The sequence below is a fragment of the Gemmobacter caeni genome, assembly GCF_003054195.1.
Taxonomy (GTDB): Bacteria; Pseudomonadota; Alphaproteobacteria; order Rhodobacterales; family Rhodobacteraceae; genus Gemmobacter; species Gemmobacter caeni.
On the sequence record NZ_QBKP01000002.1, the window covers coordinates 198,349 to 251,705 of the forward strand.

Sequence of the window (53,357 nt, forward strand, 5' to 3'; positions counted from 1 at the left end):
AGAAGATGCCCGGCGGCCGGACGCAGGTCCTCAATGATCATCTGCGGGGAGCGGTTGCCGCGGAACTCGTTGATCCCGGGCTTGCCGAGCAGGTCGATCGCGGCGCCGCGCAGCGCGAGGATCGCCTCCCCGAGCGGGGTGCCCACCACGTTCCAGATCAGCGCGTCGATCGTCACACCCCCCTCCCCCAGCGTCAGCTTGAGATGCTTCTCCTTGAGGACCCGGATCTCGCGCAGCTCCGCCCCTCGCAGGATCAGGACCGGCTCCGGGTTCGCGGTTCCGAAGGGCTCCAGCGGGGCCAGTGCGTCGATGTCTCGCACGCTTAGTCCGCGGACGCTCAGCTCCAGGTCCGCCTCCGTGACGACCCCCGCCTCGAAATAGGGGCTCTTGGCGATCTCCGCGTCCAGGAACGCCTGGAATGGGACGAGCTGCTCCGGGGTCAGGGTGAGCCCCCCCGCCATCCCGTGGCCGCCCCCCTTGACGATCAGCCCCGCCTTGCGCGCCTCGATGATCGCCTGGCCGATGTCGAAGCCGGGGACTGAGCGGGCGGACCCTTTCAGGTTCCCCTCATGATCACGGGTCAGCACGATCGCGGGCGCGTCGACCGCCTCCCGGACCCGGGCCGCCGAGATCCCGACCACCCCCTCATGTCCGTCCACCACCGCGATGAGACTTCTGCGGTCCCGTCCCGGGACCCGGTCCGCCGCCTGGGCGATCGCCTGTTCCGTCGCCGACTCCTCGAGCGCCTTGCGGTCCCGGTTGCACTGGTCGAGCTCCTCGGCGAGCGCGCGCGCCTCCACCGAGTCCTCCGCCAGCAGACAGCGGGCCCCGAGCGTGGGGTCCGCGACCCGCCCGCCCGCGTTGATGCGCGGCCCGAGCCGCCAGCCGCAGTCCGCCGCGGTCATGGGGGCGTCCGGGCTCACCCCGGCCAGCTCCGCCAGGGCGGCGACCCCGGGGCGATTGCGTTCGGAGAGATAGGGGAGCCCTCGCGCCACGAAGGCCCGGTTGAGACCGGTGAGCGGGACCACGTCACAGACCGTCCCGAGCGCGACCAGGTCCAGAAGCCGCATCAGGTCCGGGGGGGATGCGGGGCGCCCGTCCCTCCCGTCAAACCAGGACCGGGCCCGCAGCTCGCGTGCGACCGCCACGCAGAAGATGAAGGTCATACCGGCGGCGCAGAGGTGACCGAAACCGGGGGCCTCGTCCTTCCGGTTCGGGTTGATGACGGCGATCGCCTCGGGGACCGTCTCCTCCGCCGCGTGATGGTCGATCACCACGACGTCGAGCCCGGCCGCCCTGGCCGCCGCCAGCGGCTCGAAGGCGGTGGTGCCCGCGTCGAGCACGCAGACCGTCTCGCAGCCCTCCGCCCGCATCGCGAGCAGGCCGGGCGTGTTCGGCCCGTAGCCCTCAAGAATCCGGTCCGGGATCCGCAGCGGGACCCCCCTGACACCGAGACCGCGCAGGAAGGAGATCAGGACCGCCGCCGAGGTGGCCCCGTCCGCGTCATAGTCCGACCAGACCCCGACCTGTCCGCCGGCGATGATCCGGTCAGCAATATGGCGCGCCCCCGCATCCATGTCCCGGAACCGGGACGGGTCCGGCATCAGGTCGCGGATCGTGGGCTTCAGGAAGGCCTCCGGCCCGACCCCGCCAAGGTCACGCCCGGACATCAGCCGGGCCGCGAACGGGTCGAGGCCGGCCCGCTCGAGCGCGCGGGAGAGGTCAGCCCGCGGCTGACGCGTCCGCCAAAGGCGTCCCTTGAGTGAGGCCGGCTCGGTCGCCGGGGGGCGCAAATTCATGGAGATGTCCTTCGCAATGATCAGTTTCGTTAAATTATGCTGTGCAACATATTTTTTCGCAACCCGTGATCTGAGAATCTGGCCCAGGAAACAGAAGGGGTCGGCGCACGAATCGTGCGCCGACCCCTTTTTTCGCCATCCGGGCGGGATCAGAAGTTGAAGCCGAGGCCCAGATGCAGGCCGGTCTTCTCGGCGCCGCCGTGCTCGCGGCCGTAATGCGCGCCGACATCAGCATGGACGTTGCCGACCAGCTTGTAACGGGCGCCCACCTCGATCAGGTTCATCTTCGGCGCGGACTCATAGGCGTAATGGGTCAGTTCACCGGTCAGGACCAGATCCTTGTTCACCGCGTAATCCGCACCCATCGACAGGCGATAGTTCTTCTTTTCGTCCACGTCGACCAGCGCCTTGCCGGTCAGGTCGAAACCGTGCAGCGAGGTGCCGCCCGCGACGCCGACCAGGAACTGATCCGTCTCGAGGCCGCCCGTCTTGCGCGTCTCGTAAAGGGCGACCGGACCGGCGATCCCGCCGATGGTGTAGCTCAACTCGACGTCAGCGCCCAGCGTGCCCACACCCTTGGTGTCCGCCGACATCAGCGACAGGTCATAGGCGAAACCGGAATCATACTTGCCGGACAGGCCGAAGGTCAGACCGTGGGTATCGGTGCTGTTTGCGCGGCTGTATTCATACTTGGTGACCGCATAGGTCTCCTGAGCGGAGGCGGAACCGGCGATGGCGGTCAGGGCGGTGGCGCCCAGGGCGGCGATCATCAACAGTTTCGAGGCGAGTTTCATCCGTCATGTCCTTTCACGGAGAGGGTTTGCGAAAAACGAACTACTTATGCCGCCATCGACGTTCAAGCTGAGGCCGAAGAAAGACAAAAGCTTGTCGCATTTTCGCAACAGGCTGCGCCGCTGTTCGGCATCAGATAAAATTAGGAAATCATTGAATTTCACATTATGTATTACGATATTGAATTCAGGCTCTCCGAGAAGCGGAGGGGAAGGCTGGTGCAGGATGGGATACGAGACAGCTCTTCTGGTTGATGAGTCGCGGGCGCGGCAGGCGATGATCCAACTCGCGGACGGGAGCATGTTCGCACCGCTCGCGCCAAGCCCTGAGGGGATGAGCCCCGGGGCGATCGCCTGCGGGCTTGCGAACGCGTGCCGGTTCGGCGGGCAGACGCCCCGCTACTACTCGGTCGCGCAGCACAGCGTGCTGGTCGCCCTCCTCGCTCCGGACGCGCTTGATGTGCAGCGTTACGCGCTCCTGCATGACGCGGAGGAGGCGTTCGGCCTGCCGGACCTGCCGACCCCGATGAAGCCGTTCTTCCCGCAGTTCGTCGAAGCGCAGGAGCGGATCGGCCGGATGGCGCTCGATCGCTACGGGGTGGACCCGGACCTGAAACGGGTTGTGAAGCCCTATGACACGCTGGCCCTGGCGATCGAGAAGCGGGACCTGAAGGAGGCGTCAGAGGGATATCTGCACGACCTGCCCGCCCCGCCGGGATGGGTCCGGATCCGTCCGCTGACCCCGCGACCGGCGGAGCGGCTGTTCCGCGCGGCGATGGCGCGGGTCTTCGGGGACGGGCGCCCGGTGGACCGGGGCTGGCTCTCCGCCCAGGCCGGGTTCGATCTGCGGGGGATCGGCTGATGCGCCTGACCTTTGACGCCGACCACCTGCGACGTCTCCTGGAGCTGAGCCGCAGCGCCGAAAAGCGCGTCCCGACGCTCGAGCAGGTGCTGGATCCGGCCCTCTGGTCGGACGAGCTGCCCGACGCGCGGATCGCGCTCCTCGAAAGTGAACTCGTCGAGCACGGGATCGCCCTCTCCGCAGGGGGGAGGACGTGGATCAGGGGCTCATCGGGCCCGGCCTGATCCTGGTGGGCGACGAGGGGGTTCACGAAAAATAGCTTTTGAGTGCACTTGCGTAATCGCAAGTGCGCATCTATTTTTCGCACATGAAGCTGACTGACTGGGCCAAAGAGAACGGACTCTCCTACGTCACCGCGTGGCGGCTGTTCCGCGCCGGCAAGTTGCCGGTGCGCGCCACCCAGCTCGAGACCGGAACCATCCTCGTTCATCCGGAACCGGTCGCCAAGGGCGGGGTCGCGCTCTACGCCCGCGTCTCCGGGTCGGACCAGCGCGCCGACCTCGAGCGGCAGCTGGGGCGGCTCTCCCTCTACGCGGTCCGGAACGGGCTCCAGGTCACGAAAGCGGTCTCCGAGGTCGGGTCCGGCCTCAACGGGGGCCGGCCGAAGCTGATGCGGCTCCTGACGGACCCGGACGTCTCCACCATCGTGGTGGAGCACCGGGACCGGCTGGCCCGGTTCGGGTCCGAATACATCGAGGGGGCCCTCGCCGCCTCGGGGCGCCGCCTCGTCGTCATCGAGGAGGCGGAGACGACGGACGACCTGGTCCAGGACATGATCGAAGTGATGACCTCCCTCTGCGCCCGGCTTTACGGGCGCCGCTCCGCGAAAAACCGCGCCGCCCGCGCGGTCGCCGCCGCGCAAGCGGACGCGCCGGAGACCGCGGAGGGGCCCTCCCTTGGGTAGCCTCACCAGCACGACCCGGGTCCGGCTCCCGGCCGGGCCGCATGACGCGGAGCTGGACCGGACCGGGGAGCTGTTCGGCCGGCTCGAGCGGCGGCTCCACGTGGCGCTGCGCGCCATCGACCGGGGGCTCCCCGGTGCGGCCGCGGACCGGAACGCGCTGAAGGTCGCCTTCTGCGCCGAGCACCGGATCACGGCGCGCCACTACAACAGCCTCCTCCGCGCCCTGGACGGGAAGCACGCCTCCGTCATTGAGAAGGCGAGGATCGACGCGGCGGACCTGGAGGACCGGCTGGCGGCGGTCCGCAAGAAGATCGCAGACGCGGTCCGCAAGCTGGACAAGGACGCGGCCGCCCGCGCCGGAATCGCGGCGCGCGCCGCGGCCGGCAAGGCCCCGACCAGGGGGCAGGCGAAGGACCGCCTGAACGACAAGGACCGGGCCGCGCTCCGCCGGGGCCTCCACGGGCGCCGCCGCAAGGCGGACCGGCTCGAGGGAAAGATCGCCCGGCTCCGGGCGCTGACGGAGCGTCGGGTCCCGCCCCTCGTGTTCGGGTCCCGCAAGCTGCTCCGGTCCCGGCCGCAGGACGGGACTCCGGACGAGGTCGCGGCCTGGCTCCTGCGCTGGCGGGAGGCGCGCTCCGCGCAGATCTTCAGCGTGGGGAGCAGGGACGAGCCGGGCGGGAGCCAGTGCTGCCGCCCCCTCTGGGACGGGTGGGCGGACGGGACGATCGGGCTCCGGCTTCGCCGTCTCGGCCCGGTCCCGGCCGGCGCCTCACCGTATATCGAGATCACCGGGATCCCGCTCAACAAACACGCCTCCGCCCTGCTCGGCCCGGTCCGGGACCTGTTCGCGGCGGATGGGTCCACCGCCATCTCGGTCCGCCTGGTGCGGACCCCGGCCGAGGAGCCGGTCCCGGCCGGGATGTCCCGCTGGGAGGCCCTGATCACGGTGGAGGAGGCGGTGCCGGACGCCCCGCACCGGGCCGGGGCACGGGTGCTCGGGGTGGACGTTAACGCGGACCACCTCGCCTGGGCCCTCCTGTCCCCGGACGGGAACCGGCTGAAGACGGGCCGGATCGGGCTCCCGCTTGACGGGCGCGGCGCGGAGGCGCGCCGCTCGCTGATCTGCGAGGCGGCGTCCGCCCTGGTCAAGGTCGCGGTCGCCGGGACGGCTCAGATCGCGCTGGAGGCGCTGGACTTCACCCGCAAGAAGCGGGAGCTGTCGCTCCGGCCGGAGAGCGCGAACCGGCGCCGCCGTCTGCACGCGCTCCCCTACGCGGCGATGCTGGAGGCGATCACACGCCGGGCCGCCCGAGCCGGGGTCCTAGTCCTCCGGGTGAACCCCGCCTACACCTCCGTCATCGGCCGGGTCAACCTCGCGACCCGGCACGGCATCAGCACGCACCGGGCCGCCGCCCTCGCCATCGGGCGACGGGCGCAGGGGCACTCGGAGCGTCCACACTATCCCCTCGCGAGACCCGAGGCCCCAGACCCTTCGCTCGGCGCGGTGCAGCCGCGAAGACACGTCTGGAGCCAGTGGGTCGTGGTCTCGCGGGAGGTGTCGCGGCTTGACGCCGTGGCGCGGAAATCGGCCGGTTCGAGGGGCGAAGTCGCCCCCGGCGCCGGTCCGTTCAGGGGGAGGCGACCGGCATCCGGCCGGCCCCGTCCGACCCCGTCCGCGCCAGTGACTGACTGGATCCCGGACTTCCCAACAGTCCCCGGTCAGGAGCCGACGGGCAATACCGTAATCCCCACCGCAGGGGACACGTCTCCTGCGGTCCGCAGCGGACTTGTCCGTTGCGGTCAGGACATTGTCAGAAATGACTATGTTTCCTGAACGGTCTACCTGATGGCGAACCTCGCCAACGCAACGGTCCTTGCGGCCGGTGTCCCCCATGTCGCCTACGCGGCCGAGGTGAACCCGCAAACGCTCCCGTTCGACACCTGGTGGGAGGCGAAGCGGGCCAGCTTCGGGGCGGATGACGGGACCGTCTTCCTGTCCGAGGAACTGCTCGTCGGGGCGCTCTCCCGGGTCCCGCCCGGCGGGGCCCTGCTCCTTGATGTGAGCCCGGAACAGATCGGGGTCCTGGAGCCGCGCGAGCCCGGGCCGGAGATCTGAGATTTCAGGGAAGATCCGGGGATTCTGTTGCCAGGCTCCCCGGGGCCCCGCCTGCCGGTGCGACCCGTCAGGACTTCAGGTGGTTCACCCAGACCGCTTAAGCGGCGAGGGCGCGAACCGGCGCAGCGTTGGTGTTGGCAACTCTACGTTTCGGACCGATAACGGTGGTACCTCACCGAGCGAAAGCTGGCCTCTTTGAACGTTCGTCGATCCTGTTTCGGCCCCAGCAGAAGAGCACCGTCCGGGTGATCTTGTGGTGGAGCCGCCGGGTACCGCCCCCGGGTCCGAGCCGCCTATTACAGGTGCGTTTATCGCCATAGTCCTTGCGGACCCCCTCATCTATCGAAATCCGGATTTTCTCGTCAAGCTGATTCTTCGCATCGGTTGACATCCGGCCCGAACCGGTGCGAAAAAACGATTACGACGATGGGGGTGCGGAGATGAACGGATCGGAGACCTACCTGTTCAGGGCCCGCTCGGCGGAGGAGCAGGCGATGCGGGAGGCGCAGGTCCGCCTCATCCTCTCCTCGCTGGAGGAGGCCTCCGGCGCCCCGGCCCCGGTCCTCGTCGGGCTGACCCCGGACGGGGTCGAGCTGCTCACCTGGCTCCTGGACCTCGGCTCCGCGCCCGGATCCTTCCCGCCCGCCTCGATGATCCGGACCATCGCGACCGGTCGACCCGGGGTGATGGTGATGATCGCGCCGGAGCTGGCGGGCCGGATGCGGTCGCTGGTGGAGTTGGGGGAGGCGCGCCACCGGGCCGGCCTCACCGACCCGGCCCTGATCCGGATCCACTGACCGGATGCGCCCGCTCTCGGACGTGCCCCATTTCAGCCGGGACGGGATCACCCTCTACCACGGCTGCGCGTTGACCCTCCTGCCCCGCCTTCGCGGCGCGGCGGACCTGGTCGTCACGGACCCGCCCTACCGGCTCACCTCGGGGGGCCGCAACGCGCAGGTGATGTCCGGGATCTTCGCCTCGGACCGGTACGACAACTCGGGCGAGCTGATGCGGACGGTCGGCTGGGCGGAGTTCGCGCGCCCGCTCCTTGAGGCCTGCAAGCCGGACGCGGACGCCTACGTGATGGCGAACGACAAGCAGATCTTCGCCGCGCATGCCGCGATGATCGGGGCCGGCTGGCGCTGTCACAACCTCCTCGTCTGGAACAAGGGGGCGCCGACCCGGAACCGGTGGTACATGAAGGAGAACGAGTACGTCCTCTACCTCTGGAAGGGGCGCGCCCGCACGATCCGGAACCCGGGCTCGAAACAGACCTTCCTGTCCCCGCGGCCCGATCGTCACGAGAAGATCCACGACACCCAGAAGCCGGTCCCGCTCCTCGAGCACTACATCCGGAACTCCTCGGAGCCGGGGGATCTCGTGCTCGACCCGTTCGCGGGGTCCGCCGCGACCCTGGTCGCGGCGCGACGCGCCGGGAGGCGCGCCGTCGGCATCGAGCTGGACCCGCGGAACTACGCGGCCGCCGTGGCGCGCCTCGGGCGGGAATGCGAAAATCCCACTTGCCAGGGCGAGGGCGAACCCGCATAGAATAGATTTGCGAAAATCTTAATCGAGGCTCATCAGGAAAGGACCATCATGAGCGACGACAAGAAGACCGACTATGACGTGACCGCGGACGAGCTGACCCAGTTCGTCGAGCGCGCGGAGCACCTGATCGCGGAGAAGAAGGACATCACGGAGCAGGAGAAGGAGCTCTACGCCGAGGCCAAGGGTCGCGGCTATGACACCAAGATCCTGAAGAAGGTGATCGCGCTGCGGGCGCGGGACCCGAACGACGTGGCGGAGGAGGAGGCGGTCCTCGAGATGTACAAGAAGGCGCTCAAGATGAGCTGACCCGCGTCCCGCCCGTTGCCGTTTTCAGGCAGCGGGCGGATCATGCGAGAAACGTGATGGAGGCGCCTATGTCACAAGGACCGAACGGAAGCCTGGGCGGTGACGCCCGACCCCTCTTCAGCTCGACCCGGCCCCGGATCGGGGCGCACGCGACCGTCGAGGTCAGCTCGACGATCCAGGCGAGCGGCCCGTTGACCGGGGTCACCCCGGAAGGGCGCGGCACGGTCGACATCGGCGGTCGCGTGGTGAGCGGGACCCTCGTCCCCTCGATGCGGCGCCTTCACCTGTCCGAACCCGCCACCCCGATCGAGGAGCCGAGCCGCGATGAAGACCCCTCCCCCTGCTGAGCGGCCGGCGGTGGACCGGATCGAGATCTACGTCCGGTTCCTGGACCCGCGCAGCGGGAACGCCGGGGTGTTCGAATCCCCCTGCTCAACGGTCGCGGAGGCGGCCTGGCGGTTCGCCGAGGACCGGGACTGCGTCAGCGCGATGGCGGTGGCGATCTCCCCGGAGGGCCGGCCGGTCGCGATGAGCGACGCCACGGACCAGGTCCGGGAGGCGCTCCTCGACATGATCCGGGAGGGCCGGTTCGAGTGCTGCCCGCACCCGATCGTCGAGGATCAGTTTGACGACCTGATGGAGGAGGCCCGTCAGGCAGCCGAGGAGGACGCGGATCATGAGCGGATCGAACGCGCGATGCTGCACATCTGAGCCGGGCCGGGATCCGATCAGCCCCGATGGGCTGATCGAGGAGGACGGGTTCATCACCGTTGTCGCCACGGGGTGGACGAGGACGAGCGCCAAGGCGCCAGGTCCGGAAACGGACCCCGAGCCCCCTGCCCCGCCGGAGCCGGCCTGATTCCGCGAGGCCGCCGACGGAGGGGCCGAATCTGACCCGCAACATCTTGTGACGGGCAAGCGACTTATCCACAGGATCGTCCACAGAGCCGTCCACAGCGGGATTTCGGCCTTGCTCCGAACTTCATGTGGAACTTGCGTCGTGCCACGTAACCCCTTGATCGCTCGGCATATATCTCCCGTCAGATGAAGGCCGCGGCGACAGGCTTCGCAGCCCTCGTCAATATTTTCTGGAAAACTGGCCTGAATCTGTTGTATCGGTATCGTTAAAGAATAACCGATAACGGGGCAGTGAGGATGAGCATCAAGGGATCGAAACGGTTTACCTCCCTTTCAAGCCGTTTGACCAGCAAGATCCAGGAGCACTCAGAGGAGAGCTTCCCGCCGGATGCGCACAAGACGCTGCGCCGGTTCGCCATGCGCGAGGCGGCCGATTTCCTGCGGATCAATCAGAACACCTTCCGGCACTATGTGTCCACCCTGTCGGACAAGATCCCCACCGGGGAGCTGGACAAGAGCAACCGTCGGTACTTCACCCTCGAGGAGATTCATCAGATCCAGGAGGTCCTGTTCCGTGAGGGGAAGATCGAGGCGAAGGACCACCCCCGTCGAACCTCCACCGAGCGGTGTCAGATAATAACCTGCTTTAACCTAAAGGGGGGGTCCGCCAAGACCTCAACCGTCGTCAACACCGCGCAGCTGATGGCCGCGCGCGGATATCGGGTTCTGCTGGTGGAGCTTGATTCCCAGGCGAGTCTGACGAACATGTTCGGGATCACCCCGGAGCTCGACCCGGACCTGCCGACCTCCTACGACATGATCCGCTACAAGGACCCGGTCCCGGCCCGGGAGGTGATCCGGAGGACCTACTTCCCGGGGATCGACCTGATCCCCGGCTCCATGAACATCATGGAGTTCGAGTTCGAGACCGCCCTCTCCTTCCGGAACCCGGGCGCGACCGGGATGTTCCACACCCGGATCGCCGCGGCGCTCGAGTCGGTCCAGCAGGACTATGACATCATCCTCTTCGACACCCCGCCGCAGCTCAGCTTCGCGGTGATCGCGTCCCTCTTCGCCTCGAACGGGGTGCTGATCCCGCTGAACGCCTCCATGCTCGACGTGATGTCGCTCGCGAGCTTCCTGCGGATGGCCGGGGAGCTGATGACCGTGGTCGAGAGCTACGCGCCGGATCACGGGTTCGACTTCGTCAAGATCCTGATCACCCGATACGAGGCGACGGATCAGCCCCAGGTCCAGATGGCGAGCTTCCTGCGCACCGTGCTGGGCGCCTCCGTCATGCCGGTGGAGTTCGTCAAGTCCACCGCGATCGGGGACGCCGCGAACACCAAGCAGACCGTCTTCGAAGTCGAGCCGCGCGACATCAACCGCAAGACCTATGACCGGGTGATCGAGTCCATCTCCCGGATCTGCGACGAGATCGAGCTCGAGATGCACAAGTCGTGGGGGCGGACCGATGGCGCGTAAGAACCCGTTCGGGAGCACCCTCGCCAAGGCGATGGCGGAGGGGACCGACTTCGACGATGACGAGATCGATCAGGTCTTGCCCGAAGCCCCGGTGCGGGCCTCCGGCCCGACCGTGGCCCGCGCCATCGAGGCGATCAAGGAGGACGACAAGCAGGCGACCCGGATGGTCAGCCCGTCCCATATTCGGCTCTCCCCGCTCCAGGACCGGATCGACCCGGAGGAGGGGCTCGAGACGCTGATCGAGTCCATCCGGACGCACGGTCAGAAGGTCCCGATCCTCGTGCGCCGGCTCCCGTCCGGGGAGATGGAGATCGTCTACGGCCGTCGCCGCCTCCTCGCCTGCCGCACGCTCGGGATCGACGTGCGGGCGGTCGTCATGGAAATGGACGACCGGAGCGCCCTGATCGCGCAGGGGGTGGAGAACGCGCAGCGGCTCGAGAACTCCTACATCGAGCGGGCCCTCTTCGTGAAGCAGGTGCTCGACGCCGGCTTCGACCTCGCGACCGTCGAACAGGCGATCCAGGTCGAGGCGACCCAGGCGAGCCGGATGCGCGGGATCGTCGACGCGATCCCGCTCCCGGTCATCCACCGGATCGGCGCCGCGCACGGGGTCGGGCGGCGGCCCTGGGAGGAGCTCCGCAAGCTGATCGTTGACCGGTCGGACCTCTCGGAGCAGCAGCTGCTGGACCTGATCCGGACCGACCTGCCCTCCCCGGACCGGCTGCCTGATCTGATTGAGCGGCTGAAGCCGGCGCGCCCCCCCTCCCCTTCCGCCCCCCGCACGCTGCTCAGCGGTCGCCTCAGCGCTGACCTGTCGGGGAAAAGGCTCACCCTGCGTGTGAGCTCAACGCGGGATGCGCATCTCCTTGCCCTGATCGAGGAGCGACTGCCCGAGATCATCGCCGAGATTGAGTCATCAAGAACGGGGGGTAAGTAGCTGATATATATTAAAAATAGTATTTCGTGAGCGGATTTTAGGTAAGCACTGATTACCTATTGCCCGCGGGCAAGATCAACCGGGATCACGGCAAAAGCCGGACCTCAGAGCAGCACCCACAAGAGAAAGGAGCAGACCCCGCGCAAAAGAAAAGACCCCCCGAAAGCGGTGCTTCCGAAGGGCCTCTGTAAGCTTGAACACCTAACAGATAGCCCAACATTTCGAGCGAATCAACACCGATTTTGGTGACCGGTCGGCTTTTGCCGTCTGAAACCCCCATGCAACACCTCAACCCCGCGGCGGATCTCGCCGGGGCACGGTCCCCTCGTGCCCGAAACCAGGACGCGCCGGCCTTCCCGCCGGTCGCACGCAGGGCCCTTTTGCCCGCGGTCAGGACCATCCGCCATGAGCTCGGACTCTCGACCGGGGACCTGCTGGTCCTCGACGCGCTCCTCAGCTTCCTGCCCTGCCGGGACCGCAAGACCGGTGAGGACCGGCCGATCACCCCGGACCTGATGCTGGTCGTCTTCGCGAGCAACGCCGCCCTGGCGGAGCGGGCGAACGGGATGGAGGAGCGGGTCCTGCGCCGCCACGTCGCCCGGCTCTGCGAGGCGGGCCTCCTGCGCCGCAAGGACAGCGCCACGGGCAAGCGGTTCCCGCTCAAGGCGGAGGGGGTGATCCGGGACGCGTTCGGGCTCGACCTGACCCCGCTCCTCGAGCGGCACCCGGAGCTGACGCGCCGCGCCGAGGCGGCGCGCCAACGTGAGGAGGAGCTCAGATCGGTCCGGGCGGAGGCGCTCGCGCTCCGGGCCCGCGCCTTGGCGATGCGGGACCGGATCGGGGAGGAGGCGGCCGGTTACCTCGAGACCGTCAAGACGATCCTCCGCCGCGCCACGATCACCATCGAGCAGGTCCGGGACCTCATGGGCCGGATCAGCGCGATCCTGTCCGGCGCCCCCTGCCCCGCCTGCCCGCGGGCAAAGGAGGAGACGATCGGCGCGAGCCGCCCCAAGGCGGTCACTCCGGCCCCGCTGACGACTGAGAATACCCCCGCCCCCGCGGTCACGGATGAACGGCCCCCCATGTCGTTCACGGGGACGACCACCGACCCTCAACGCGATCCGTCACCGGTCGAACATCACCGTGAAGGGACCGGGTCGGCCTGCGGCGCGGAGACCGAAGAAATGTCCGCCGGGGACGGACGAAATGTCCGGCGTGTAGAGTCCCCCAAGATGGAAAATAAAAATAGGGGCGCCCCGCCTCGCGCGCTCGACCCCTGGGCAGGCTGTCATGAGATCGCCGCCTTCTACCCGGAGCCTCCCAGGTCTGAAACCGACCTGATCAGGATCATTTATGATTTAGGGAGAATGATGAACATCAGCGATCGCCCGCTGATCGGCGCCCTGCTCCGTCTCGGACCGGTACGAATGCTCCAGGCTCTCGACTACCTCGCAAGGAACGTGGCCCGTATCACGCGACCACAGGGCTATCTTGACCGGATGGTGGCGGATTACGAAGCCGGCAAGCCGGTGGGTTGGGCACGATGACCGGTCTCGGCGCCCAGAGCGACCGGTTCGGGATGAGGATCGGACCCCTTGCATCGGTCCTTCTGCCCGCGGGCAAGCGAACTTACGGTCCGCCGCACCGACCGGGTCCTGCCAGAAAGGGCTCCTCCCCGGACGCAGGCCGTGATCGCCCCGAGGTCATACGAGCACCGATACCGGACAGCGATCCCGCACGTCCCTGAGGTCCGCCCGGAACGCGGGCGTGGCGGTCTGTTTCTTTTGGCCGTTTGGCCGAAACCGCACCCTAACTCTCTCGATCTCGTCCCCCGCCCACACGACGGTCAGGGAGTGGCGGGTTCCGGCAAGACCGTGTCGAGCGAACGCAGGAGGTTTCCCTCCTCCGTCCATGGAGGACCCACCGGGTCTTGGCCTGCGCCCGATCGATCATGGGGTGACGGGACGCCTCGCGATCCGCAGGCCCTGACCCTCGGCGGCCCATCCGCCCACAGTGAACCGGACCGGGTTGCCCGCGGGCAGACCACCCGCAGCGCGGACGAACGAGGTCGAAGTGTCAGTCTTGGTTCTGAAACGCTCCGGTCCCGGTGAGGGCGCACATCGGGATGCCGGCCCCATACCAGCTCGGGCCCCTGAGTTTCCTCCCCGGAGTGACACGCTTGCCCGCGGGCAAATGGGAAACCCTGCTGACCTATTGCCCGCGGGAAAGTCCCCGGGCATCGGTTCTGACGTGGTCCCGGCGCGGGGGACGCAAGCTGGAAAGGAACAAGTGGACGAGCGCTCCGGGCTTGCCCGGGGGCAAGGCGGTTGAGGGGCGGTCCTTCCCCCCGTATTGAGCGGTCCGAGCCGGCATCCTGGCCCAGAACCAGCGCTCAGGACTTTCGGGGCGATACCCGTGATCCGGAGATCACCGCCAGCAGGCGCTCCATCTCGGTCTCGTCGCGAAGGAGCAACTCCCGATAGGCACGCATCACGTTGACCAGCTGACGTCGGTCGACGGAGATCGCGCCCTGGCGCAGCGCCCGATCCCTGTAGCCGAGGCTCAGATCGAAGTGCGGGAAGGATCCGGGCTGAAAGTGACGGCGGGCGAGGCCGATCCGGTCCGCCATATCGAGAAGCTCCTCGATCCGGTCCGCCACCATGTGGCACATGATCATCCGGCCGTAGGGGTTGCGTGCGTTGTCGACATAGACTGGCATCAGCCGCCGTCCCGGAGAGGCGCGACCCCCGCTTTGGACCTCGCGGCTGAATCGCGGAGGTCGAGGGCGAGGGGCCATTCCGTCCCGTTGCCCGCGGGCAGGACCTCTCTCGCGGCGTTCCAATGGTCCGCAGGATTCGCGCCGGACCGCGTGGGAGGTGTCAATCTTGGTTTCATGCCGCCGTCCACATGTTCCTGCGCTGGTGTGCGAAAAATAATCTGGTCTTCTGATGACGTCCAGTCGCACGCTGTGCTAAACGGAAAACAGACGACGATTTTCGCCAGATGGCGAGAGGACGGATCAGCGGGCATGTCGCCCCGAGGAGGACGAATGAGGAAACGGATCTACGGGCTCGCCACGGCGCTGACCCTGATCTACGCCGGCGTGGTCGCTGCGGATACGCAAATGACCGCGGAGGAGCGGACCCGGTTCGGCGCGGAGGTGCGCGCCTATCTGCTCGAGAACCCCGAGGTGCTCGAGGAGGCGCGACAGGTGCTTGAGGAGCGTCGGGCCGCCGCGGCCGCGGAGCGGGACGCTCAGTTGGTCGCGGATCACCTCGAGGAGCTCTACGGGGACCCGTTGAGCCCGATGCTCGGGAACCCGGACGGGACCCTTACGGTGGTCAAGTTCAACGACTTCAACTGTGGACATTGCCGTGCGACCGAACCGGACCTCGCCCGTTTTCTCGAGGAGAACCCGGACGCCCGTTTGATCATCAAGGAGTTCCCGGTGCTCGGCCCGCAATCTGTGGTCGCGGCCAGCTTCGCGGTCGCGATCTGGGACCTGGGCGGGCCCGAGGCCTATGAGGCGGTGAAGGAGCGGCTCTTCGAGGACGGTCCGGACCCGGACGCGCAGGCCCTCCGTGATATGGCCGCTGAGGTCGGGGTTGACCCGGACGCGCTGACCGCCCGGATGGGGAGTGAGGAGGTGCGCGCGCATCTCCAGCGCAACGTGAACCTGGCGGCCGCGCTCGAGATCCAGGGCACCCCGGGCCTCCTGTTCGAGGACGTGATCATCCGTGGACGGATCCCCTATGAGATGATGGTCCAGGTTCGCGACCACCTCAAGAATCGCTGACACGAGAGGAGCGCGAAAAACATATTCTGTTCGCGTTCTCCACAACTATCCGGTCCGGGCCGCGGCCGCGCGCCTTGCACGACAGGGCAGGGGGGCGCTACCCTCCCCCCGGACCGTTCACCAGATCACCCTGAGGACCCATGTCGAAGAAGCCCAAGACCGTCATCCTGCACGTCCTGAACTGTAACGGGGTGCTGCTCACCGTCCCGCGCGGCGAATATGCGAAAACGGAATTCCTTACCCGAAAGAAGCGGGCGCTGCCGAACGGGTTCGACGAGGCGGTGGTGAAGTTCGAAACGGAGCTCGCGGCGCTGACCGGCGGGGAGCCGCTGACCCCCGAGACCTGGGGCGGGAAGGGGAGGTTGCGGCTCCAGGCGAACCTGAAGGCGGCCGCCGCTGTCCTGATGACCTTCGGGGTGTCAGAGTTCCCGGTCCCCGAGGATCAGGAGGCGCGCGCCCGCGCGCTGGCGGGGCAGGGCGAGCCCGCCTCCGCCTGATCTACGCCGGACCCTGCCCCGGGTCCGGAATCTCGACGACGCTCTCAGGGGCGTCGTCGATCCAGACGTCCACATGCGTGTCCGCCACCTCCGCCATGAACCGCCGTTTCGGGGCCCCGCCGGTCCCGAAACAGACCTCCGGCCCGATGAGCCGACCGATCGTCGCCCGAACCTCCCCCATCTGCCGCTCATGCCGCGCGCTCACGCAGAAAACCCGGTGCCCGCGCGTGAGTGCGGCCCCGAGGAGCCCGTCCCAAAGCTCCGGGTCCCGCGTGTAGGTCTCGTCGAAGTCGATCGCGAGGATCATCGGATGAGCTTCGCGACCCGCAGGTCTCCCGCCATGACCAGCCGGAACAGATCCGGTCGCGCCTGGAGCGTCCTCAGGATCCCGCGACGGGGCAGGGGGGTCCGACCAAGGCCGCGCGCCCGCGCCTCCGAGAGCAGCCGGTCGACCGGGAGCGGCCCGAGATCCCTCAGGGCCCGCTCGAGGGCGAGGTAGGCGGCCCGTTCCGGGCTCATCAGACTCACGCGGAGCTGTCCGCTCCGGTCCTCGAGGTGATACCGGTCCGGGGAGGCCCGCAGATGGGCCTCCACGCCGCGCAGGGGCGCGCTGAGGGCTATCAGGCGGGGCAGGGGGGTTACCCCCTCCTCCTCGAGGATCCGGGTCAGGAGCGCGTCCGCGTCGATCTGCGGGGCCGGGGCCTGGGCCGGCTGAGCCGCACCGCCGCGCCCCTTGCGGCCGCGCCGCCCCTTGGGGGCCGCACGCGGCGTCTCGTTCGCCGGCCCCTGAAGCCGGGTCCGGACGTGGTAATGCGCCTCGCCCGAGCGCAGCAGCTCCACCCAGCCAGAGCAGGCGCGACGCAGCCGAACCGCCGGCGGCTCGGTGGAGAGGCAGATCACCCGGGTCCCGGACCGCTCGAGCGCCTCCACGCAGGGGGAGAAGTCCGCGTCCCGCGTGATCAGCAGGACCGGATCGGAGGCGGGCCCCTCCCGCATCAGCTCCATGAGACGGTCATCGACCGCGTTCTTGTTCGTCGACCCGACCCGGGTCAGGCTGATCCGGCACGGGGTCCGCTTGAGGGCCCCGGCCCAGCCGGAATGGGAGCAGGGGTTGCACAGGACCCGCCCCTCCACCTCCGCGCCCAGAAGCCGCAGGAGCGGGGGAAGGAGGTCATGGGCGGTGTTGTCCCCGTCGATCAGGAGCCGGAACCGGTTCGGGAGAGAACTCATCGGGCACCCCCCGAACGCTCGAGCCGGCCGATCTCCCGCTCGAAAGCCCGCTGTACGGCGAAAAGGGCGGAGGTCCCCTCAGGTCCCGGGAAGGAGCGGGCCTCCTCACGCAGCAGGGCGAGGGCACGGCGAAGCCCCGGGATCTCCTCCGCGGCGGGGCTGAGCGGGGCCACCTCGTGCCGGCTCACAGCGCGCCCCCCTCCCGTACGGCCGCGCGCAGGATCTCCCCGGCCCGCTCCGGATCCGCCTCCGCGCGGCGGCCTGCGTCCCGGAGCCGGGACCGGAGCGAGGCGAGCTGCGTGAGGGCGGAGCGTTCCCGCTGGTTGGAGGCGAGGAGGGCCCGTTCCCGCCGCTCCGCCTGATCCGCCCGGGTCTCCGCGGCCACACGCAGCTCATGCGCGGTCGCGCCCGTCTTGCGCTGAAGGGTGAGGGTGAGCGGACCCAACTCCTCATGGGTCAGGGCGGTCTCCGTGTAGTTCGCGGGCTCTGACCGCCCGGTCGGGCGCAGCATCTGCGCCATCGCCTCGGCGAGGAGAGGGATCAGCGGCCCCTTCAGGGTCAGGGTCCCGTTCTCGAACCCGACGAGGTCGAGATCGGAGAAGCGATCCTCGAGCAGGGCCGCCTGCTCCGCGATCGCCCGCTCCAGCTCGGCGACCCGCTCATCCGGGTCCGGAGGGGAGGGGAGTGCGGCCCGCAGCGCCTCCGCCCCGTAAAGGTGGACGATCTGCTCGACCGAGGGGCGCGCAAGGGTCCCGCGCAGGAGGTTCAGGTGCACCGCGTCCGGATCGGCGAGGAGCTTGAGGATGTCGGTCTCGCTCATGGGGCGGCCTCCGCGATGATGATCTCCTCGATCGGGAGGTCGAGGAAAGGGGTGAGGTCGAAGGGGGTCAGCCCACGGAGGGTCTGGGAGACCTCAGGCAGGCCCTCCCCGGTGTAATGCACGTCCACCGAGAGGCAGCTCAGGCGGGGGTAGCCGAAAAGGGACGCGTCACCGGAAGCCTCCGGCGCCGGGGCCTCGGCCGGGGCGGGGGGCGGGGCGTTCAGGGCGGCCCGGACCTCCGCGTGAAGGACCGGGACCGCGTAGCCGACGTTGTCGCGGCGCAGGGTCTGCCCCGCATCCCGGATCAGCTCCGCCATCCCTTGCGCCCAGGGGGCGCCGTCCCGGTCCCGGTGCCGGGTCAGGAACGCCCTCTCATAGCCGGTCTCCGGCCGCTCCAGATGGGGATCGCCGTTGAGGTGGAGGGTGTAGCCGAAGACGGCGATCAGGGCCCCGTCCGGGTCGAAGACCCCCGCCCCGGACATGCCCGGGTTCAGGGCGACGGAGCCGGGGGGCTGGAACAGGGCCAGAAGCGTCTCCGGCGGCGCGGCGGAGAGGGGGGCGCCGCGTGCCGCCCAGGCCCGCTCCTGCGTCCCGTCCGCGAAACGGACCGGCTCCAGGACCGCCACGTCATCGAAGAGCATGTCCGCGTCGTTCAGCCGGTCGAGCCGGTCGACGTCCCCGGAGATGACCGGGGCCAGATCCGCGATGAACCCCCCGTCTGACCCGAAGGCCATCACCCGCATGAGGGGGGACCAGGTCCCGTCCCCGCTCAGCTCGGACGGGGGCAGGACATGCGCCGAGGTGAGGACCCGGTCCGGGGCCCCGTCCACGCCGGACCCGCGGATCACCGTCCCGGTCCCCTGGCGGAAGTCGCCGCTCTGGTAGAGGGCGAGGAGCAGCACGCTGGCGGCCGCGGGTCCGGCCGCCGGGGGCGTCCCCTCCGCGCAGAACGGGTCCTGGGACCCGCCACGTCCGGCCAGCGCCGTCGTCTCCCGATCAAAACGCGTGTTGAACGTCTCCACCATGAGGGGGAGGACCGGGCCGGGTCGGACCCCGATATAGCCGGGCCGGGCCGGGGGGCGCAGGTCGGGGGCCGGCGGGCCGGAGACCTGATCGGCCAGGGCGGGGAGGGCGGTGAGAAGACAGATCAGGGAGAGGGCGGAAGTTCTCATTTTTCGCAAACCGTGGCGTTGATCCCGCGGAACATCGCGTTGCGCCGGAACAGGTCCGCGGTGAGCGGCTCCCCGCGCGCCCGGGCGACCCGCAGCGTCAGGCGCAGGAGCATCTTGACGTCCCGCGGGGTGATCCGGGGGAAGAGGGCGACCAGCTCGCTGATCAGCCCCTCCTCAAGCCCCGCCTCGAAGTTCTCGGACATGACCCGCCAGACCGCGGGCAGGAGGTCCGTCCCGGGCGGGTCGTAATGGATGATCGCGGCGCAGCGGGACAGGATCGCCTCGTCGATGTCCTCGCCGCGGTTCGTGGTCATGAACAGGAGCCCGTCGAAATACTCCATCGTGCGCAGGAACTCCGCCACGATCGCGTTCTGGACCACGTCCCGGCCCCGGGTCATGACGAACACGTCCGCCTCATCAAGGAGGAGCACGCAGCCCCAGCGTTTCGCCCGCTGGAACACCGCCCGCAGCTGCTCCGCCACCTCCCGGGGGGAGGTGCCGAGGTTGCCGGCGTGCACGCTGTAGAGGGGCCGACCGCAGACCTCCGCGTAGATCTCCGCGGTCAGCGTCTTGCCCACCCCGGGGACCCCCTTGGTGAGGATCACGTTCCCGGCCGCCTTCCCCTCCACCAGGTCCCCGGTCAGCAGGTCCGTGTCCGTGGTCAGCACGTCCAGGAGGTCCCGCTGCACCTGCGGCAGGATCAGTTTTTCGCGCAGCTCCGGCCGGTAGACGTAGGGGGTCAGATGCGCGACGCTGACCCAGAACGGCTCATGCGTCTCCAGGCTGTACACCTCCACGATCGGGTGCTGCGGCAGCTCCAGGAAGCAGGGGTCCTTCAGGGTCCCGAAGACGGAGGTCTCCACCTCCGGCGGGCAGGCGCGGACCCGGTCCGGGTCGATGTCCATGATGACGCGGGACCCGATCACGTCGGCCGGGTTGCGCCGCTCATGCCCGCCGGTCGCGTGAAACGGACCGGTCACCCGGTACTGGGCCGCGAACCCGTCGCGCAGCACCTCGGCGAACCGGGTCGCGTCCCGGTCATGCGCCGCCCGCAGCGCCTCCGTCTCCAGGTAGAGCCCGCGCGCCTCCAGGATCGCGGCGACGCCGCGGCGGGAAACGTCATTGGGCTGGAAGGACCAGGTCCGGGTCCGGACCCGGAGCTGCTTGTCCATCGGGCCGAACCCGGCCCCGATCAGCTCCACATAGGGGGCCTCCCCGCGGTCCCCCCGGTCGGCCCGACGGCGCAGGGTGGTGACCGCCCAGGGCAGGAAGGTGCCGTCGGCGCAGAGCTCATAGACCCACCCGTCGCGCTGGACCTGACGCAGATGTTCCGAGAGGAGGGGGAGGAACGCCTCGAAGGAGGGGACCTTGAGGTCCGTCTTACCGGACCGCGCCGCAACGACCGCCTCGAAGGCGCGCAGGAACTTGCCCGCCCCCTTACGCTCGGCGATGGCGCTGATCTCGCGCACCTCCGCATCCGTCAGGGATGCCACCGGAACCTCGTTGGTCGGATCAAGATCCATCGGGTCCACCTTGCGCAGGGACCTGATGAACTTGAAAGCCTCGGACTCGGTCTCCTGAAGGACGGCGGTGGGGATCTGAATCTTCATGGGGCACCCTGTCGTTTCCAGAACACCTAATAAGAGAAAAAGAATAACGCAATCATTTTTCGCAAATCTTGTGGCGCGGGCCCGCGACAGGGGCCCGCGCGCAACACCTTCAGAACTTGAAGCTCACCCCGAAGGAGGCGCTTGTCCCCTGACCGGCGGGGGCGCCGGCCCGATGGCTCACCGCGACCCCGAGACGCGCCGCGCCGAGCGGGACCTCATAGCCGAACTGGAGGTCGATCGGAGCCTCCGCCGCCCCGACCCCGAGAGTGGCGCTCTGCGTGCGCACCTCGCTGGAGGCGACCCCGTCGGCGGCCGCGCCGACCCCGATCGGGACGAGAACGTCGAGCTCCCCGCCGCGCACGCTGACCGGGCGGGACAGACCGATGCTCATCCGTGATCCGGTCCGGTCGCTGACCCGGGAGAGGCCGATCCCGACGCTCTCGGAGCGCAGATGCGCAGAGCGCAAAAGACCGGTCCCTGAAGCGCTCGTCTCCCCGGCGGAGGCGTTGAGGTGCAGGGTCCCGCTGCGACCGAGCGGCAGGTCCGCGCTCGCGCGCAAGAACTCCGTCGTCGCGCTCACCCCGCCGAAGGCGCCGTGAAAACGGGCCCCGAGCATACCGTCCCGCTCAGAGACCCGGCCGGATTCGACCGTGAACAGGGCGGATCCGATGTCCGCGGAGAGCGAGAGGGAGGCCAGACCGGTCCCGTCCGCCGCCCCGTGGGCCCCGGTCACCCCGAAGCGCAGACCCGAGGCCACCTCCCCCATATGGGTGAAACTGACCGCCCGGTCCCCGATCAGGCCCGCATGGCCCCCGGAGAAACGGGACGGGTCCGGCATCGCGAGGGCGTTGCCGGCGACCGGCGCCCCACGCGAGAGGTAGGTTCCGGTCTCCACCGGCCCGCCCAGTGAGGCGCCCCGCATCGTGAAACGGGTCAGGTCCGGGAGCGGGGAGGTGACCCCCTCCGTCCCGACCATCGCCGCCATCGGCACCTGGAAGGACCGGTCATAGCCGTCCGTGACGGCGAGCCGGCTCGTCGAGAGCGCGGCCTGGAAGGCGGAGGCGACCCCGGCCGGAGCCACGATCCCGCTCCCGCTCAGGGGGGCGACCCGCTCATTCATCACCCCGCTCATCTGCACGTTCAGGACGCCCACGGGGCGCATCGCGGCGGCGAGGTCGATCGCCCCGTGCCCGTAGACCGCGTCCACGCCGGCCTCGCCGAGGTCCCGGGCGGTCTCCTTCAGGATCCGCAGGGCGGTGGCCCCGGTGATCTCCGGGAAGTTGCTTTTCAGCAGCGCGAGGGAGCCGGAGACGACGGCGGCCGCCATCGAGCTGCCGGACTGGAACTCATAGCCTCCGCCCGCGGAGACGGAGATCAGGTTGGTGCCGGGCGCGGCAAGGCACCAGCTCATTGCGACCCCGCATCGTGAGGAGTAGTCGGCGATCAGACCGTCCTCCCCGAGGGCCACGACCGAGACCCAGTGATCGCGCAGCTCGGAGATCAGGAGCGGGAGGCCCGCGGCCACGCTCGACTCCCCCCCGTTCCCGTTCCCGGCGGCGTAGACGCTGACCAGGTCCTGCTGCGCGGAATAGGCCATGGTCCCGATCAGGTCCGACCCGAAGAAGGTGACCGCCGCGGCCCGGTCCGCGAAACCGGTGATCCGCAGCGGGTCCCCGTTCTGATCCACGAAGGTCCAGCTGTTGTTCATCACGTCCGCCCCCGCCTCCACGGAGCGGAGCATCGCGTCCTCCCAGTTCTCATAGAACCGACCGCTACGCTCGGATTCGGGCCCGTCGATCGCCCGCAGCGCCATGATCTGCGCCTCCGGCGCGACCCCGTGCATCCCGGACCCGTCGCGGAGCGCGGCGATGATCCCGGCCACATGGGTCCCGTGTCCGGTCAGGTCCGTCATCGGCCCGCTGAAATAGCTGTGAGAGAGCCCGTTCGTGAGGTTCGCCGCGAGCTCCGGATGCGCCGGGTCCACCCCGGTGTCGAAGACGGAGACGAGCGCGCCCGCCCCGAACGCCCCCTCGGCGTAACGGGTGGCCGCGTTGATCGGCCCGGCGAACTGACCCGCGAGGTATTCCGGGACCTCGAACCCCCCGGCGTCCCCTGGCTCCGCGGAAAGGCGCGGATCCCCCGCATAGGGGGTTACCCCGATCACGTAGCGGGGGCGCAACGACCCCTGATAGCCCCCCGGGGGCGCGTAGACCGGGTCCGGGTCAGGAGGGGTCGGGTCCGGTGGGGGCGGCGGCGCGGGGGGCGCGGCGCGGGTGTCGGACCCGGCTGCCCCGATCGCGAACATCAGAAGGGCGAGCAGGGCGCCCCCGAGAAGCGGGCTGGCGGTCTCGCCACCGACCCGGACCGTCCGGAACTCCTGGGACTGGGCGGGGAGGGCGATGGCGAAGCTGAGGGCGGTGGTCAGGAGAAGGGAGGATGCGAAGCGCATGTGAGCCTCTTTTTCGCAAAGGGAAGCGCCCGGATATCCCCGGGCCTGAGCCCGGAGCCTAGCAGGAAGGCTTGCGAAAAAAGAGAGGGTCAACCTCAGAAAGGTGTGGACGAGGGGTCTTTTTCGGGCAGGAGGCCGCGTTTCCTCGCCTGGCCGATCACCATGTGAACGGAGGAGGCCCCCCAGCGGCCACGGCCGCTCGGGGTCGGCTCGCGCATCGCGTTCAGCCGGTCCGCCACCTCCTGGAGCGTGAGCGCATCGTTCGCCCCCACGATCCCGGCCACGATGACCAGCTGGCGATCATCCTTCAGCCGGTTCGGGGCCCGGTCGAGGACGCGCGCCTCCAGCATCCCCTCGCGAACGAGCCGTTTCGTGGCCCGGACCAGGCGCTCCCGCGTCCAGGGGGCCTCCCCGGCGGGGAGCCGCGCGTTGATCAGCCGGGTCAGGTCCTCCCAGGGGGTGTCAGGACGCAAGCGGCGCACCTCCGGCACCCAGAGCTCGGTCGTGTCCAGGAGCTTGCGGATCCGCGCCTCCTCCTGCCCCGCCCTCAGGCGGCGCATCGCGGCCGGGTCCTTGTCCCGGAGCCCCGGGTTCCCGCCGATCCGGCCCTTGCGCCGCGCGCTCTCGAGCCCGGTCCGGGTCCGCTCCCGGATGAGCGCCCGTTCGAACTCCGCCGCCGCCCCGAGCACCTGGAGGGTGAACTTCCCCTGCGCGGAGGCGGTGTCGATCGGGTCCTCGAGGGACTTGAACGCGGCGCCGCGCGCCTGGAGGGACTCGATCACCTCCAGCAGGTGCGAGAGAGAGCGGGCGAGCCGGTCGATCCGGACCACGACGAGCGTGTCCCCGGGCCGCACCGCCTCAAGGAGCCGTTTCAAGACAGGTCGAGACCTGTCGCCGCCGGAGGCGTTCTCCTCATGAACCGGGTCGCAGCCCGCCTTGCGCAGCGCGCGCACCTGGGACGCGGTCGACTGCTCGAGGGTCGAGACCCGGGCGTATCCGATCAGGGCCATGCTCAGCCGTCCCGGTATTCGCGGGACGGGTCCCCGTCCGGACGGCGGCGCCCGCTCGGCGGGTGGCGGTGCCAGCCCGCGGGCTCATAGGTCGGCTCCGGTCGCTCCGGGAACGCGTCGAGTGCCGCACGCGCGCCCGCCTCATCCGCATAACACCAACGGTCCCAATACCCGATCAGGTCCTCGAAATCCCCCCGGATCAGCATCCAGTGGAACAGGAGGGGCCGGATCATCACGTAGGACCCGTCGCGCAGGTCGCGTATCCGGTCGGGCGTGGCCCCGTCCGCGGCGAGCCCGGTCCGGTCGAGATAGGTGGTGATCTGGTCCGATATCATGGGGTCCAACGTCCTACGGCCCCACGACCGTAACGTCCCGCACCCGCCCCCACCAGTCCCGGGTGACGATAAGCTCCCGGTCCCGGACCGCCGCGGTCCAGACCGGGTCCGGGACGACCCGGTCCTGAAGACGGTCCTCGCCGGAACCGAGATCCACCGCGAGCCGCTCCGTCCGCGCGCCGGCCCGCTCGTTTTCGGCCAGGTCCGGCTCGGGCCAGGCCCGGTCCGGGGTGGTCCCGGCGCTGCGCTCCGTGCGGGCAGGGACCCAGCGGTCCACCTCCCAGCTCAGCCAGGTGTCGTAGACCGGCTCGCGGCGGTAGATGGGCTCCTGATAGGTCTCCGTCCGCATCCGGGTCTGATAGACCGGCCGGGTGCAGGTGATGTCCTGAAAATAGCCGTTCCCGAGGTCACGGATCCCGCAGCCGTAGCTCTCGGAGCCGACCTGGACCCGATCGCTCACCTGCCGGGTCCGGGTCTCCATCCGGTCGAGCACCTCGCGCCAGCTGCGCACGCGCCGGTCCCGGTCATGGACCCGGGCGTCGGAAGGGGCGTCCCACCCCTCCTCCTGAACGGTCCGGTACGCCTCCACCGTCAGGGTCCGCTCCCAGCTCAGACCGGTCACCGCCATCGGGGCCGGGTAGGCCGCGAAGAGGACGGACCAGGCGAGGAAGAGGCCCGCCAGGAGGGCCGCGCAGATCAGGGCGATCCGACGTCTTGGGCGCAAGGCGGACGTCCTCTCGCTGCCCGGGCTTGCGCGCCTGTCCGGCCTGGCCGGGCGGAGCGCCTCCGCGCTTGAGGGGGCCGAGCCCGGGGCGAAGTCCCGGGTCGGGGTTTCCTGATCGGAGAGGTCGCGGGGGTTGCCGCAATGGGCGCAGGCCCGGACCGGATGCGCCCCGACCGCCCCCTTGTTCGCGCCGCCGCAATGATCGCAGTGCCAGTCCGCGCCGGAGCGCGCGTCCGCGATCAGGCCCGGGTCGGTCAGGTAGGGGTTCCGTCCGGGCAGGTAGAACCGGACCCCGGGCTGGCGGGCCGCCCCGCAGCCGGAGCCCCCGTCAAGCCCCGCGCAGCTCTCATCCCGCCCGCGGCACTCCGCCCCGCAATAGGTGCAGACCCAGCGGCCCTCCCGGAGCCCGCTCATGAGGGGTCCGGCGCGCTGAGGAGGTCGAGGTCCACCCTCGCCTCGACCGTCGCCTTGATCAGGGCGAGGGGCAGGGTGAGGGCGGTCGCCTGCGCCTCCACCCCCTCCGCCCGGCGGGTGACCGTGGCGCACCAGCCGCCCCCTGAGGCCTGGTTCCAGAACTGGAGCCGGGCGCCCGGGACGAGCCGTTCGGCCCATGCGATCGCGTCGTCGGAGTCCGCGATCGGATCTGCCCGGTTCAGGCCCAGCATCATGTCGATCACGTCCCCCTCCTCGAGCGGGAGGTCGAGCCCGCGCTCGGCGGCGAAGAGCAGCTCCGTGAGGCCCCCGAACGGCGCGTCCCGGTCCCGGATCGCGACGTTCACGTCGCGCCAGCTCGGGATCATGCGCCGGGCCCCCGATCGGGGAGCGGCGCAAGGACCGGCAGCTCCGCCTCCGGGACGAGCCGGGTGAACCGGCCGTCCTCGAACTCCGCCTCCGGACGGACCCAGACCAGGTCGTCCTTGACGCTTGCGTAGATCGCGCAGGGCTCGAGCGTCGCCTCGATCCGGCCGCGCGCGATGAGCCGGTAAAGGCCCCCCTTACGGTGACGATGCGTGGGCGGCGGGGTGTCGGGGAGGAGCAGATCCTCATCGGGGACCAGCCAGCCGTTCAGCGCCTCGGCGAGCGCGAGCTCCGCCGTTTCCCGGTCGCTGCCGGTTCGGGCCATGTGGGATCTCACCCAGGCGTCCGCGCTGATCCGGGCGGGCCGGGTCACGGTCGCCGCTCCCGGGGCGCGGGCGGTCCCGCGGGCGACCGCGTTGGCCCAGCCGATCGCGGCGCGCACGTTGCGCAGCTCCTGCCCGCTCAGCTCCCCCATATGCAGGCGGACCTCCGCAGCCGGCATCTCCGGATCGAGAAGGGGCGCCCCCCGGTCGAGCCGCTCCGCGAGGGCCGCGTCGAGCGCCGCCTGAAGCCGGGCGTTCTGCGCCTGAAGCTCCGTGTGCGCCCGAGCGAGATCGTCATGAATCTTCGTGAAGGACTCCGGATAGAAGACGCAGTCCGGATGGTGACGCCGCTCCCCGCCGTGATAGGCGACGCAGCCGGCCTCGCAACGCTCTTCCCGCGCCTCAGTCATTCGTCCTCTCCGCCTCATAGAGGTCCTCGAACCCGGCGGGGACGACCCCCCTCGGGCTGCCTATCGCGTGATGGAACGCCCGTCCGAGCCGGACGTTCTCCTCACGGAGCCGCCGGTTCTCGGCGCGCAGCCGGGCCAGCTCCGGGTCCGTCGTCGCCGGGGCCAGCAGGGCGCGCGCCCGCTCCGCGTAATCCGTCTGGGCCGCGCGCGCCGCCTGCACATCGTCATCGAAGGGCCCGAGCGGGGCCTCCGCGGGACGCTGGACGAACCACTTGCCCACGAGGACGGTCCGCTCATCGCGGTAGGGGGCGTGCCGGCGCAGGAGCAGGTAGGGGCCGAACGGGGTGTCCGCCCGGCGCAGCTCGAGGCACCGGTCCCAGGACCGGAACGGGGGACGATCATTCCAGTCGCCCCAAATGAGGCTGAGGGGCGCCGCGACCCTCGTCTCGACGGTCAGGTCAAGCATCCGCGTCCTCCCTGATCACGCCCCGCGCGCGGACCTTGCCGGACTTGTCCCGCCAGGGCCCGTAGACCGCCTCCCGCTCCGCGATCAGCTCCTCGATCTCGATCGGCTCATAGTTCATCACCTCGACGGAGACGTTCCGGAAGGGCCCTGGCGGGGACGGCTTCTCGTGGATGTGGCCGTGGACGTTGAGCATGATCTGCCCGTTCAGCTCCAGGCCGGACTCATGGGCGGGCCGATGCGAGAGGAAGATCCCGTACTCGCCGAACTTCCGCTCCACCCCGGTCTTCTTGAAGAACCCGCCCGAGGAGAGGAACTTCGGGTCATCATGGTTCCCGATGATCAGCCGTTTTGACCCGTTGAACTTCGGCCAGAGCTTCGCGAAGCCGGGCAGGTCCCCGATCACCATGTCCCCGAGCCAGTAGCCGATGTCCCCGTGACGGACGCGTGAGTTCCACCCCTCCAGGATCCGCTCGTTCATCTCCCGGACGTTCGCGAATCCGGGTCGGATCAGCGCCCCGTCGTTCCCGCGGAAGGTCAGGATGTTCGCGTGGTTGAGGTGCGGGTCCGACAGGAGCCAGATCCGCTTGCGGGTTGGCCGGAGGGCGGGGGCGGGCAGGGCTTCTGCGGCGGGGCCCGTCATCACGCGCCCCGATCCTTCAGCGGAAGTCGGCGGACCCGCTCCGCGAGCACGCGGCGGGTCCGGCGCGCCCGGATCAGGTCGCGGAGCGCGAGCCCGCTCATCATCAGGAGAAACAGCGTCATCGGACCGTGCCAGGCGGGCGCCGCCTCGCGGGCATAGTTCGCGAGCCCCATCACCGTGAGGCCGGAGGCGTTCATCAGGAGGATGAGGACCGGGAAGCCGATCTCCGAGCCGAGCACGCGCTGAACCTTGTCCATCCTGGGACCTTCCTCGATCCGGGCCCGTCAGAGGGGCCGATTTCCAAAACTATATGACGACAACATACGGTCGTTTGTTGATCCGCACAATGGGGATTTGCGAAAAATTAAATGATATGATGGCCTGATCCTCTGATCGCGCTGAGTCTGCAAAACAAGGCCCGTCCCGCATGAAGGGCACGAAAGCGTCTGATCGCGATCGGTAAGGGAGCGGGGCAGGGTGGGGCGGCCACGCTTCGCGGCCGAGTGCGATCCGACCCTTCCCGGAACGTCACCCAGAGACACCAAGCAGACGGAAAATAACGACTGTTTATGTTCCGTCATATCCGGTAAACACCTGTCATGCATAATAACTGCGAGATCATTCATCTGCGTCCCGGAGGCGCTTTTCGGCCCCGGAGGGCCTTCTGATGCGCGCGGCGGAGATCCTGGAGCGGGTCCTCGCGATCGAGGTTGGCGCGGCCCGGATCGAGGGGGCGCTCCTGGCGGACCCGGACCTCGGCCGGGTCTGGCGGGCGCAGGCGGCTCTCACGGAGGCGTGCCGGTCCGTCGGGATGGAGGACATTTCGGTCCAGGAGGGGGACCTCGCGACCCGTCCCCTGCGGGTGGACCCGGATGAGGGGGAGACGGCGCGCGGGGTCTGGCTCGCGGGCGAGACGCTGCGGATCCTCCTCTCGCCGGGGGACCTGGTCGCGGACCCGGAGCGGGCGGTTCGCCGCTGCCTGGGGGCCGGGGTCCGGCCGGACGGGTCCGAGGGGCCGATGCCGGAGGCGGAGCCGGACCTGGTGGCCGCGATCTCCACGGCGATGCGCGACGCGCCCGGGCCCCTGATCGGGGCGCTGCGCGCCGCGCTCACGATGCGGACGCTGACCGGGAGCGCCTCCCCCTCGGCGGAACGGCTCCTCTTCCTCTGCGCCGATCACGCGATCCGGGGCGGCCGGGCGGGGCGGGAGATGACGGACCCGCTGCCCGAAGGGCTCGGGCTGACCGCCGGCCCCGGTGAGCCGCGCTGGGTCCTCTTGCCCGCGACCGCGCTCACCTCTGGGGGGTTCCGAGTCTGGTCCCCCGGCTCCCCCAACGGGCTCGCCTCGCTTCTCGACGGGATGCGTGACGAGGTGGGCCGGGGGCTCGGCGCGCTCCCGACGCTGCGACGCTGGCGCGAGTTCGCGCTCGTCTCCGGCGCGGACCGGCACGGGAAGTCCCGGATGCGGGATCTGGTGCGCCTCCTGATGAGCCGGCCGATCGTCACCGGACAGATCGTGGCGGAGGAGATCGGTGTCACCCCGCGCGGCGCGCTCAACCTGATCGGGGAGGCGGCGGATGCCGGGCTCCTCGAGGAGTTGACCCGGCGGCGCTCCTACCGGGCCTGGGCGATCAGCCCGGTGGCGGCCCGGATCCGGCACCGGACCGTCGCGCGCGGGATGCGGGGCAGGCCGGGCCGCGCCGCGCAGTCGAGGGCGGAGGGGACCGACCTCACGACGGATCAGGGGGAGGCGCGCGCGCCGGCCCCCAGGGACCGGTCCGGGGAGGAGGCGGCGCTCGCGGAGCTGGACTCGGCGCTGGCGGAGGCGGACCGGCTCCTCGAGCGGTACCGGCCCCGCTGAGCGGGGCCGGCCCTTAACGGCTGATCGACCAGGTCACCGTCTTGCCCGTGTAGGGGGTGAGGGTCACCGTTTGCGCGGACCAGAAGGAGCCGGATGGGGTGGTCGCACGCATCGCGACGCTGTCCCCGTTACAGAGCTGGAACGAGCCGGTCCGGGCGACCCCGTTCACCACCGCGGCCACGCTCGTGAGGCTGAACGTGTTGGAGAAAGAGGCGAAGCTGTTGCATCCGCCGAAGGCGGTGATCCCGGACACGGTCAGCGTGTTGGAGGTGTATTGCGTGCTGCCCGCGGCACCGGTCCTTGCGGTGAAGGTGTCCGGCATCGGCGGATGCCCGTAGCTGACCCGGAATGTCCGGGTCTGCGTGCCGGACGTGGCGGTGAGGGTGAACGGCTGCCAGGAGGTGTTGTTCGGGGTGGTGATCCGAACCGCCAGCGTGTTCCCGTCGCAAAGGGTGAAGCTGCTCGGGAAAGCGGTCGGGGTCCCGTTCACCAGAGCCGTGAGACCGGAGGCTCCGAACGGGGTCCCGGTGACGCTCGCGTTGAAGACGCATCCCCCAAGCCCGTTGATCGTCTGGGTGTTCGAGGTCACGACCGTGTTGGCCAGCCCGAAACCGTCCTCGAAGTTCACGACCGGGACCGGGAGCGGGAAGGTGACCTCCCAGGGGGAGGGGCTGATCGCCGCGACGCCGGCCGGCGCCTGCTGGATCGCGAGCCGGCGGCGCACGACCCCGGACCCGGTTGACGCGGTGGTGAGCCGGATGCTGATCTGGTCGCCCGGGAACACCTCCGTGCCGTTTGCGATCACGGTCGTGCCGCGACGAAGCTGGACGGACGTGGCCGCGGCGGAGCTCAGGGCGCTGTCGATGCTCGCATAGGCGCGCCCGGTGACCGGGAAGTTGTCCGATGCGACCTGGAAATGCGGCTGGCTGCTCGGGTACCACTGGTTCTTCGTGACGGTCAGGGAGGGGACCGTCCAGGCGTTGCTGGTCACCGTCGCGGAGTTCGCGACCGTGACGTTGCCGAAGTTATGCGCGACGGAGAGGGCCGGGTAGGAGGTGTACTCCATGGCGGGCGGCTGAAGGACGTTCGGCGCCTGCGAGACGTTCGTGTGGCTGTAGCGGTAGGTCCCGCTCCCCCCGTTCATGGCGAGCCGGAAGTCGTTGGTCCCGGCGAACTCCGGGGAGGTGGTGAAGACGATCTGGAGCTTGTCTCCGGGCCCGAACATCCCGGAGGTGACCTCCGGCCCCTCGTTGATCCGGATCCGGGCCGTGTCACCGGAGGCGCCGGTGGCCGAGAAGCTCGCGATCTCGACCGGGACCGGTCCGGTCCAGCCGCAGAAGCTATGGATGTCCCCGGTCCAGGCGCCCGGCCCGGAGCTGCTGAAACCGGAAGTCCCGGGAATGTTCGTCAACCTGACCACCCCGTAACCGGACACACCCAGGGTCACCCGGTCATCCGGATGGAACCCCCAGACGGTCCCGCCCCCGGCGTGAATCTGTGCAAGGCTACAGGCGACGGTCACGCCGCTTGATACCGACCAGCTGACCTGTGAGCCCTCGACCATGAGGGTCGCGGTCCGGGTCTCCAGGAGGTTCGGGGAGGAGGTCTGACGCAGGCGCAGCTCATCCCCGGCGTTGAGTGTTCCGGAGGTCACCCACTCCCCCCCGTTGACGGAAACGCTCGGGGCGCCCGGACCCTCGACGGTAAACGGGGCGGATGAGATCCCGCTCGCCACCAGGACCGCGTTCGAGGTGACCTCGCGGTCCACCGCGACCCCGGACAGGTCGACGAACTCCCCGTCCAGGAGTTCGGAGAAGGACCCTCCGGCCCCGTCAAGGACCGTGATCGTCATGCTTCCGGTGCCCGTCACGACCTGAGCCGTCGCCCATGGCGTGAAGAGGGCCCCAAGCAGGAGTGCCGAGAGGGCGAGGGCGGTTCTTGGGGACCTTGACATCTTCAGCTCCAGTTCTTCGAACTCTTCAACAGGAATATAATTTCCTTTCTCGCAAATGGCCAGCCGCTAAGCCTGGGGGTTGCGTTTTGCGTTTTCTCAGTGTGCGGATAGCCTCCTCCCATGACCTGAACCTTCAGAGAGGCCCTAAGAATGAGACCGAACACGACGAGCCTGCTGGAGATCTCGAGCCGGCATCTGTCCCTGTCCACACGCCAGCTCCTGGAACGGGCCGAGACCTGTGCGGATCTCGGGGTGACCTGGCGGGGGTCCGGGTATTTCCTCAGCACGGACCCGGACCGCTACGCCGGAATCGACCTGCCACCTGACCTCACACATTGTGTCCGCTACGCCCATGCGAACGGGGCCGCCTATCTCCTGTTCGACGAGGAGGCCGCGCCCCAGGAGGGGCTGCCCTGGTATGAGGACGGCGATACGCCGGACCTGACCGGGACCGGGATCGAGGTGAGTCAGCTGATCATGGACGGGGAGGTCACCTACGTGAACCCCTACCATGTCGACCCGGACAGCCTCCGGGTGGAGCCGACCTGGACGGAACCGGTCGGGGACCGGGACGTGGAGGCGGTCGAGGGGGCGCTCTGGGTCGGGATCGGCCCCGCCTCCGTAAGACTCCGGCTCAATGAGGACGGGGATCTCCGCATCACCGCCCTGCCGCGCGGCCGGGAGATGGAGGACCCCGTCCATGAGGCGCTGCTCGACGCGGCGCTCTTTGAGCCGGCGCCTGAGGACGGACCGGCCTTGTGATGCGAAAAGCTAATCAGATGGCGGCCTGCGCCTCACGGACCTGAAACTGGACCGGCCCCGCACGCGCGAGGCGTCGGGTCCGGATCTCGCCCTCTAAGGCCGGGGATCAGAAGCGGGGGTCGTGCATCGCCGCATAGCCCCCCTCAAGGAGGAGCAGGTTCCGGTCCCCGGTCGCCCCGACCGTACCGAGGATCGCCGCCCCGTTTGTCCCGGAGACCAGGAGTCCAGAAGTGGTCCCGACCGTCTCGAACCCGGTCGGGTTCCCCGAGTCGACAAGGATTTTCAGGTTCGAGTCGGTGAAGGCCCCGCTCGCGAGGGTCGCGTCCCCAAAGAACTGGATGCTCGAGGCCCCGCCCGACGGGGAGGCGTAGGGGAGGATACCGCCGATCGCGGCGGTCCCCTCCGCCATGTCGAGCCAGATGTTCATCTCCCCGACCGTGGCGACCCAGTCCCCATCCGCGCCGACCCGGTAATTGGCGGTCAGCAGCCCGTTATAGATCCCGGTCGGCACGTCCATCGTGGCCAGCTCCGCCCCGAACAGGTCATAGATGAACGCGTCCCGCCCGTTCTGGTAGATGACGAGCCCGGCCCCCTCCGCGCCCGGGACCCGGTCCACCACCACGCAGGCGTTGCCGCTGCACTGGCGCGACCGCTCCCATGTGTTCGCCGCGTTGTCCCGGAACTGCATCGTGCTACGCGTCCCAGAATCCGCGAAGGCGATCAGGTCCGCGATCTCGGTGCTGGCGGGCCCGACCGGGCCCGAGGGCGGGGGCGGGGTGACCGGCCGCACCTCAGAGGTGGCGCCGCCGCCGCCGCCACAGGCCGCAAGGACCGGGACGAGAAACAGAGATGCGAGAAGATTCGTGCGTGGGGAGGGCATGCTGTGAGACTCCATCTTGAGGACTTCCCCTAAGCTGGCCTCGATTCCCGAAAGACGCAAGAGAGTTTGCGAAAAAAAATATGTATTGCTTTTTTAATGACACGACCTGATAGTCCCGTCAGGAGGTGCCCCATGCCGTTTTCCCCGACCCGTCTTCTCGCCCGTCTTCTTTTTTCCGCACTCTGCGCTTACGGACCCGCTGCCGGGGCTCAGACGCTCAGCGGCCAGATCCCCGCCGTGATGGCGGATCCGGCCCCGTCCCGTGGGGTTGCGGAGGCGGTACGTCTGGCCGGGTCCCCGCGCATGGCCGGGTACCTTTTGACGGACCCGGCCCTCCCGGCGCATGTGCGCGCCTCCGGGGATCGCCTCCTGGCACGGGTCGGGCACGGCCCCGCAGCGACCCCCTGGGAGGGGGCGGTCTCCGTCTCCCCGTTCCTGCGGTATGACGCGAACCTCAACGGGGGCTTCCCGGAGGATCACATCATGGCGGGCGGGTTCCGTTTTGAGGTCGCGGAGGCGGACCGGGCGGTCGCCGGCCCGATCGCCGGGGCGATCCTGAGCTACGGCGGGCGCGCCGGTCTCGGGGGCGGGACCGCGCTTGAGTTCCGCTCCTCCCTGATGGCCGGGCACGCGCTCGAGCATGACCTGAAGAAGGTCGCCTATTCGGCGGAGGTCTGCCTGCGTCACATGGCGCGGCGTGACCTCTATCTGCACGGCTGCCTGGACGCGGGCGGGTCCCGTTACGAGCTGGGCCGGTCCGACCGGACCGGGGCCCGGATCGGGGTGACCCGGATCCTCGGCGGGCTCGGCGGGGTGCATGAGCTGACCATCGAGGGGCGGCTCGAGCGCGACCACGGCGTCCGGCCCTATGAGCGGGGTCTGGTCGCCCTCTCCCTCCTCTCCGCGATGCCGGGACCGGTCGTCTGGTCCGCCCGGGCGGAGCTCGGTCAGCCGGTCGAGGGGGTGCTCGTCACCCGAGCCCGGGTTCAGCTCGGCGCCACCTTTGAGCTCATGGACCGGCCCACCACCGTCTCGGTCGACTGGCGTCGCAGCACGGGCGGGCTCTTCCTCGGCGCGCCGCGCGAGGACCGGACCGTGACCCTCTCGGTGAGCCGGCCCCTGTCGGACCGGGTCCGGGTCTCCCTCGCGCTCACCCGCAACGCCTCCAGCGCCGCCCCCTATGACCGGAACACGGTCGATCTCGGGGTCTCGATGCGGTTCTGATCTGCGAGAATTGATTCGGCACCTCCTTTCCAGTAACAGGGAGAGCAGGTTTCGGAGAAATGAGATGGCTAAGTTCCTGGTCTGGAGCGACCTGCATGACGAGTTCTGGCAGTCCCTCCCGGAGACGACCCGCGCGGGCGGGTTCGACGCGGTCCTGCTCGCGGGGGACATCAGCACGCGCGGCCGCCACGTCGACTGCGCCCTGCTGATCTGGGACCGCTACCGGGTTCCAGTCCTGATGGTGCGCGGCAACCACGAGTTCTACCGGTCCGAGATCTCCGAGCTGATCGCGGAGGACACCCGCCGAGTCGCCAAGATGAACGCGGCGGGCGCCGACATCCGGCTGCTTGACGCGACCGCGACGGAGGTGGCCGGGGTCCGGGTGATCGGGGCCACCCTCTGGACGGATATGGACCTCTACCCGGGGGAACATCGCCGGATCCGGGACGTCCTTGAGCGGGGCATGAGGGACTTCCAGATGATCCGCTCAAACCCGGTCCGGCAGTTCGCCGCCGCGGACTGGCTCGAGATGCACTGGCGGGACCGGGACGCGGTCTTCGCTCTCCTGGACACCCCGTTCGAGGGGGAGACCCTGGTGATGACCCATCACGCCCCGGTCCGGGAGCTGGTTCATCCGGCTCGGATGATCGGGTCGATGGAGCGGCAGCTGATCACGGCCGGGTTCGCCTCCGACCTGTGGTGGGAAATCCGGAACCGGAACGTCCACACCTGGGTCTCCGGGCACACCCATGACAACGCGGACAAGGTCCTCCAGGGGAAATACGGGCCGGTCCGGTTCGTCGCCAACGCCCGCGGATACCCGAAGGAGGGGGTCGAGTTCGACCCGGACCTGGTGATCGAGGTGCTCCCGCGCCCCGAGCCGTCCATGGATATCTGAGCGGCGCGAGCCCGAGAAAGGAGACGACCCGATGCGGACGATGAGGGAATGGCGGGACCTGATCCGCGACGCGAAGGTTGAGGCGGCCGGGGAGGAGGGGCCGTTCGGCCTGGCGCTCGCGCGCCGGCTCGACGGGCTCGCCCTGGAGCTGATGCGGAGCCGGCCGGACCTGCGCGAGATGAGCCTGGATGAATGGCTCGTCGAGCATATGGGGGCGCTGCCGACGGAGACCCGAAAGATCGGGGAGGCGATCCTGGCCGCCTATGATGAGGATCCGGGGACCGGGGAGAACCCGACCCCCTGATCAGGGGGTCGGGTCCGCGGAGAGATCCTCAGACGTCCGATCGCGGGCCTGAGAATCCGTGATACCGAGATGGCCGTAGAGGCCGGAGCGCGCGATCGCCTGACCGATCCGGACCCAGTCATCCGCCGGAGCTTCCGGGTCGCGTCCGGAGGCCGTCTCGACGATCCTGTCGGCACGTCTTGTGCGATGCGGCATCATCCCCTCCTTATGAGAAGGGCCGCCATCGGCGGCCCGTCCTTCATGCGTGTCGCGAGGAGGATCAGCCGCAGGCCCCGTCCTGCACCGGCTTGATCATGATCTCCATCCGGTTGTTGTGCTGGTCCTCCCGGTTCGTGTACGGGGTCGCGATCGGGTCAGAGGACCCCTTGCCCAGCACCCCGATCCGGCAGGCGTCGACCCCGCGGCTCATCAGGACGGATTTGATCGCGACCGCGCGGCGATCGGAGAGGATCTTGTCGGAGTAATCGCTCATCGACCCCTCGACGTGACCGATCACGGTCATCCGGGAGTAGGGGTAGGCGAGCATGCTGGCCGCGATCCGCGCGACCTGGTCGATACCCGAAGGAGTAAGCCGGTCGGTGCGCCCCTCGAAGGCGCCCGCGCCGGGCAGGGTGACGAGGAGGGAGTCGCCCATGTCGAGCAGGTCCGACCGGTCCCGTCCGAGATGGGTCTCGAGATAGGAGATCTGACCGACCACCTCCGCCCTCAGGTCCCGGATCCGGGCCCGGTCCAGGGCGGCGGACTGCGCCTGGCCCGCGACCGGTTGTGACATGTGCGGCCGGGACGGGGCGGTCGCGCAGCCGGCGAGAAGGGCGGGCAGGAGGACTGCCGCCAGAGCGGCCTTGGTCAGGGTCATGGGGGTATCCTCGACAGGTTCAGATTTTCGCACAGTATCCATCAGATCACCCCGGTTTCAAACCCCGGGCATCGGGAGGAGGGTGAGTTGTCCACAAAAACTATCGTCGGAAGCTCGCCTCCGAGATGACCGCCCCGAGTCCGACCCGTTCGCGAGGGGCGAGCAGGTCAGAGACCCCGCGCCCGATGTCGGAGGCGCCGCGCGCTGCGACCGTGAGGGCGTCCGGCGCGAAACGCACCGAGAGGACCGCCGTCACCACCTCCGGTGAGGTGCGGGCGTGATTGTTGGCCCTCCCCTTGTAGCGCGACTCGCCCCGGTTCGGGCCGGTCAGCATCGGCAGGGCCGCCCAGGTGCCGGCGAGGCAGTCACCCAGCTCCCCGATCGGGGTCTCGGGGGCGTAGAACCCGCAGCGGTGCAGCAGGACCCGGGCGAGATAGTCCTGTGTGCGTCGGTCCAGGAGGGTGTCATGCGGGACCTCATAGGCCCGGGTCAGGAATTCCAGCGTATCGCGCACGAACTGAAACCGGCCGACCGCGGTCGCCTCAGCCCCCGCCGTCCGGATCCGGTTCTGCCACTCGAGGACCTCCCCGATCGTCATCTCCGTGATGGGTCGTTCCGGTCGGAAAGGGGCGTAGCCGGTGATCGCGTCATAGCCGCGCGGGGCCTCGATCGCGCCCACGAGCTCAAGGAAGGGGCGGTCAAAGGCCCGCATCCCCTCCACCTCGACCTGGGCGAGGGCGGGCCCTGATCCCATGATCCCCAGGAGGAGGACGACCTGTTTCAATATTCGCATGTTCCCTCATCGGAGGCGTCGTTCGAAGGATCAGACATCGGTTTGCGAAAAAAGTCAAAGGAAGGTCTCTATTCCGTCCTTTGTGAGGGTCTCACAGCCGTGGATAACCTCCCTCGCGAACTCCCTCATGGCGATGCCCTGGATCCGGGGCAGGGCCGCGCCGAGGGCCCGGCGGATCCGGTTCAGCTCGTCCTGAAGCCCCGTTACGATCTCTCGCGCCTCAAGCCGGGTCAGAAGGCGTATCTCCGCCGCGATGTCCCGCAGTGCGGCCCGACCCGACACCGGGAAGGCGAGATCGGAAAGCTCGAGTAGGGGGAGCCTGGGATCGCTGAGGTCCCGGTAGGGCCCCGCCAGGATCAGGCGGGCCGCCGCCTCCACCGGCTCGCCCGGGTCCGCCTGGGCGCGGAGCCATTCCACGGACCGGGCCCGACGGTCCCCGCCCGGCCCGGTCTGCACCGAATGTGTCAGGATCGCGAGGTCGAGCGGCCGGTCGTAGGGGAGGTGCAGGACACGCCCGGCCCGGTCGTAAAGCCGCAGGACCCGGTCCCAGTCATGATAGACCCGACCGAGACGACGCGCATGAGCACGTTCTGCGGCCGCCCAGATCGGCTCCGTCTGAAGCCGGGTCCACGGGGCCCCGTTCACAGGTCCCCCAAGGCGGGGACTGACCGGAACATCCCGATCCGGTAGACTGGATCATCGCCGCCCCGGAGCTCAGCCACCGCGACCTGCTCACAGCCGGCCGATCCCGCGTCCAGGTTCAGCCGCCGATGCGTGATGACCCGGTCCGCCGCCTCGAAGTAAAGGTCCGGATGGACCGGACCCATAACCGCGCTCGTATGACCGTGCAGGACCACCATCCGGCGCCCCGGGTCCCATCCCCCCTCCCAGTCCAGGAACGGAGCACGGATCCAGGCCCAGTGCTCCTTGAGGCTGGCGACCCGACCCTGGGCCAGAAACCCGGCCTGGACCGTCTCGTCCGTCGTCGGGTAGAGCCCTCCGTGTACCAGGACGAGGTCCCCGATCCGCAGATGTGATCGGGCCGCCCGGACCCGGTCCAGGAACCCGTTTGGGAGCCGTTCGCGCAACATCCGCGCCACGTCCGGCGCAGTTTTGGCCTCCGCTTTCGGGTCCAGCTCGTCGATCAGCGCCAGCCCCCCGATGTCCGCGTAGAAGTGGACCCAGGTCGGGTCCTCCACCGCGTCCAGCAGCACCAGCTCATGGTTTCCGGGCAGGAGATCCACCCGGTCGACCCCGGCCGTGTCGCGACCCGCAAGGACCGCCTCGATCGCATAAAGGTTCGCCGGCCCCCGGTCGATCAGGTCGCCGAGGCTGACGAGGCGTCTCCTCGGGGCCGCGCGCGGGGTCTCGTAGATCGCCGCGAGCGCCATCTCAAGCGCCCCGCCGCGGCCGTGCACGTCCCCGATGACGAAGATCTGCTCGTTCGGGAGACGTCCCGGAAAAGGGCGCCAGTCCGTCCACATCTGCATGATAAACCCTTTTTCGCAAGGCTAACCGGATACCCGACCCGCGGCAACCGCTAAAGGGTCAGCGCCGGCTCCGGGCGGATCCGCTCATGGACCTCCGTGAGGTCCGCGCTCCACAGGAGCGGATGCGGGGTCGTCCCCTCCAGGGAGAGGTTATGGGACTGCCGGATCACGTGGGACCGGTGTCCCGCCTCGAGACCGGCGATCGCGTTCGGGACGTGATCGTCCACCCAGTCACAGGGGGAGAAGCGGGCGAGGATCTCCCGTTTCGGCTGGCCGAGCCCGATCAGGGTCACCTCCTCGAACACGTCCCCGAACACCCCGAGAAGGTTCCTCTCACGGGACCGGACCGAGGCCCCGCCCGCATCCGCCGAGCTCAGGACATGGAGACGGTACCCCGCGTCCAGCAGCCGACGTACCCCCTCGACCGCTCCGGGCATCGGGGGGAGGGCGCCAAAACCCGTATCCTCACCGCCGTTGAAGGCGTTCACCAGGTCGCGGATCTCCGGGCCGCTCAGCCCGGTCCAGACCCTCATGTCGAAGGCGCAGGGCCCTTCCGGGCTCAGATCAAGCCCGTAGATCCGCTTGGCGAAGGTCCTGATCCCGGCGGTGTAGTTCAGCAGGACCCCGTCACAGTCAAGAAGGACGCGGCCGCTCACCGCGGACCGTCCGGGATCGACACGCTCAGGGTCCCCTCGCAAATTCCGTCCCCGTTCCGGGCCCAGAAGTCCCCGACCCGGTTCAGCGCGGCGCTCAGCGGCGCGGTCAGACCCGCCTCCTCCTCCATGCACTGCTGTGCCGCGAGCTCGAGAGTCACGAGCATGGCCGCGTTCAGCGGATGGTCCACCGGGGCCTCGCGCAGGGCTGTAAGGTCCAGCTCCGGCGGCCGGGCCCCCGCGTCAAAGGCAGGGTCAGACCCGAACCGGTCCTCGATCTCCTCGTGATGGTTCGTGAGGAAGTCGCCGACGATGTTGATCGCCTCGAGCTGTGCCGCCTCCTGGTCGAGCATGTCGTCGGATTCCGCGATCAGACGACCCATCAGTGCCGCCTCATGAACCGTCTCGAAAGCCGCAATCAGATCCGCACGCATCAGCCCGTCCTCCCCATATTCCTTGAGATCATCGGAGCCCGGTCAGGAGCGGAAGGATCCTGTCCGCCAGGGCGATATAGAGGAGCCCGTAGAGCACCGCCGTCGTCATCAGGTCACTGACCGCACCGGCCAGGTACTGCATCATGTATCTCAGGATCATCCGACCCCCTCCGTCCGTCCTGCCGTCTTTTCGGCTCTTCTAAAGGCTAAAGGGATTTGCGAAAAAAGACAACGTATATTCGAATTCGCATCTGGTCCTCCTAGAGGACCAGGGCGATCGCCCCCGTGAAGAAGAGGATCAGAAACAGGAACCCGAACAGCATCATCCCGAGCTCTCCGACCAGCCCGTCCCCCGCGATCAGGGCGAAAAAGAGAATCACCGTGAAGCTTGTCGGGACGGAAACGAGAAAGGCGCCCCGGAACCCGACCCCGTCCCGGGCCTCGCCGAGCGTGACCCCGATCAGCTCGAACAGGCTCTCCACCAGCAGGACCCCGACGAGACCGACCAGGCAGATCACCGCCAGGATCAGCCCGAAGGCGATCCGGTCCGCACCGCGTCCGGAGGGGCCCGGGCTTTCCCTGCCGGACGGGACCTGATCATCGGCCATTGGGCTGCCCGGAGCTGGTTCTGGTCCCCATCGAGCCGCCAGGGCCGGCGAGGGCGGCGAGCCCGTCCGGGGTCGCGAGCCGGTCATAGACCCCCTGGGTCGGGGCGAGCCAGACCTGTCCGGTCCCCCGGAAGGTCTGAAGGAGCCCCTCCCCGGAGACGGAGGTGGAGAGCCAGGTCTTGGCGCTCTTCTCGACGCTGAAGCTGATCTCGCCGGTCCGCAGCAGGGCGAAGTTCCCGTCCACCTGAAGCGTCTCGTCTTGAAGCTCGACGATCCGGAGCTCCGACATCGGCACCGGGGAGAACAGGACCGCAACCCCGCTCCCCTTGATCCGGGTCTGAAAGAGCCCCTCCCCGCCGAGCAGGGCGGAGGAGACGTTGCGCTGGGCGACCGCGGAGATGTCGAGCGCGCCGCTGCCCGCGTAGAACATGGACCGGTCGACGATCACCTCATCATCGTCGATCTCAACCAGCAGGAAATGCCCGAAGGTGGGCTCGAGGAACACCTCCCCGGTCCCGGAGATCTCGCTCACGAAGAAGGACTCCCCCGAGAGGACCTTGCGGGTGAGACCCCGCATGATCCCGCCCCCGGTGGAGGCGCTCATCTCGAGCCGGCCGTGCATATAGTGCAGCGCGCCCGGCTCGTTGCGGATCCGGCCCCGGTTCAGGGTGACCTGGACCGTCTTGAGACGCATACCGGCGCTCGTCAGAAAGAAGAGCTGCTCGGCGGAGCGCACGTCCGAGGAGCCTTTCAGCTCCCGTTGCTGGAGGATCCGGAAACGGGCCCCCTCGGTCACCTTCTCGTCTATCACCTCATATTGGTTCAGGTCCACCGCGTGCTCCTTTTCTCCCCGTTCGACCGGGCCCGGTGCGCCGCGGGGGAGGCGATCCCGGGTCCGGCCCAGAGGCCGGCGCGCGCCGCACGCGCGGCCCGCTCCTCAGCCGCATAATCCGTCCCGTAGGCGGCCCGCGCGTAGCCGTCGCGGACCATCCGCCGCCCGAGGTCCCCGGCGGAGCCGTGCACGCGTGCGACCCGGCGCTCATAGAGGTCCGTCCCGAGCGGCTCGATCCGGACCGGGTCGCCCCCGATCAGCCGGATCAGATAGGCGCGGGCCGCCTCCCCTCCGGCCTGCGACAGCTCCGGCGCGTCGATCCCGTGCAGCCGGATCCGGACCCGGTCCGCGACCAGCGTGTCCCCGTCGATCACGAAAGGGGCGCGCGCCTCGTAGCCGCGCGCCCCGGATCCGAGCAGGCGTCGAACGAAAAGGACGAGCGCCAGTCCCACAAAGGCGGTGACCCCGAACAGAGTGACCGGATCGCCGAGGATCATCAGGCCACCTCCTGTTCGAGGCGCCGTAGCGCCAGCTGATCGAAGAGCCCCTCGAGGCCAAGGGACTCCCCGCGCCCCACCCGGTCCCGGTTTTCGCGATACCAGAGCAGCACAGCCGCGCGACAGGCGGCCGCGTGATCGGTCCGGTCCGGGTCCGGGTCCGGCATCCGGATCCCGGCCCGCGCAAGACGCAGGCGGAGCCGGTTCTGGAACCGGTCAGACGGGTCGGGGCGGCAGTAGCCGTCCATCGCCAGGTCCAGCTCCGTGACCGAGAGCGGGTCCCGGAACGCGCCGAGACGCGGGATCGGACGGAAACGGGTCATGAAGGCGCGGCAACGTCGGCAGATCGCGCCCCCGTTGGTGTATTTCCCACGTCCCCAGAGGTGATCGCAGCGGGTGAAGCGGCGGTATTTCGCGAGGCAGTCCGCCTCCGCCGCGGTGATGCTCGCGCCCTCCCCCCGAAAGAAGCCCCCCTCCGCCGGGAAGGCCTCGAAGAAGGCGGTCCCGTAGGCGCCCCCGTCCGCCCTGAGGACGAGACCGGACCCGCCCCACTGGACATGACAGTCCTGAGGCCAGTCCGGGGAGGGGGTGTGACCTTCGGAACGGTAGGTACGGTTATGCGAGGCGATGATCGGCACGGCACGAATCCCTTTAGGAAAACATTTTTCGCACAGCGCGCGCCGCTACTCAAGGGCCTCAGTCGGCCGAGATGTCCCCTCCGACCCCCCAGGGCATCAGCCCGACCATCGGGAGGTCGCGCAGGATCTCCTGACAGGAGGAGCTGCCAGGGCTCATGGTGCCGTAGTTCGGAACCCCGTCCTGTCCGGGCGGCGGGGCCGGGAGGGGTCCGGACCCGCGGGCGCCGGCGACCATCTGGTTGCGCCGCTCCCGCCCCCCGATCGGCTCCACATGCCACCCCTCGTTGGAGAGGGGGCGCACCAGCCCGAACCGGGCCAGGTTCGCCGTCATCCAGTTCGAGATCGGCTGCCCGTATTCGATCCGGCCCCCGTTATGGCGAAGATCGACCGCGAGGCCGAAGTTGTGCATGGAGGCGCCGGGCGGGGCGACCCAGCGGCGGGCCTCCCGCTCTGAGCCGTAGCGTGCCAGGGCCGCCTCATAGAGCTGGCGCTGCCTCTCGATCGACCGGTAGCCGGAATAGATCACCATCGAGCCGCCGAACTCCCGGTTCGCGGCCGCGATCAGGCCGGCAACCTGGTCCCGGAAGACCGGATCGAGCCCGTCGATCCCCTCCGGGCTCGAGGTGTGGCCGTAAAGCGAGGCGTCCCCAGGGGTTCCGGACGGCGGGGAGTAGCTCGACGGGGTCACGAACTCGCAGGCGGACGCCGCGCGGGGTCCGATAAGGAACGGGGAGATCAGCGCCGCGGTCCCCAGCAGGAAATGCCGTCTCGTCCGCATCACAGCACCCCCTCGGGCAAAAGGCTGATCTGAAACCCGAATCGGTCCTGTCCGATCACGGTGAAGCCGTCCCGGTTGCGGAATACCCAGGGGTGGGCCGCGCTCCGTCCGCTCAGAAGCGGACGATGGTCATGGGTGGTGATCAGGAAAAGGGCCGTGTCAGTCTCCTCATCCATGAAGGCGAAGCCGGACCCGGCCAGGACCCGGTGCGGATGGCGAGCGCCGGTGAGGTCCGCCGTGATGACCTGGACGTTCTCACGAAAGATCCCGGTCGCCCCGGCCGCGTCCAGCGCGTCCCGGTCCTCTGCGGTCCCCATCTGCATGAACTGGGTGCGGGCGCTCAGAAGGTCCCCGTAAGGGATCATCCCGAACCGCTCGCTCAGATGCCACAGCCCCCCGTCGGAGACGATCACAGCGCGCCCGTCCGCGGCGTTGCGGACCGTAATATCGACCCCGGCGCAAGAATGGATGACCCGCCCCCCCCGGATGACCCGCCACTCGCGAAACGGTCCCCGGCCGGGCAGGGCCATGTCGTCGATCTCCACCCGCTCGAGGACCCCGTCGCCGTCAAGGTCCGTCTCGATCGTCTGCATGGTGGAGGCGGCGCCCGCATCGGACGGGGGCGAGAGCGGGGTCGAGATGGTCAGGATCTCTGGGGACATCAGGGGGCTCCCGTCAGGACGTCCCGGAGCGGGACAGATGCTCCCTATAATTACGAAAGAAGCACAATTTTCGCAAGCTGAAACCGAGATCAGCCCGGGACCGGCTCCGAATCCGAGGGGAGGGCGTACGGGGGGGGCGGGAGCGGCTGACGCAGCTCCGGGGTCCAGTAGGGGAGCGGGTCCGTAACCCCCCGCGCCCGCGCCGTGGTGAGGATCCGGTCCGCAAACCAGTCCGTCTTCCGGGTCGGCTCCGGAACGGAGACCGGCGCTGCCCGGGTGAGGGCGATCTCCAGGATGTTCCCGTTGCTCGGCTCCTGAGCGATGACCTCCGTCGCGAAGACCTGGTCCGCCTGAGACCCGGTCGGGTCGAAGCGCGACCGGACCGCGGCGCCGATCCGACCGAAATCGGACTTCGACCAGCACAGCCCGGCGACGCGGCGCAGCTCCGCCGCGCTCATCCGACAGATCCGACCGTCTCCGAGCTCGTCCTTTGACCTGATCAGCGGGGTCGGGCTGTCGGCGCTCAGCCGCGCCGCGATCTCCGGCATCACGTGCTGGGTCAGCATCATCTCATATCCGGTGACCGGCGCCTCCGTATAGGCGGGAGAGAACCCCATCACGCTCAGCTCTCGCCGCGCGGTCCGTGCAAGATCAAGCACGGCGCGCGCAAGCTCCTCATCCGGGATCCGCAGCGCGATCCGGATCACCAGGTCATGCGCGTGCAGCCGCCTGATCGCCTCATCCGTGACCCTGAACTGCCCCATAAGCCCCTCCGACCCTGCCGGCAGACGGTATCCTCCCCCCTTGAAAAGGGAAAACATCTTCTTTTTTCGTTTGCCGATCAGACCCAGCGGTCGTCGAAATACTCCCGGATCCCGCCGAAGCGGCGGTTCCGGATCTGCCAGGCCGCGAAGTCATGCCGCAGGCCGATCGTGAGGAACAGGAGGGAGAAGAGCCCGAAGATCAGGCCGGAGACGGAGATGAGCCAGTCCTCCGTCAGGAACGGAATCGCAGAACCCGCAAAAAGGGCGATCAGGCTCACCAGCGTCATCATCCGGAACTGCGCGATCCGCATGCGTTCCATCGCCAGAAGATCCGCCTCCGACAGGCCCCGTTCCGCGGCCATCGTCGCGAAACGGGCCCGGCCCCCGTCCTGATAGCGGCCGCGGATCGCGCCCCGCACCTCGTCGCGGCTGACCCGGTCAACCTGGAGGACCGACTTCGCATCACTGATGCCGCCGGTCAGCGCGTCCCGCCCGACCCGGTTGATGAACGGGTTCCCGACCCGGCGTCCGAAATAGGAGGTGATCCGGGAGGCCCGGCTCGGCTTCTCCCCGCTCATTGCAGGGTCTCGACGATGAAGCCGGTCCCGGTCACGCTGACGACCCGCAGCACGATCTCCCCGTCCACGACGTCCTGGTAAAGCCAAGGCCGCTCGATCGAGGCCCCGCTCAGCGCGATGGTCTCGTCCGGCGCGATCAGGTGAAAGGCCTGAGCCCCGCCCAGATCCGTATTCGTCAGGACCGCAACACGCCAGACCTCCCCGTCGAGATAGGGGTCCGCCTCATGAACCTGAACGTCCATCGCACGGTGCGTCCCGTCGGTGAGCCGGTTGAGAAGTCGCGCCTCCGAGGCGTGCGCGGTGCGCGGCGCCCCCATCGTGGCGAGAAGGTCATGATAGGGGGTCAGGCCGGCACCGTCCCAGGCCAGGATCACCCCGTCGGACCGGATCACATGACCGTCCGGATAGGTCTCGACGAGCTCGGCGCGCGCGCCCGAACCGCTGGCCAGGACCCCCCAGAGGCCGGACCCGTCCGAACCGATCAGATGCCAGTCGCAGGCGCCCGTCTCGCAGCCCGTCTCGGTGAGAGCGAGAGCCTCTTCGACCCCGTCCCGGTCGAGATCCCCGTAGAGAACCTCGCGCACCGGGGTCTGCGCGGCGATCTCGTCGATCGCGAGGTCGAGGCTCGGCGCCCCCTGCGCCTGGGCGAGGCCGGCCGCGCCCGAGATGAGCGGGAGAAGAAGGCAGGCAAGAAGGCGGGATCTGACGGACATGTGGCGCTCCGGATTTTCGCAAATCATAAGCGCGGGGCGCGAGATGCGCAAACGGATCATACAGGCCGGGGAGGGTTTTTCCCCAAAAGACCGATCATAGCCGCGGGAAGGGGGACGTCTCGTAGGGTCTGAGCGGTGGCAGAGGTTCATGAATGAACCGCTGTGCGACCCCTCGCGCGATCATGACCCGCTCAAGACTGACCGCCTCCTCGAGACCAGCGTCCCGGGTCGGCAGCACGCAGATGTCGCACAAAAGACGACCGTGGGGGTCATAGCGGTTCTGATGGGAGACGATCAGGTCACGCCCGCGCACGAAACCGACCAGGGTTTCGCGGGCACGATGCCCCGGACAATCCCGGTTCGGGTCGACGCCGAGGGCCAGGAGGGAGGCGTCAGACCAGGAACTTCTGCGCAACTCCGGCGCGGCCATCGAGCGGAAACGCAGGCGGGCCGCCACCATCGGTCGGCCCAGGGCGTCACTCCGGCCACTCATCAGTTTGATGGTGTCCCCGTCCACCACCCGATACGCAAAGGACGGGACCCGGAAGGCCCCGTCCGGCACGTTGAAGGCTGCCAGATCAGCCGAGGTCAGGGCCCGAATGCGCATCGGGTGCCGGGCGGATCTTTGACAGATAGGACATCGCAAGAACGGAGGGCACATATCCGAGCCCGTTCTCCACGAAGGCGGGCACCTTCGGGGCGGAGATGTCCCCGTCCGGCCCGGTCATGCTTTGCAGGTCCCCCTCCCCGATGGCGACATCGAGGCCGTGCTCAAAGGCGAGGTCGCGGACCCGCTCGATGAAGTCGGGGTAGGCGTCCACGTTCACGTAGAGGCTGAGGTGACGTTCGGACCCGATGAAGAACGCATCCGGACTGCCCCGGATCTCCCCCTCCGCGTCGCGGCGGCTGAACTCAAGCCCTTCGGTGACCCGCTCCGGGAGCAGACGCAGCTGGTCCGCGCCGAGAACGGCGAAGATCACGTCTCCTCCCTCCGCCTTGACCCCGTCGTAACGGATCAGGATCGTCCGATCCAGATCAAGCCCGGCCGGCAAGGGCGGCGGGAACTGATGTGCCCAGGCGAGTGGGCTCTTTGTCGGCTGGACCATGTCCGTACCTCCTGTCTCTCTTCGCCTCAAATCTGAACGTGACCCGTGAAAACGCCAAGACATTCCGATCGGATATCTTTAAGGAAATCCACGAAAAACTGAATCATCCACATTTTTCGCAATGGCGGACCGCCTCCGGGATGGTATGATCATGACGTCCTTTTCCTGATCCGGGGTGTCCCCATGCTCTCCAGAAGACAGGTCGTGTTCGGCTCCGTCGCCGCGGCCGCCGCCTCCGCAATCGGTCTTCCGGCCTTCGGTGAGATCGGCCCGGAAACGGCCCCCAGTCGCCCGACCTCCCGGCTCGACCAGCTCGTCTCCGCCATCCGGCCGGAGCTGCGCATGTTCAACGCGAACACGAACGAGCGGATGAGCGCGCGCTTCTACGGACCGACCGGCTACGATCCGGTCGAGATCCGCCGCATCAACTGGTTCATGCGGGACTGGCGCGAGTCCGAGATGAAACAGGTCGACGTCCGCCTCCTATGGGCCCTCGCCGCCATCCGGCAGGCGGCGATGAAGGACGGGCATGACGGCGAGGTCCGATTCCTGTCCGGGTATCGGAGCCGCAAGACGAATGACCTGCTCCGACGGCTCGGGTACGGGGCCGCGGAGGACTCGCTGCATATCAGCGCCAGGGCCAACGACTTCTCTCTGCCCGGGGTCCCGATGTGGCAGGTGGCCGAGTACGCCCGCTGGCTCGAGGTCGGCGGGGTCGGTCACTACCCGGGAAGCTTCGTTCATATCGACTCCGGTCAGATCCGCCACTGGGAGGGCTGATCCGGATCAGAACATCAGGTCGGCGAGCTCCGTTTCCGGATCCCCGACCGGGTCCTCCGGTGGCCCCCCCTCCCCGAGAAGGGCGCTGACCGGTTCCGTCTCCGGGTTCGGCAGGAGGGCACCGGTCCCGAACGGGTCCGCCTCGCTGGGACGCGCCTCGGAGACGCGAACCAGATGGTCAATGAGCGGCGCCCGAAAACTGTCCGGCGCCGCGGCCATCCAGGTGTCGATCCGCAGGCGGATCAGGCGGGTGATGTCGATCAGGTCCCCTTCGGCGCCGGACGCGGAGGAGAGGGCCCGCTCGATCGCCCGGCAGGTCTCCGGCAGGAGCGCCTCCTTCGGGACGCGGCGGATCACCCGGACCCCCTCCGGCGACAGCTCGGGGAGCGCCCCCGGGGAGGGGAGACGCAGCTGGCCGGACCCGGCGATCGCCTCCGCGTGGACCGCCCAGGTGGACGGACGGCCCAGCCCCTCGATCATCATCCCGTCGATCAGAACGGCCGGGAGGGGCCAGGACCGGAAGCCGGTGCTCATCATGTTCGCCCAAGGGGCTGCCGGGCCGACCGGTCGGAGCCAGTCCAGCCCCTCCAGCGCGTCCACCTCTTCCGGGGTCAGATCCGACCCCTCACGATTATGCCAGACCCCGGGCATCAGCTCGATCGACCGGGCCGCATCAAAGGCGCGGCGGGCGACGAGGGCCACCATAAGGTCTTCAACCTCCTCCTCGGAGTTGAGATTGATCGTCCCGTAGGCGCGGCGGACAACCCCCTTCAGGCGGACCAGATCCGCCTGGAGGAGTTCGGGGGTCGGGTAGAGCGCCTCGTGGGTGGTGGCCTGACCCGGCTCGGGAAGATGACGCTCCGCCAGACGCTCCGAGACCCCGACGACCCCGCAGGCCCGCGCCGCCTGAACGACGCTCGCGCAGGCGGGGGCGGAGAGGTGGCGTCCGTCGGTCCGGGGATAGGAGATCCGTCCCGCCATATAGGCCCCTTGGAGACCGCGCATCGCGACCCGGGGCGGGACGCCGTAGAAGCGGGACGCGTAGGCGAGCGCGTCCCCGGTATTGAAGGGGCGAACGTCCCCGATCCGGGGTGCGACCGCTGCGCTGAGGGAGGCCATCGGGGAGACGTGACCGGGGATCAGATGTCCACGATACCGCTCCGCCACGGACCGCAGCGCCTCCGGAACGGTGCCGTTGAGCGGGAGATGGGCCGTGAAGGGGAGCCCCATCGGGTCGGACCGGGCCGTGAAGGTGATCTCCCCGGTCTCCGGGATCCCCCGCGTCAGGGACGGGTCCCTGCGCCACAGGAGCGCCGCCCCGAGCATGGCCGCGCGCACCCGGCCGCAGCCGGTCCCGGCGAGTTCGGTGAAGGCGGAACCGATCCATCGGTCAGAGATCGCCCTCGCCCTTCCGGGGACGGCGCGTTGGAAGAGGTCCGTGATGCCCGGATCCGAAGTCGCGGCGGCGATCGCCGCCTCGATCGCCGAGACGGTCACCGCACGGGCCCGGACGCGTCTCACCCGGGAGATGAGGGTGCGGTCATGGCTGATCAGGACCCGCAACGCGTCGAGCGCGATCACGTCCCCCTCCGGATCGTCATCCGTGGCGATCAGGATCTCCGCGGAGACGGGCAGGGCGTCGAGCGCGGCCTCGATCCGACGGACGATGACCGGGTTCGCGACCCGCCCCTCCTCCACCGCCCGACCGTTCTCGAAGCGGACCCCGAACGGGGAGAGCCGGTCCGGAAACCGGGACATGTGACCGCGCGTGGTCACGATCGTCGCGGCAATGTCCATCGCCCGGGCCGCGCGCTCCCACGCGCGGACCTTGCCTGGCGCCTCGATGATGATCAGTGCCCGCCTCATGCTCGATATCCTTTTTCACATCATGGGGGGTGAGACTGAAAAACGGTAGAGGAAACCGAAACATATCCCCCGCTGCGCGCGGAATCCCCGAAAGAAGACGGTCACCAGGTTGTGCACGCTGGAAAGCGGTTATCTTTTTCGCAGACCCGGCCTAATGTCGCCCCTGACAGATCATGGGGGAACGGATGAAGCCGACACAGGAACAGGACCGGATCGGGGATCGCGCCTCCCGGCTCGGACCGGGGCAGACCCTGAAGGTGATCGCCTTCGCCGGATCCGGGAAGACGACGACGCTGACCCTCTGTGCCAAGAGACGGTCAGATCGGGGAATGTATCTCGCCTTCAACAAGGCGATCGCCGACGAGGCGAAGGTGCGGCTCGGCCGGACGAAATGCGGTGCGAGCACCATGCACGGTCTCGCCTACGGGGTGATGCGGGAGATCATGGGGGAGCCGGCGCGGGTGAACGCCCGCAGCCTGATGGAGACGGACCTGCTTGAGCGGCATCGCCCGCCGATGATCAAGGGGTGGGGGTCCTACCGGGTCGCGGCCGCGGTCTGCCGGACCATGGTCGCCTTCGCGAACTCCGCCGATACGGAGATCGGACCCTCCCACGCGCTGGAGGCGCTGATCGACTCCGTCGGGGACCCGGATTTCCTGGCCGGGGACGAGGCCCGGATGAAGGCGGAGGAGGCGATCCGCTTCCTCACCACCCCGCTCGTCGAGATCGCCACCAGCTACTGGCTGCGCTGCATCGAGGAGGGGTCCTACTCGCATGACATGTATCTCAAGATGCTCGATCTCGATGACGGGATCCGGCAGGACGCCTTCGGCCGCTTCCGTTATCTGATGATCGACGAGGCGCAGGACATCAACCCGGTCCAGCGTTCGATCATCTTCAAGACCGGCCTCCCGATCATCGCGGTGGGGGACCCCTATCAGCAGATCTACTCCTGGCGCGGGGCGGAGAACGCGCTCCGGCTGATGACGGGGGAGGAGCTCTACCTCACCCAGTCCTTCCGGTTCGGGGAGGAGATCGCGGAGATCGCGCGGCTCACCCTGAGCGCCCGGCCGGACGGCGGCCCCGCGCAACGGCTCACCGGGCTCGGGCCCGGGGACACCGCGGAGCACAAGGGGCCGAAAGGGGCGATCATCTGCCGGACGAATATCGGGATGCTCGATGAGGCGATCAAATGCCTCAACGCCGGGCACCCGGTCCATGTCGACAAGATGGAGGATCTCCTGGCCGACACCCGTTCCGCGCAGGCCCTCTTCGAGGGGAGGACGGAGGACGTGACCTCCCCGGAGATCCGCCAGTTCGACAACTGGGAGCAGCTGGAGCTGGCCGCGGAGGAGGGGGACCCGAGCCTCAACAAGCTCGTGAAGCTGGTTCTGGGGCGGCGCACCCCCGAGGTGGAACGTCTCGGAAAACTCCACCAGAAGAGCCCCGACGAGGCCCGGCTGATGGTCTGCACCGGGCATCGCTCGAAGGGGCTCGAGTTCCCGGCCGTCATGATGGGCGATGACTGGGCGGACGTGGACCGGCTAAGAAAGCGCCATCAGACCGCGCTGGGCAAGTCCGAGAAGCACGTCACCGCGGCCAATGAGGAGTTCAACCTCCTCTATGTCGGCTTCACCCGAGCGATGACGCGGCTGCGCGGCCATCAGCGGCTGCTGTTCCCGGAGCCGGATCAGGCGCCGGAGACCCGCGAGGAGGAGCGGGACGCGCGTCCGGTCTGACCGGCGCCGTCCCGGTCAGGGGACGGTCCCGGAGGTGCTGATCAGGCTCTCCATCACCCCCACGAAGATCGGGAAGTTGGTGGCCAGCGCCCCCGCGATCACGAAGGTGAGCCCGGGCCCGAAGGTCCTCGGCCCCTGGGCGCTCTGCGCCGAGAGGTTCAGAAGATAGAGTCCGCGCGCGATCGCGATCAGCCCGATGAACTGCACGATCGCCGTGATCCCGATGATCAGCGTGCGGGCCTCCGCCCCGTCCATGATCCCGATCGTGGCGGGGGCGTAGGCGAAGATGCTGTCCGCGGACGGGGGGGTGCTGAGCGCGAAGATCGTCTGGCTCAGCGTGTCGACGAGTCCCGGGAGCGCGATGAAGAAGACCCCGGTCATGAAGGTCATCATCGGCCCGGCCCAGCTCCCCTGGCCCGGCCCCATCTCCTGGCGTTTCGCCGCGGCGAGGAGCCCCTTGATCCCGAAGATCACCCCGAGCACGAAACAGATCACCCCGAAGAGCGCCGTGAACTCGGTCAGGAAGCCGGTCACCCGGATCACGATCTGAAGAAGGTCAGCCATTCCGGTTCACTCCGAAAAGAAAGGGCCGCCGCCGTTTTTTCACCTATCGCGACGGCGGCCCGGATTGCATGAACGGCCCTTGTCAGTCCGCGGTCGGGATCAGGACGGACCCGTTCTCCATCACGACGAGCCGTTGTCCGTCACTCGCCGGCAGAACGTCCAGAACGTAACCGTAGCCCTCGATGAAATCGTCCTTCTTGACGTTCGCAGGGACCCGCCCTGCCGCGTCAGAGCTGATCCGGAACCCGCCCTGCTGAGTGCGGAACACCGTGTTCGCCCCGCCCGCCTCATCGGCACGTGCGGGGGCGGTCCGGACCTCTGAGGTCGCGGAGGAGGCGTTCGGCGCGCGGAGCGCGTCCACCCCCTCGATCGACATCCGGGCCAGGATGGACATGTTCGCGGTCAGGGCCTGGATCCGGGATTCAAGATCCGCCAGGGCCCGGTTCACCGCGTCCCGGTCCGCCGGGTTCTGCCCCTCGACCTTCCCGATCCGTGCGGAGACGTCCAGAAGGACGATCTGGGTCTGTTCGAGGGACTCCTCCATCTGGCCGACCTGTGCGAGGATCGCGCTCTGGCCGCGGATCATCCGCTCCATCCGGTCGATCCGCTCCGCCTGCTCGCTGTTGCGCTGCATCACCCCGGTGATCTGATCGGTCAGGCCGGTCAGCTCGGAGGAGGCCGCCTCGGCTCGCTCAAGGGTGGTGGCCAGGCGGGTCTCAAGCTCGCTGAGGCGGGTCTCAAGGACACGGACCTGCTCCGAGGAGGCGCCGCTCGCCGTTTCCGGACGTCCGATCTCCCGCATCAGCTCCGCGATCTCCGAGGGGACCCCGGCCACAGCCGGATCCGTCAGTACGGCCGTCTCAGGCGCCACCACCTCTTCCGGCGCCCCCGTCTCTACGATGACCGGAGCGGACGGGTTCGTGATCGGCAGATCCCCCGCCAGGACGGTAGTGTCCGGCGCCTGCGCCGGGTCGGGACTGACCCCCTCTGCGAGGTCGTTCACCGGCTCGACCGGGTTTGCGGTCACGAGGTTCGGATCCTCTGAGGACCCGTCAGCCCCGGTCTGCGCCGTCTCCGGACCGGTTTCCGGGGCCTGGTCGGATGCGGGCCCGAAGGGGATCCCGGTCTCCGTCGTAGCCGGGACGAAATCAGCCACCGGCGGCAGGCGGCTCCCCTGATCCAGGGGCGCGCGTGCGATCACGCTCGAGCCGGTCGGGCCCGGCGCGGAAAGGGTCAG

62 protein-coding genes and 1 other RNA gene (2 of these 63 only partly in view) are annotated in these 53,357 nt (G+C 68.9%); 22 read left to right on the forward strand and 41 right to left on the reverse strand.

Annotated features, from left to right (window positions below):
• Nucleotides 1-1,799: the 5' portion of a single-stranded-DNA-specific exonuclease RecJ gene (gene recJ / locus C8N34_RS03755; RefSeq protein ID WP_108127856.1), read on the reverse strand. The gene continues 4 nt to the left of window position 1, outside the view; only the first 1,799 of its 1,803 coding nucleotides appear in the window; its start codon is at nt 1,797-1,799; its stop codon lies beyond the left edge, outside the window.
• Between the two features lie 149 nt (nt 1,800-1,948).
• A complete protein-coding gene (locus tag C8N34_RS03760; RefSeq protein ID WP_108127857.1) occupies nt 1,949-2,593 on the reverse strand; it encodes a hypothetical protein in 645 nt (214 codons plus the stop codon).
• A gap of 298 nt (nt 2,594-2,891) precedes the next feature.
• Between C8N34_RS03760 and C8N34_RS03765 the strand changes: the two genes are divergently transcribed.
• From C8N34_RS03765 to C8N34_RS03785, 5 genes are all read left to right on the forward strand, one after another.
• A complete protein-coding gene (locus C8N34_RS03765) occupies nt 2,892-3,452 on the forward strand; it encodes an HD domain-containing protein (RefSeq protein WP_145693571.1) in 561 nt (186 codons plus the stop codon).
• Nucleotides 3,452-3,676 (forward strand): hypothetical protein, encoded by a 225-nt coding sequence (locus C8N34_RS03770; RefSeq protein WP_108127859.1) that lies wholly within the window; start codon nt 3,452-3,454, stop codon nt 3,674-3,676. The genes C8N34_RS03765 and C8N34_RS03770 overlap by 1 nt, the downstream gene beginning before the upstream one ends.
• A gap of 83 nt (nt 3,677-3,759) precedes the next feature.
• Entirely contained in the window at nt 3,760-4,356 is a 597-nt protein-coding gene (locus C8N34_RS03775; protein WP_108128092.1) for an IS607 family transposase, read from the forward strand.
• Nucleotides 4,349-6,190, forward strand: a complete 1,842-nt coding sequence (locus C8N34_RS03780; protein ID WP_108127860.1) for an IS200/IS605 family accessory protein TnpB-related protein — start codon at nt 4,349-4,351, stop codon at nt 6,188-6,190. The genes C8N34_RS03775 and C8N34_RS03780 overlap by 8 nt, the downstream gene beginning before the upstream one ends.
• 12 nt (nt 6,191-6,202) lie before the next feature.
• Nucleotides 6,203-6,472: a DUF3085 domain-containing protein gene (locus C8N34_RS03785; protein WP_108127861.1), complete on the forward strand. Its 270-nt coding sequence runs from the start codon at nt 6,203-6,205 to the stop codon at nt 6,470-6,472.
• Nucleotides 6,473-6,485: 13 nt separating this feature from the next.
• On the opposite strand, the gene ssrA is transcribed toward C8N34_RS03785, so the two are convergent.
• Nucleotides 6,486-6,842, reverse strand: a transfer-messenger RNA (tmRNA) gene (ssrA, locus tag C8N34_RS03790).
• 70 nt (nt 6,843-6,912) lie between these two features.
• Between ssrA and C8N34_RS03795 the strand changes: the two genes are divergently transcribed.
• The 8 genes from C8N34_RS03795 to C8N34_RS03830 all read left to right on the forward strand — a co-directional run bounded on the left by C8N34_RS03795 (nt 6,913) and on the right by C8N34_RS03830 (nt 13,153).
• Nucleotides 6,913-7,269: a hypothetical protein gene (locus tag C8N34_RS03795; RefSeq protein ID WP_108127862.1), complete on the forward strand. Its 357-nt coding sequence runs from the start codon at nt 6,913-6,915 to the stop codon at nt 7,267-7,269.
• 4 nt (nt 7,270-7,273) lie between these two features.
• A complete protein-coding gene (locus tag C8N34_RS03800) occupies nt 7,274-8,020 on the forward strand; it encodes a DNA-methyltransferase (protein ID WP_108127863.1) in 747 nt (248 codons plus the stop codon).
• A gap of 48 nt (nt 8,021-8,068) precedes the next feature.
• The gene (locus tag C8N34_RS03805; protein WP_108127864.1) at nt 8,069-8,326 is read left to right on the forward strand and encodes a DUF2312 domain-containing protein; all 258 of its coding nucleotides are present in this window, start codon (nt 8,069-8,071) and stop codon (nt 8,324-8,326) included.
• Between the two features lie 68 nt (nt 8,327-8,394).
• On the forward strand, nt 8,395-8,673 hold the full coding sequence (locus tag C8N34_RS03810; RefSeq protein WP_145693570.1) for a hypothetical protein: 279 nt from the start codon (nt 8,395-8,397) through the stop codon (nt 8,671-8,673).
• Nucleotides 8,651-9,037 (forward strand): hypothetical protein, encoded by a 387-nt coding sequence (locus C8N34_RS03815; protein ID WP_108127866.1) that lies wholly within the window; start codon nt 8,651-8,653, stop codon nt 9,035-9,037. Before C8N34_RS03810 ends, C8N34_RS03815 begins: the two co-directional genes overlap by 23 nt.
• A 444-nt stretch (nt 9,038-9,481) precedes the next feature.
• Complete coding sequence (repA, locus tag C8N34_RS03820; RefSeq protein ID WP_108127867.1) at nt 9,482-10,669, forward strand: plasmid partitioning protein RepA; 1,188 nt, start codon at nt 9,482-9,484, stop codon at nt 10,667-10,669.
• Complete coding sequence (gene repB / locus C8N34_RS03825; protein WP_108127868.1) at nt 10,659-11,606, forward strand: plasmid partitioning protein RepB; 948 nt, start codon at nt 10,659-10,661, stop codon at nt 11,604-11,606. The genes repA and repB overlap by 11 nt, the downstream gene beginning before the upstream one ends.
• Before the next feature lie 278 nt (nt 11,607-11,884).
• The gene (locus C8N34_RS03830; RefSeq protein ID WP_108127869.1) at nt 11,885-13,153 is read left to right on the forward strand and encodes a helix-turn-helix domain-containing protein; all 1,269 of its coding nucleotides are present in this window, start codon (nt 11,885-11,887) and stop codon (nt 13,151-13,153) included.
• Between the two features lie 845 nt (nt 13,154-13,998).
• On the opposite strand, the gene C8N34_RS03835 is transcribed toward C8N34_RS03830, so the two are convergent.
• Entirely contained in the window at nt 13,999-14,325 is a 327-nt protein-coding gene (locus C8N34_RS03835) for a DUF4031 domain-containing protein (RefSeq protein WP_108127870.1), read from the reverse strand.
• A 330-nt stretch (nt 14,326-14,655) separates the two neighbouring features.
• Between C8N34_RS03835 and C8N34_RS03840 the strand changes: the two genes are divergently transcribed.
• Together C8N34_RS03840 and C8N34_RS03845 are read left to right on the forward strand one after the other, a co-directional pair.
• The gene (locus C8N34_RS03840) at nt 14,656-15,402 is read left to right on the forward strand and encodes a DsbA family protein (protein WP_158640561.1); all 747 of its coding nucleotides are present in this window, start codon (nt 14,656-14,658) and stop codon (nt 15,400-15,402) included.
• 140 nt (nt 15,403-15,542) lie between these two features.
• Nucleotides 15,543-15,899, forward strand: a complete 357-nt coding sequence (locus C8N34_RS03845; RefSeq protein WP_108127872.1) for a hypothetical protein — start codon at nt 15,543-15,545, stop codon at nt 15,897-15,899.
• A gap of 1 nt (nt 15,900) precedes the next feature.
• On the opposite strand, the gene C8N34_RS03850 is transcribed toward C8N34_RS03845, so the two are convergent.
• The 14 genes from C8N34_RS03850 to C8N34_RS03915 form a co-directional block, all read right to left on the reverse strand.
• Complete coding sequence (locus tag C8N34_RS03850) at nt 15,901-16,206, reverse strand: hypothetical protein (protein ID WP_108127873.1); 306 nt, start codon at nt 16,204-16,206, stop codon at nt 15,901-15,903.
• A complete protein-coding gene (locus C8N34_RS03855) occupies nt 16,203-17,129 on the reverse strand; it encodes an NYN domain-containing protein (protein ID WP_108127874.1) in 927 nt (308 codons plus the stop codon). The genes C8N34_RS03850 and C8N34_RS03855 overlap by 4 nt, the downstream gene beginning before the upstream one ends.
• 184 nt (nt 17,130-17,313) lie before the next feature.
• On the reverse strand, nt 17,314-17,949 hold the full coding sequence (locus tag C8N34_RS03865) for a hypothetical protein (RefSeq protein ID WP_108127876.1): 636 nt from the start codon (nt 17,947-17,949) through the stop codon (nt 17,314-17,316).
• Nucleotides 17,946-19,121: a S1 family serine peptidase gene (locus C8N34_RS03870; RefSeq protein ID WP_108127877.1), complete on the reverse strand. Its 1,176-nt coding sequence runs from the start codon at nt 19,119-19,121 to the stop codon at nt 17,946-17,948. The genes C8N34_RS03865 and C8N34_RS03870 overlap by 4 nt, the downstream gene beginning before the upstream one ends.
• Nucleotides 19,118-20,731, reverse strand: coding sequence for an ATP-binding protein (locus C8N34_RS03875; protein ID WP_108127878.1), 1,614 nt, complete (start codon nt 20,729-20,731; stop codon nt 19,118-19,120). Before C8N34_RS03875 ends, C8N34_RS03870 begins: the two co-directional genes overlap by 4 nt.
• Before the next feature lie 109 nt (nt 20,732-20,840).
• Entirely contained in the window at nt 20,841-23,180 is a 2,340-nt protein-coding gene (locus tag C8N34_RS03880) for a S8 family peptidase (protein WP_108127879.1), read from the reverse strand.
• Nucleotides 23,181-23,275: 95 nt separating this feature from the next.
• Nucleotides 23,276-24,190 carry a recombinase family protein gene (locus C8N34_RS03885; RefSeq protein ID WP_108127880.1) on the reverse strand — a complete coding sequence of 305 codons (915 nt, stop codon included), beginning with the start codon at nt 24,188-24,190 and terminating at the stop codon, nt 23,276-23,278.
• A 2-nt stretch (nt 24,191-24,192) separates the two neighbouring features.
• On the reverse strand, nt 24,193-24,525 hold the full coding sequence (locus tag C8N34_RS03890) for a hypothetical protein (protein ID WP_108127881.1): 333 nt from the start codon (nt 24,523-24,525) through the stop codon (nt 24,193-24,195).
• A 13-nt stretch (nt 24,526-24,538) separates the two neighbouring features.
• Nucleotides 24,539-25,663: a hypothetical protein gene (locus C8N34_RS03895; RefSeq protein WP_158640549.1), complete on the reverse strand. Its 1,125-nt coding sequence runs from the start codon at nt 25,661-25,663 to the stop codon at nt 24,539-24,541.
• Complete coding sequence (locus C8N34_RS26215; protein WP_158640545.1) at nt 25,660-26,049, reverse strand: hypothetical protein; 390 nt, start codon at nt 26,047-26,049, stop codon at nt 25,660-25,662. The genes C8N34_RS03895 and C8N34_RS26215 overlap by 4 nt, the downstream gene beginning before the upstream one ends.
• On the reverse strand, nt 26,046-26,780 hold the full coding sequence (locus tag C8N34_RS26645) for a DUF1653 domain-containing protein (protein WP_199750656.1): 735 nt from the start codon (nt 26,778-26,780) through the stop codon (nt 26,046-26,048). Before C8N34_RS26645 ends, C8N34_RS26215 begins: the two co-directional genes overlap by 4 nt.
• Nucleotides 26,773-27,246, reverse strand: coding sequence for a hypothetical protein (locus tag C8N34_RS03905; protein ID WP_108127883.1), 474 nt, complete (start codon nt 27,244-27,246; stop codon nt 26,773-26,775). Before C8N34_RS03905 ends, C8N34_RS26645 begins: the two co-directional genes overlap by 8 nt.
• Entirely contained in the window at nt 27,239-27,886 is a 648-nt protein-coding gene (locus tag C8N34_RS03910) for a metallophosphoesterase (protein WP_108127884.1), read from the reverse strand. Before C8N34_RS03910 ends, C8N34_RS03905 begins: the two co-directional genes overlap by 8 nt.
• A complete protein-coding gene (locus C8N34_RS03915) occupies nt 27,886-28,143 on the reverse strand; it encodes a hypothetical protein (protein ID WP_108127885.1) in 258 nt (85 codons plus the stop codon). The genes C8N34_RS03910 and C8N34_RS03915 overlap by 1 nt, the downstream gene beginning before the upstream one ends.
• A gap of 410 nt (nt 28,144-28,553) precedes the next feature.
• Here C8N34_RS03915 and C8N34_RS03920 point away from each other — a divergent pair, with 410 nt between their 5' ends.
• Nucleotides 28,554-29,747 (forward strand): helix-turn-helix domain-containing protein, encoded by a 1,194-nt coding sequence (locus C8N34_RS03920; protein WP_108127886.1) that lies wholly within the window; start codon nt 28,554-28,556, stop codon nt 29,745-29,747.
• 13 nt (nt 29,748-29,760) lie between these two features.
• On the opposite strand, the gene C8N34_RS03925 is transcribed toward C8N34_RS03920, so the two are convergent.
• Nucleotides 29,761-31,599: a hypothetical protein gene (locus tag C8N34_RS03925; RefSeq protein ID WP_145693568.1), complete on the reverse strand. Its 1,839-nt coding sequence runs from the start codon at nt 31,597-31,599 to the stop codon at nt 29,761-29,763.
• Between the two features lie 252 nt (nt 31,600-31,851).
• Between C8N34_RS03925 and C8N34_RS03930 the strand changes: the two genes are divergently transcribed.
• On the forward strand, nt 31,852-32,463 hold the full coding sequence (locus C8N34_RS03930) for a DUF5983 family protein (RefSeq protein WP_108127888.1): 612 nt from the start codon (nt 31,852-31,854) through the stop codon (nt 32,461-32,463).
• Nucleotides 32,464-32,569: 106 nt separating this feature from the next.
• Here the strand turns inward: C8N34_RS03930 and C8N34_RS03935 are convergent, their stop codons facing one another.
• Nucleotides 32,570-33,343, reverse strand: a complete 774-nt coding sequence (locus tag C8N34_RS03935) for a hypothetical protein (protein WP_145693567.1) — start codon at nt 33,341-33,343, stop codon at nt 32,570-32,572.
• Between the two features lie 132 nt (nt 33,344-33,475).
• Here C8N34_RS03935 and C8N34_RS03940 point away from each other — a divergent pair, with 132 nt between their 5' ends.
• The 3 genes from C8N34_RS03940 (at nt 33,476) to C8N34_RS03950 (ending at nt 35,769) form a co-directional block, all read left to right on the forward strand.
• Nucleotides 33,476-34,567 carry a hypothetical protein gene (locus C8N34_RS03940; protein ID WP_108127890.1) on the forward strand — a complete coding sequence of 364 codons (1,092 nt, stop codon included), beginning with the start codon at nt 33,476-33,478 and terminating at the stop codon, nt 34,565-34,567.
• Between the two features lie 64 nt (nt 34,568-34,631).
• A complete protein-coding gene (locus tag C8N34_RS03945) occupies nt 34,632-35,465 on the forward strand; it encodes a metallophosphoesterase (protein ID WP_158640539.1) in 834 nt (277 codons plus the stop codon).
• Between the two features lie 31 nt (nt 35,466-35,496).
• The gene (locus C8N34_RS03950; protein WP_108127892.1) at nt 35,497-35,769 is read left to right on the forward strand and encodes a hypothetical protein; all 273 of its coding nucleotides are present in this window, start codon (nt 35,497-35,499) and stop codon (nt 35,767-35,769) included.
• A 259-nt stretch (nt 35,770-36,028) separates the two neighbouring features.
• On the opposite strand, the gene C8N34_RS03960 is transcribed toward C8N34_RS03950, so the two are convergent.
• The 18 genes from C8N34_RS03960 to C8N34_RS04035 form a co-directional block, all read right to left on the reverse strand.
• Nucleotides 36,029-36,625, reverse strand: a complete 597-nt coding sequence (locus C8N34_RS03960; RefSeq protein ID WP_158640534.1) for an OmpA family protein — start codon at nt 36,623-36,625, stop codon at nt 36,029-36,031.
• Nucleotides 36,626-36,725: 100 nt separating this feature from the next.
• The gene (locus tag C8N34_RS03965) at nt 36,726-37,418 is read right to left on the reverse strand and encodes a hypothetical protein (RefSeq protein WP_108127895.1); all 693 of its coding nucleotides are present in this window, start codon (nt 37,416-37,418) and stop codon (nt 36,726-36,728) included.
• A gap of 54 nt (nt 37,419-37,472) precedes the next feature.
• On the reverse strand, nt 37,473-38,063 hold the full coding sequence (locus C8N34_RS03970; RefSeq protein ID WP_108127896.1) for a hypothetical protein: 591 nt from the start codon (nt 38,061-38,063) through the stop codon (nt 37,473-37,475).
• Complete coding sequence (locus C8N34_RS03975) at nt 38,060-38,908, reverse strand: metallophosphoesterase (protein ID WP_108127897.1); 849 nt, start codon at nt 38,906-38,908, stop codon at nt 38,060-38,062. The genes C8N34_RS03970 and C8N34_RS03975 overlap by 4 nt, the downstream gene beginning before the upstream one ends.
• A 50-nt stretch (nt 38,909-38,958) precedes the next feature.
• Nucleotides 38,959-39,564 (reverse strand): hypothetical protein, encoded by a 606-nt coding sequence (locus tag C8N34_RS03980; protein ID WP_158640529.1) that lies wholly within the window; start codon nt 39,562-39,564, stop codon nt 38,959-38,961.
• Nucleotides 39,561-39,995, reverse strand: coding sequence for a hypothetical protein (locus C8N34_RS26220; RefSeq protein WP_158640524.1), 435 nt, complete (start codon nt 39,993-39,995; stop codon nt 39,561-39,563). The genes C8N34_RS03980 and C8N34_RS26220 overlap by 4 nt, the downstream gene beginning before the upstream one ends.
• Nucleotides 39,996-40,023: 28 nt before the next feature.
• Nucleotides 40,024-40,155 (reverse strand): hypothetical protein, encoded by a 132-nt coding sequence (locus C8N34_RS27100; protein WP_277878226.1) that lies wholly within the window; start codon nt 40,153-40,155, stop codon nt 40,024-40,026.
• Between the two features lie 100 nt (nt 40,156-40,255).
• Nucleotides 40,256-40,603, reverse strand: a complete 348-nt coding sequence (locus tag C8N34_RS03985) for a hypothetical protein (protein WP_108127899.1) — start codon at nt 40,601-40,603, stop codon at nt 40,256-40,258.
• Nucleotides 40,593-41,435: an AIM24 family protein gene (locus C8N34_RS03990; RefSeq protein WP_108127900.1), complete on the reverse strand. Its 843-nt coding sequence runs from the start codon at nt 41,433-41,435 to the stop codon at nt 40,593-40,595. Before C8N34_RS03990 ends, C8N34_RS03985 begins: the two co-directional genes overlap by 11 nt.
• Nucleotides 41,426-41,932, reverse strand: coding sequence for a thermonuclease family protein (locus tag C8N34_RS03995; RefSeq protein ID WP_108127901.1), 507 nt, complete (start codon nt 41,930-41,932; stop codon nt 41,426-41,428). Before C8N34_RS03995 ends, C8N34_RS03990 begins: the two co-directional genes overlap by 10 nt.
• Nucleotides 41,932-42,570 (reverse strand): hypothetical protein, encoded by a 639-nt coding sequence (locus C8N34_RS04000; protein WP_108127902.1) that lies wholly within the window; start codon nt 42,568-42,570, stop codon nt 41,932-41,934. The genes C8N34_RS03995 and C8N34_RS04000 overlap by 1 nt, the downstream gene beginning before the upstream one ends.
• 58 nt (nt 42,571-42,628) lie before the next feature.
• Nucleotides 42,629-43,348 (reverse strand): D-alanyl-D-alanine carboxypeptidase family protein, encoded by a 720-nt coding sequence (locus C8N34_RS04005; RefSeq protein WP_108127903.1) that lies wholly within the window; start codon nt 43,346-43,348, stop codon nt 42,629-42,631.
• Nucleotides 43,348-44,010 (reverse strand): hypothetical protein, encoded by a 663-nt coding sequence (locus C8N34_RS04010; RefSeq protein WP_108127904.1) that lies wholly within the window; start codon nt 44,008-44,010, stop codon nt 43,348-43,350. Before C8N34_RS04010 ends, C8N34_RS04005 begins: the two co-directional genes overlap by 1 nt.
• Before the next feature lie 89 nt (nt 44,011-44,099).
• On the reverse strand, nt 44,100-44,774 hold the full coding sequence (locus C8N34_RS04015; RefSeq protein WP_145693565.1) for a hypothetical protein: 675 nt from the start codon (nt 44,772-44,774) through the stop codon (nt 44,100-44,102).
• A gap of 77 nt (nt 44,775-44,851) precedes the next feature.
• On the reverse strand, nt 44,852-45,352 hold the full coding sequence (locus C8N34_RS04020) for a hypothetical protein (protein WP_108127906.1): 501 nt from the start codon (nt 45,350-45,352) through the stop codon (nt 44,852-44,854).
• The gene (locus C8N34_RS04025) at nt 45,349-46,065 is read right to left on the reverse strand and encodes a hypothetical protein (protein ID WP_145693564.1); all 717 of its coding nucleotides are present in this window, start codon (nt 46,063-46,065) and stop codon (nt 45,349-45,351) included. Before C8N34_RS04025 ends, C8N34_RS04020 begins: the two co-directional genes overlap by 4 nt.
• Before the next feature lie 94 nt (nt 46,066-46,159).
• Entirely contained in the window at nt 46,160-46,672 is a 513-nt protein-coding gene (locus tag C8N34_RS04030; RefSeq protein ID WP_108127908.1) for a thermonuclease family protein, read from the reverse strand.
• The gene (locus C8N34_RS04035) at nt 46,644-47,171 is read right to left on the reverse strand and encodes a hypothetical protein (protein WP_108127909.1); all 528 of its coding nucleotides are present in this window, start codon (nt 47,169-47,171) and stop codon (nt 46,644-46,646) included. Before C8N34_RS04035 ends, C8N34_RS04030 begins: the two co-directional genes overlap by 29 nt.
• A 204-nt stretch (nt 47,172-47,375) precedes the next feature.
• Between C8N34_RS04035 and C8N34_RS04040 the strand changes: the two genes are divergently transcribed.
• Nucleotides 47,376-47,951, forward strand: a complete 576-nt coding sequence (locus tag C8N34_RS04040) for a YcbK family protein (RefSeq protein ID WP_158640518.1) — start codon at nt 47,376-47,378, stop codon at nt 47,949-47,951.
• A gap of 6 nt (nt 47,952-47,957) precedes the next feature.
• On the opposite strand, the gene C8N34_RS04045 is transcribed toward C8N34_RS04040, so the two are convergent.
• A complete protein-coding gene (locus tag C8N34_RS04045; RefSeq protein WP_108127911.1) occupies nt 47,958-49,817 on the reverse strand; it encodes a DNA topoisomerase in 1,860 nt (619 codons plus the stop codon).
• A gap of 185 nt (nt 49,818-50,002) precedes the next feature.
• On the opposite strand from C8N34_RS04045, the gene C8N34_RS04050 reads away from it, so the two are divergent.
• Nucleotides 50,003-51,556 (forward strand): UvrD-helicase domain-containing protein, encoded by a 1,554-nt coding sequence (locus C8N34_RS04050; protein WP_158640510.1) that lies wholly within the window; start codon nt 50,003-50,005, stop codon nt 51,554-51,556.
• Nucleotides 51,557-51,571: 15 nt separating this feature from the next.
• On the opposite strand, the gene C8N34_RS04055 is transcribed toward C8N34_RS04050, so the two are convergent.
• On the reverse strand, nt 51,572-52,120 hold the full coding sequence (locus C8N34_RS04055) for a hypothetical protein (protein WP_108127913.1): 549 nt from the start codon (nt 52,118-52,120) through the stop codon (nt 51,572-51,574).
• Between the two features lie 82 nt (nt 52,121-52,202).
• Nucleotides 52,203-53,357, reverse strand: the end of a protein-coding gene (locus tag C8N34_RS04060; protein ID WP_108127914.1) for a coiled-coil domain-containing protein. Its footprint extends 1,596 nt past the window's final position; 1,155 of the gene's 2,751 nt are visible here — the last part of the coding sequence; its start codon lies off the right edge, out of view; its stop codon occupies nt 52,203-52,205.

What these genes read in the sequence shown, in the direction of transcription:
- C8N34_RS03760 (WP_108127857.1), bottom strand. Translation starts at nt 2,593, where the DNA reads ATGAAACTCGCCTCGAAACTGTTGATGATCGCCGCCCTGGGCGCCACC.
- C8N34_RS03765 (WP_145693571.1), top strand. Translation starts at nt 2,892, where the DNA reads ATGTTCGCACCGCTCGCGCCAAGCCCTGAGGGGATGAGCCCCGGGGCG.
- C8N34_RS03770 (WP_108127859.1), top strand. Translation starts at nt 3,452, where the DNA reads ATGCGCCTGACCTTTGACGCCGACCACCTGCGACGTCTCCTGGAGCTG.
- C8N34_RS03775 (WP_108128092.1), top strand. Translation starts at nt 3,760, where the DNA reads ATGAAGCTGACTGACTGGGCCAAAGAGAACGGACTCTCCTACGTCACC.
- C8N34_RS03785 (WP_108127861.1), top strand. Translation starts at nt 6,203, where the DNA reads ATGGCGAACCTCGCCAACGCAACGGTCCTTGCGGCCGGTGTCCCCCAT.
- C8N34_RS03795 (WP_108127862.1), top strand. Translation starts at nt 6,913, where the DNA reads ATGAACGGATCGGAGACCTACCTGTTCAGGGCCCGCTCGGCGGAGGAG.
- C8N34_RS03800 (WP_108127863.1), top strand. Translation starts at nt 7,274, where the DNA reads ATGCGCCCGCTCTCGGACGTGCCCCATTTCAGCCGGGACGGGATCACC.
- C8N34_RS03805 (WP_108127864.1), top strand. Translation starts at nt 8,069, where the DNA reads ATGAGCGACGACAAGAAGACCGACTATGACGTGACCGCGGACGAGCTG.
- C8N34_RS03810 (WP_145693570.1), top strand. Translation starts at nt 8,395, where the DNA reads ATGTCACAAGGACCGAACGGAAGCCTGGGCGGTGACGCCCGACCCCTC.
- C8N34_RS03815 (WP_108127866.1), top strand. Translation starts at nt 8,651, where the DNA reads ATGAAGACCCCTCCCCCTGCTGAGCGGCCGGCGGTGGACCGGATCGAG.
- repA (WP_108127867.1), top strand. Translation starts at nt 9,482, where the DNA reads ATGAGCATCAAGGGATCGAAACGGTTTACCTCCCTTTCAAGCCGTTTG.
- repB (WP_108127868.1), top strand. Translation starts at nt 10,659, where the DNA reads ATGGCGCGTAAGAACCCGTTCGGGAGCACCCTCGCCAAGGCGATGGCG.
- C8N34_RS03830 (WP_108127869.1), top strand. Translation starts at nt 11,885, where the DNA reads ATGCAACACCTCAACCCCGCGGCGGATCTCGCCGGGGCACGGTCCCCT.
- C8N34_RS03835 (WP_108127870.1), bottom strand. Translation starts at nt 14,325, where the DNA reads ATGCCAGTCTATGTCGACAACGCACGCAACCCCTACGGCCGGATGATC.
- C8N34_RS03840 (WP_158640561.1), top strand. Translation starts at nt 14,656, where the DNA reads ATGAGGAAACGGATCTACGGGCTCGCCACGGCGCTGACCCTGATCTAC.
- C8N34_RS03845 (WP_108127872.1), top strand. Translation starts at nt 15,543, where the DNA reads ATGTCGAAGAAGCCCAAGACCGTCATCCTGCACGTCCTGAACTGTAAC.
- C8N34_RS03850 (WP_108127873.1), bottom strand. Translation starts at nt 16,206, where the DNA reads ATGATCCTCGCGATCGACTTCGACGAGACCTACACGCGGGACCCGGAG.
- C8N34_RS03855 (WP_108127874.1), bottom strand. Translation starts at nt 17,129, where the DNA reads ATGAGTTCTCTCCCGAACCGGTTCCGGCTCCTGATCGACGGGGACAAC.
- C8N34_RS03865 (WP_108127876.1), bottom strand. Translation starts at nt 17,949, where the DNA reads ATGAGCGAGACCGACATCCTCAAGCTCCTCGCCGATCCGGACGCGGTG.
- C8N34_RS03870 (WP_108127877.1), bottom strand. Translation starts at nt 19,121, where the DNA reads ATGAGAACTTCCGCCCTCTCCCTGATCTGTCTTCTCACCGCCCTCCCC.
- C8N34_RS03875 (WP_108127878.1), bottom strand. Translation starts at nt 20,731, where the DNA reads ATGAAGATTCAGATCCCCACCGCCGTCCTTCAGGAGACCGAGTCCGAG.
- C8N34_RS03880 (WP_108127879.1), bottom strand. Translation starts at nt 23,180, where the DNA reads ATGCGCTTCGCATCCTCCCTTCTCCTGACCACCGCCCTCAGCTTCGCC.
- C8N34_RS03885 (WP_108127880.1), bottom strand. Translation starts at nt 24,190, where the DNA reads ATGGCCCTGATCGGATACGCCCGGGTCTCGACCCTCGAGCAGTCGACC.
- C8N34_RS03890 (WP_108127881.1), bottom strand. Translation starts at nt 24,525, where the DNA reads ATGATATCGGACCAGATCACCACCTATCTCGACCGGACCGGGCTCGCC.
- C8N34_RS03895 (WP_158640549.1), bottom strand. Translation starts at nt 25,663, where the DNA reads ATGAGCGGGCTCCGGGAGGGCCGCTGGGTCTGCACCTATTGCGGGGCG.
- C8N34_RS26215 (WP_158640545.1), bottom strand. Translation starts at nt 26,049, where the DNA reads ATGATCCCGAGCTGGCGCGACGTGAACGTCGCGATCCGGGACCGGGAC.
- C8N34_RS26645 (WP_199750656.1), bottom strand. Translation starts at nt 26,780, where the DNA reads ATGACTGAGGCGCGGGAAGAGCGTTGCGAGGCCGGCTGCGTCGCCTAT.
- C8N34_RS03905 (WP_108127883.1), bottom strand. Translation starts at nt 27,246, where the DNA reads ATGCTTGACCTGACCGTCGAGACGAGGGTCGCGGCGCCCCTCAGCCTC.
- C8N34_RS03910 (WP_108127884.1), bottom strand. Translation starts at nt 27,886, where the DNA reads ATGACGGGCCCCGCCGCAGAAGCCCTGCCCGCCCCCGCCCTCCGGCCA.
- C8N34_RS03915 (WP_108127885.1), bottom strand. Translation starts at nt 28,143, where the DNA reads ATGGACAAGGTTCAGCGCGTGCTCGGCTCGGAGATCGGCTTCCCGGTC.
- C8N34_RS03920 (WP_108127886.1), top strand. Translation starts at nt 28,554, where the DNA reads ATGCGCGCGGCGGAGATCCTGGAGCGGGTCCTCGCGATCGAGGTTGGC.
- C8N34_RS03925 (WP_145693568.1), bottom strand. Translation starts at nt 31,599, where the DNA reads ATGACGATCACGGTCCTTGACGGGGCCGGAGGGTCCTTCTCCGAACTC.
- C8N34_RS03930 (WP_108127888.1), top strand. Translation starts at nt 31,852, where the DNA reads ATGAGACCGAACACGACGAGCCTGCTGGAGATCTCGAGCCGGCATCTG.
- C8N34_RS03935 (WP_145693567.1), bottom strand. Translation starts at nt 33,343, where the DNA reads ATGCCCTCCCCACGCACGAATCTTCTCGCATCTCTGTTTCTCGTCCCG.
- C8N34_RS03940 (WP_108127890.1), top strand. Translation starts at nt 33,476, where the DNA reads ATGCCGTTTTCCCCGACCCGTCTTCTCGCCCGTCTTCTTTTTTCCGCA.
- C8N34_RS03945 (WP_158640539.1), top strand. Translation starts at nt 34,632, where the DNA reads ATGGCTAAGTTCCTGGTCTGGAGCGACCTGCATGACGAGTTCTGGCAG.
- C8N34_RS03950 (WP_108127892.1), top strand. Translation starts at nt 35,497, where the DNA reads ATGCGGACGATGAGGGAATGGCGGGACCTGATCCGCGACGCGAAGGTT.
- C8N34_RS03960 (WP_158640534.1), bottom strand. Translation starts at nt 36,625, where the DNA reads ATGACCCTGACCAAGGCCGCTCTGGCGGCAGTCCTCCTGCCCGCCCTT.
- C8N34_RS03965 (WP_108127895.1), bottom strand. Translation starts at nt 37,418, where the DNA reads ATGCGAATATTGAAACAGGTCGTCCTCCTCCTGGGGATCATGGGATCA.
- C8N34_RS03975 (WP_108127897.1), bottom strand. Translation starts at nt 38,908, where the DNA reads ATGCAGATGTGGACGGACTGGCGCCCTTTTCCGGGACGTCTCCCGAAC.
- C8N34_RS26220 (WP_158640524.1), bottom strand. Translation starts at nt 39,995, where the DNA reads ATGCGTGCGGATCTGATTGCGGCTTTCGAGACGGTTCATGAGGCGGCA.
- C8N34_RS27100 (WP_277878226.1), bottom strand. Translation starts at nt 40,155, where the DNA reads ATGATCCTGAGATACATGATGCAGTACCTGGCCGGTGCGGTCAGTGAC.
- C8N34_RS03985 (WP_108127899.1), bottom strand. Translation starts at nt 40,603, where the DNA reads ATGGCCGATGATCAGGTCCCGTCCGGCAGGGAAAGCCCGGGCCCCTCC.
- C8N34_RS03995 (WP_108127901.1), bottom strand. Translation starts at nt 41,932, where the DNA reads ATGATCCTCGGCGATCCGGTCACTCTGTTCGGGGTCACCGCCTTTGTG.
- C8N34_RS04005 (WP_108127903.1), bottom strand. Translation starts at nt 43,348, where the DNA reads ATGCGGACGAGACGGCATTTCCTGCTGGGGACCGCGGCGCTGATCTCC.
- C8N34_RS04010 (WP_108127904.1), bottom strand. Translation starts at nt 44,010, where the DNA reads ATGTCCCCAGAGATCCTGACCATCTCGACCCCGCTCTCGCCCCCGTCC.
- C8N34_RS04015 (WP_145693565.1), bottom strand. Translation starts at nt 44,774, where the DNA reads ATGGGGCAGTTCAGGGTCACGGATGAGGCGATCAGGCGGCTGCACGCG.
- C8N34_RS04020 (WP_108127906.1), bottom strand. Translation starts at nt 45,352, where the DNA reads ATGAGCGGGGAGAAGCCGAGCCGGGCCTCCCGGATCACCTCCTATTTC.
- C8N34_RS04025 (WP_145693564.1), bottom strand. Translation starts at nt 46,065, where the DNA reads ATGTCCGTCAGATCCCGCCTTCTTGCCTGCCTTCTTCTCCCGCTCATC.
- C8N34_RS04030 (WP_108127908.1), bottom strand. Translation starts at nt 46,672, where the DNA reads ATGCGCATTCGGGCCCTGACCTCGGCTGATCTGGCAGCCTTCAACGTG.
- C8N34_RS04035 (WP_108127909.1), bottom strand. Translation starts at nt 47,171, where the DNA reads ATGGTCCAGCCGACAAAGAGCCCACTCGCCTGGGCACATCAGTTCCCG.
- C8N34_RS04045 (WP_108127911.1), bottom strand. Translation starts at nt 49,817, where the DNA reads ATGAGGCGGGCACTGATCATCATCGAGGCGCCAGGCAAGGTCCGCGCG.
- C8N34_RS04050 (WP_158640510.1), top strand. Translation starts at nt 50,003, where the DNA reads ATGAAGCCGACACAGGAACAGGACCGGATCGGGGATCGCGCCTCCCGG.
- C8N34_RS04055 (WP_108127913.1), bottom strand. Translation starts at nt 52,120, where the DNA reads ATGGCTGACCTTCTTCAGATCGTGATCCGGGTGACCGGCTTCCTGACC.